The 56614-nt window shown below is 73.5% G+C and carries 51 protein-coding genes, 1 tRNA gene and 1 pseudogene (1 of these 53 cut by a window edge); 20 read left to right on the forward strand and 33 right to left on the reverse strand.

Going from position 1 to position 56614, the window contains the following annotated elements:
• Nucleotides 1-454: 454 nt before the first annotated feature.
• Nucleotides 455-2290 carry an ABC-F family ATP-binding cassette domain-containing protein gene (locus I3F58_RS11410; RefSeq protein ID WP_240108213.1) on the reverse strand — a complete coding sequence of 612 codons (1836 nt, stop codon included), beginning with the start codon at nt 2288-2290 and terminating at the stop codon, nt 455-457.
• A gap of 127 nt (nt 2291-2417) precedes the next feature.
• On the opposite strand from I3F58_RS11410, the gene I3F58_RS11415 reads away from it, so the two are divergent.
• Both I3F58_RS11415 and I3F58_RS11420 read left to right on the forward strand, forming a co-directional pair.
• Complete coding sequence (locus I3F58_RS11415) at nt 2418-3113, forward strand: lipoprotein (RefSeq protein WP_240108214.1); 696 nt, start codon at nt 2418-2420, stop codon at nt 3111-3113.
• A 153-nt stretch (nt 3114-3266) separates the two neighbouring features.
• The gene (locus I3F58_RS11420) at nt 3267-4394 is read left to right on the forward strand and encodes a hypothetical protein (protein ID WP_240108215.1); all 1128 of its coding nucleotides are present in this window, start codon (nt 3267-3269) and stop codon (nt 4392-4394) included.
• Nucleotides 4395-4470: 76 nt separating this feature from the next.
• Here I3F58_RS11420 and I3F58_RS11425 read toward each other — a convergent pair whose 3' ends face one another.
• From I3F58_RS11425 to rsmI, 6 genes are all read right to left on the reverse strand, one after another.
• Complete coding sequence (locus I3F58_RS11425; RefSeq protein ID WP_240108216.1) at nt 4471-5364, reverse strand: 4-(cytidine 5'-diphospho)-2-C-methyl-D-erythritol kinase; 894 nt, start codon at nt 5362-5364, stop codon at nt 4471-4473.
• The gene (gene rsmA / locus I3F58_RS11430; RefSeq protein WP_240108217.1) at nt 5361-6218 is read right to left on the reverse strand and encodes a 16S rRNA (adenine(1518)-N(6)/adenine(1519)-N(6))-dimethyltransferase RsmA; all 858 of its coding nucleotides are present in this window, start codon (nt 6216-6218) and stop codon (nt 5361-5363) included. Before rsmA ends, I3F58_RS11425 begins: the two co-directional genes overlap by 4 nt.
• Nucleotides 6215-7390, reverse strand: a complete 1176-nt coding sequence (locus tag I3F58_RS11435; RefSeq protein ID WP_240108218.1) for a resuscitation-promoting factor — start codon at nt 7388-7390, stop codon at nt 6215-6217. Before I3F58_RS11435 ends, rsmA begins: the two co-directional genes overlap by 4 nt.
• Nucleotides 7391-7486: 96 nt before the next feature.
• Nucleotides 7487-8359: a TatD family hydrolase gene (locus I3F58_RS11440; protein WP_240108219.1), complete on the reverse strand. Its 873-nt coding sequence runs from the start codon at nt 8357-8359 to the stop codon at nt 7487-7489.
• 46 nt (nt 8360-8405) lie between these two features.
• On the reverse strand, nt 8406-8843 hold the full coding sequence (locus tag I3F58_RS11445) for a hypothetical protein (protein ID WP_240108220.1): 438 nt from the start codon (nt 8841-8843) through the stop codon (nt 8406-8408).
• A 292-nt stretch (nt 8844-9135) separates the two neighbouring features.
• Nucleotides 9136-9996, reverse strand: a complete 861-nt coding sequence (gene rsmI, locus I3F58_RS11450) for a 16S rRNA (cytidine(1402)-2'-O)-methyltransferase (RefSeq protein WP_240108289.1) — start codon at nt 9994-9996, stop codon at nt 9136-9138.
• 110 nt (nt 9997-10106) lie between these two features.
• Here rsmI and I3F58_RS11455 point away from each other — a divergent pair, with 110 nt between their 5' ends.
• Together I3F58_RS11455 and I3F58_RS11460 are read left to right on the forward strand one after the other, a co-directional pair.
• A complete protein-coding gene (locus I3F58_RS11455) occupies nt 10107-11918 on the forward strand; it encodes a dolichyl-phosphate-mannose--protein mannosyltransferase (RefSeq protein WP_374207954.1) in 1812 nt (603 codons plus the stop codon).
• Nucleotides 11919-12109: 191 nt separating this feature from the next.
• A complete protein-coding gene (locus tag I3F58_RS11460) occupies nt 12110-13738 on the forward strand; it encodes a penicillin-binding transpeptidase domain-containing protein (RefSeq protein WP_240108221.1) in 1629 nt (542 codons plus the stop codon).
• 157 nt (nt 13739-13895) lie between these two features.
• On the opposite strand, the gene I3F58_RS11465 is transcribed toward I3F58_RS11460, so the two are convergent.
• A complete protein-coding gene (locus tag I3F58_RS11465; protein WP_240108222.1) occupies nt 13896-14117 on the reverse strand; it encodes a hypothetical protein in 222 nt (73 codons plus the stop codon).
• Nucleotides 14118-14227: 110 nt separating this feature from the next.
• A complete protein-coding gene (locus I3F58_RS11470; protein WP_240108223.1) occupies nt 14228-15070 on the reverse strand; it encodes a sulfurtransferase in 843 nt (280 codons plus the stop codon).
• A 164-nt stretch (nt 15071-15234) separates the two neighbouring features.
• On the opposite strand from I3F58_RS11470, the gene I3F58_RS11475 reads away from it, so the two are divergent.
• The 3 genes from I3F58_RS11475 (at nt 15235) to I3F58_RS11485 (ending at nt 18654) form a co-directional block, all read left to right on the forward strand.
• Nucleotides 15235-15837, forward strand: coding sequence for a hypothetical protein (locus I3F58_RS11475; RefSeq protein ID WP_240108224.1), 603 nt, complete (start codon nt 15235-15237; stop codon nt 15835-15837).
• A gap of 349 nt (nt 15838-16186) precedes the next feature.
• Nucleotides 16187-16831, forward strand: coding sequence for a DoxX family protein (locus tag I3F58_RS29345; RefSeq protein ID WP_275678414.1), 645 nt, complete (start codon nt 16187-16189; stop codon nt 16829-16831).
• 332 nt (nt 16832-17163) lie between these two features.
• Nucleotides 17164-18654 (forward strand): vanadium-dependent haloperoxidase, encoded by a 1491-nt coding sequence (locus I3F58_RS11485; protein WP_240108225.1) that lies wholly within the window; start codon nt 17164-17166, stop codon nt 18652-18654.
• A 459-nt stretch (nt 18655-19113) separates the two neighbouring features.
• Here I3F58_RS11485 and I3F58_RS11490 read toward each other — a convergent pair whose 3' ends face one another.
• The 5 genes from I3F58_RS11490 to I3F58_RS11510 all read right to left on the reverse strand — a co-directional run bounded on the left by I3F58_RS11490 (nt 19114) and on the right by I3F58_RS11510 (nt 23699).
• Complete coding sequence (locus tag I3F58_RS11490) at nt 19114-19578, reverse strand: prevent-host-death family protein (RefSeq protein WP_240108226.1); 465 nt, start codon at nt 19576-19578, stop codon at nt 19114-19116.
• 273 nt (nt 19579-19851) lie between these two features.
• Complete coding sequence (locus I3F58_RS11495; protein WP_240108227.1) at nt 19852-21033, reverse strand: serine hydrolase domain-containing protein; 1182 nt, start codon at nt 21031-21033, stop codon at nt 19852-19854.
• Between the two features lie 53 nt (nt 21034-21086).
• A complete protein-coding gene (locus I3F58_RS11500) occupies nt 21087-21881 on the reverse strand; it encodes an energy-coupling factor ABC transporter ATP-binding protein (protein WP_240108228.1) in 795 nt (264 codons plus the stop codon).
• Nucleotides 21878-22639 (reverse strand): cobalt ECF transporter T component CbiQ, encoded by a 762-nt coding sequence (gene cbiQ / locus I3F58_RS11505; protein WP_240108229.1) that lies wholly within the window; start codon nt 22637-22639, stop codon nt 21878-21880. Before cbiQ ends, I3F58_RS11500 begins: the two co-directional genes overlap by 4 nt.
• 1 nt (nt 22640) lies before the next feature.
• The gene (locus I3F58_RS11510; protein WP_240108230.1) at nt 22641-23699 is read right to left on the reverse strand and encodes an energy-coupling factor ABC transporter permease; all 1059 of its coding nucleotides are present in this window, start codon (nt 23697-23699) and stop codon (nt 22641-22643) included.
• A 215-nt stretch (nt 23700-23914) separates the two neighbouring features.
• On the opposite strand from I3F58_RS11510, the gene I3F58_RS11515 reads away from it, so the two are divergent.
• The gene (locus I3F58_RS11515; RefSeq protein ID WP_240108231.1) at nt 23915-24307 is read left to right on the forward strand and encodes an SsgA family sporulation/cell division regulator; all 393 of its coding nucleotides are present in this window, start codon (nt 23915-23917) and stop codon (nt 24305-24307) included.
• Between the two features lie 72 nt (nt 24308-24379).
• Here I3F58_RS11515 and I3F58_RS11520 read toward each other — a convergent pair whose 3' ends face one another.
• Nucleotides 24380-26617, reverse strand: a complete 2238-nt coding sequence (locus I3F58_RS11520) for an MMPL family transporter (RefSeq protein ID WP_240108232.1) — start codon at nt 26615-26617, stop codon at nt 24380-24382.
• Nucleotides 26618-26822: 205 nt separating this feature from the next.
• Nucleotides 26823-27395: a TetR/AcrR family transcriptional regulator gene (locus tag I3F58_RS11525; RefSeq protein WP_240108233.1), complete on the reverse strand. Its 573-nt coding sequence runs from the start codon at nt 27393-27395 to the stop codon at nt 26823-26825.
• A 212-nt stretch (nt 27396-27607) separates the two neighbouring features.
• Here I3F58_RS11525 and I3F58_RS11530 point away from each other — a divergent pair, with 212 nt between their 5' ends.
• A complete protein-coding gene (locus I3F58_RS11530) occupies nt 27608-30937 on the forward strand; it encodes a S41 family peptidase (protein ID WP_240108234.1) in 3330 nt (1109 codons plus the stop codon).
• 87 nt (nt 30938-31024) lie between these two features.
• Here the strand turns inward: I3F58_RS11530 and I3F58_RS11535 are convergent, their stop codons facing one another.
• Genes I3F58_RS11535 through I3F58_RS11555 form a run of 5 tightly spaced genes read right to left on the reverse strand, consistent with a single transcriptional unit; the run spans nt 31025 to nt 34682 of the window.
• Nucleotides 31025-31207 carry a hypothetical protein gene (locus I3F58_RS11535; protein ID WP_240108235.1) on the reverse strand — a complete coding sequence of 61 codons (183 nt, stop codon included), beginning with the start codon at nt 31205-31207 and terminating at the stop codon, nt 31025-31027.
• A 7-nt stretch (nt 31208-31214) separates the two neighbouring features.
• On the reverse strand, nt 31215-31388 hold the full coding sequence (locus I3F58_RS11540; protein WP_240108236.1) for a hypothetical protein: 174 nt from the start codon (nt 31386-31388) through the stop codon (nt 31215-31217).
• Nucleotides 31385-32275: an SDR family oxidoreductase gene (locus tag I3F58_RS11545; protein ID WP_240108237.1), complete on the reverse strand. Its 891-nt coding sequence runs from the start codon at nt 32273-32275 to the stop codon at nt 31385-31387. Before I3F58_RS11545 ends, I3F58_RS11540 begins: the two co-directional genes overlap by 4 nt.
• On the reverse strand, nt 32272-33159 hold the full coding sequence (locus I3F58_RS11550; protein ID WP_240108238.1) for an alpha/beta fold hydrolase: 888 nt from the start codon (nt 33157-33159) through the stop codon (nt 32272-32274). The genes I3F58_RS11545 and I3F58_RS11550 overlap by 4 nt, the downstream gene beginning before the upstream one ends.
• Nucleotides 33156-34682 carry an NAD(P)/FAD-dependent oxidoreductase gene (locus tag I3F58_RS11555; RefSeq protein ID WP_240108239.1) on the reverse strand — a complete coding sequence of 509 codons (1527 nt, stop codon included), beginning with the start codon at nt 34680-34682 and terminating at the stop codon, nt 33156-33158. Before I3F58_RS11555 ends, I3F58_RS11550 begins: the two co-directional genes overlap by 4 nt.
• 272 nt (nt 34683-34954) lie before the next feature.
• On the opposite strand from I3F58_RS11555, the gene I3F58_RS11560 reads away from it, so the two are divergent.
• Nucleotides 34955-35590: a MerR family transcriptional regulator gene (locus tag I3F58_RS11560; protein ID WP_240108291.1), complete on the forward strand. Its 636-nt coding sequence runs from the start codon at nt 34955-34957 to the stop codon at nt 35588-35590.
• A gap of 13 nt (nt 35591-35603) precedes the next feature.
• Here I3F58_RS11560 and I3F58_RS11565 read toward each other — a convergent pair whose 3' ends face one another.
• Nucleotides 35604-36743, reverse strand: a complete 1140-nt coding sequence (locus I3F58_RS11565; protein ID WP_240108240.1) for a hypothetical protein — start codon at nt 36741-36743, stop codon at nt 35604-35606.
• Between the two features lie 219 nt (nt 36744-36962).
• Between I3F58_RS11565 and I3F58_RS11570 the strand changes: the two genes are divergently transcribed.
• The 4 genes from I3F58_RS11570 (at nt 36963) to I3F58_RS11585 (ending at nt 40505) form a co-directional block, all read left to right on the forward strand.
• Complete coding sequence (locus tag I3F58_RS11570) at nt 36963-37949, forward strand: hypothetical protein (protein WP_240108241.1); 987 nt, start codon at nt 36963-36965, stop codon at nt 37947-37949.
• On the forward strand, nt 37946-39085 hold the full coding sequence (locus I3F58_RS11575; protein WP_240108242.1) for a hypothetical protein: 1140 nt from the start codon (nt 37946-37948) through the stop codon (nt 39083-39085). The genes I3F58_RS11570 and I3F58_RS11575 overlap by 4 nt, the downstream gene beginning before the upstream one ends.
• Nucleotides 39086-39090: 5 nt before the next feature.
• Nucleotides 39091-39657: a class I SAM-dependent methyltransferase gene (locus I3F58_RS11580; RefSeq protein WP_240108243.1), complete on the forward strand. Its 567-nt coding sequence runs from the start codon at nt 39091-39093 to the stop codon at nt 39655-39657.
• 149 nt (nt 39658-39806) lie between these two features.
• On the forward strand, nt 39807-40505 hold the full coding sequence (locus tag I3F58_RS11585; protein WP_240108244.1) for an HAD family hydrolase: 699 nt from the start codon (nt 39807-39809) through the stop codon (nt 40503-40505).
• Between the two features lie 45 nt (nt 40506-40550).
• Here the strand turns inward: I3F58_RS11585 and I3F58_RS11590 are convergent.
• Both I3F58_RS11590 and I3F58_RS11595 read right to left on the reverse strand, forming a co-directional pair.
• Nucleotides 40551-40904 (reverse strand): annotated as a pseudogene (locus tag I3F58_RS11590) (PH domain-containing protein); the annotation flags it as partial.
• A gap of 352 nt (nt 40905-41256) precedes the next feature.
• Complete coding sequence (locus I3F58_RS11595) at nt 41257-42060, reverse strand: exodeoxyribonuclease III (protein ID WP_240108245.1); 804 nt, start codon at nt 42058-42060, stop codon at nt 41257-41259.
• Between the two features lie 62 nt (nt 42061-42122).
• Between I3F58_RS11595 and I3F58_RS11600 the strand changes: the two genes are divergently transcribed.
• Both I3F58_RS11600 and I3F58_RS11605 read left to right on the forward strand, forming a co-directional pair.
• The gene (locus I3F58_RS11600; RefSeq protein WP_240108246.1) at nt 42123-42605 is read left to right on the forward strand and encodes a GNAT family N-acetyltransferase; all 483 of its coding nucleotides are present in this window, start codon (nt 42123-42125) and stop codon (nt 42603-42605) included.
• A gap of 183 nt (nt 42606-42788) precedes the next feature.
• Entirely contained in the window at nt 42789-43790 is a 1002-nt protein-coding gene (locus I3F58_RS11605; RefSeq protein ID WP_240108247.1) for a serine protease, read from the forward strand.
• A 21-nt stretch (nt 43791-43811) separates the two neighbouring features.
• Here I3F58_RS11605 and I3F58_RS11610 read toward each other — a convergent pair whose 3' ends face one another.
• From I3F58_RS11610 to I3F58_RS11620, 3 genes are all read right to left on the reverse strand, one after another.
• On the reverse strand, nt 43812-45440 hold the full coding sequence (locus I3F58_RS11610) for an RICIN domain-containing protein (RefSeq protein WP_240108248.1): 1629 nt from the start codon (nt 45438-45440) through the stop codon (nt 43812-43814).
• Nucleotides 45441-45577: 137 nt separating this feature from the next.
• A complete protein-coding gene (gene aspA, locus I3F58_RS11615) occupies nt 45578-46996 on the reverse strand; it encodes an aspartate ammonia-lyase (RefSeq protein WP_240108249.1) in 1419 nt (472 codons plus the stop codon).
• 163 nt (nt 46997-47159) lie between these two features.
• Complete coding sequence (locus I3F58_RS11620) at nt 47160-48176, reverse strand: asparaginase (protein ID WP_240108292.1); 1017 nt, start codon at nt 48174-48176, stop codon at nt 47160-47162.
• Nucleotides 48177-48313: 137 nt separating this feature from the next.
• Between I3F58_RS11620 and I3F58_RS11625 the strand changes: the two genes are divergently transcribed.
• A complete protein-coding gene (locus tag I3F58_RS11625) occupies nt 48314-48772 on the forward strand; it encodes an Lrp/AsnC family transcriptional regulator (protein ID WP_240108250.1) in 459 nt (152 codons plus the stop codon).
• A gap of 183 nt (nt 48773-48955) precedes the next feature.
• Here I3F58_RS11625 and I3F58_RS11630 read toward each other — a convergent pair whose 3' ends face one another.
• On the reverse strand, nt 48956-49744 hold the full coding sequence (locus tag I3F58_RS11630; RefSeq protein ID WP_240108251.1) for a helix-turn-helix transcriptional regulator: 789 nt from the start codon (nt 49742-49744) through the stop codon (nt 48956-48958).
• 267 nt (nt 49745-50011) lie between these two features.
• Between I3F58_RS11630 and I3F58_RS11635 the strand changes: the two genes are divergently transcribed.
• The gene (locus I3F58_RS11635) at nt 50012-50290 is read left to right on the forward strand and encodes a hypothetical protein (protein ID WP_240108252.1); all 279 of its coding nucleotides are present in this window, start codon (nt 50012-50014) and stop codon (nt 50288-50290) included.
• A 299-nt stretch (nt 50291-50589) separates the two neighbouring features.
• Here the strand turns inward: I3F58_RS11635 and I3F58_RS11640 are convergent, their stop codons facing one another.
• Nucleotides 50590-51387, reverse strand: a complete 798-nt coding sequence (locus I3F58_RS11640) for an NAD(P)H-dependent oxidoreductase (protein ID WP_240108253.1) — start codon at nt 51385-51387, stop codon at nt 50590-50592.
• 100 nt (nt 51388-51487) lie between these two features.
• On the opposite strand from I3F58_RS11640, the gene I3F58_RS11645 reads away from it, so the two are divergent.
• Nucleotides 51488-52525: a helix-turn-helix transcriptional regulator gene (locus tag I3F58_RS11645; RefSeq protein ID WP_240108254.1), complete on the forward strand. Its 1038-nt coding sequence runs from the start codon at nt 51488-51490 to the stop codon at nt 52523-52525.
• A gap of 592 nt (nt 52526-53117) precedes the next feature.
• Nucleotides 53118-54098 (forward strand): hypothetical protein, encoded by a 981-nt coding sequence (locus I3F58_RS11650; protein WP_240108293.1) that lies wholly within the window; start codon nt 53118-53120, stop codon nt 54096-54098.
• A gap of 311 nt (nt 54099-54409) precedes the next feature.
• Here the strand turns inward: I3F58_RS11650 and I3F58_RS11655 are convergent.
• From I3F58_RS11655 to I3F58_RS11670, 4 genes are all read right to left on the reverse strand, one after another.
• Nucleotides 54410-54483 (reverse strand) — tRNA-Ala (locus I3F58_RS11655).
• 99 nt (nt 54484-54582) lie between these two features.
• Entirely contained in the window at nt 54583-55692 is a 1110-nt protein-coding gene (gene glpR, locus I3F58_RS11660; protein ID WP_240108255.1) for a gephyrin-like molybdotransferase receptor GlpR, read from the reverse strand.
• A 141-nt stretch (nt 55693-55833) separates the two neighbouring features.
• Nucleotides 55834-56457: a GNAT family N-acetyltransferase gene (locus I3F58_RS11665; RefSeq protein ID WP_240108256.1), complete on the reverse strand. Its 624-nt coding sequence runs from the start codon at nt 56455-56457 to the stop codon at nt 55834-55836.
• A protein-coding gene (locus I3F58_RS11670; protein ID WP_240108257.1) for a molybdenum cofactor biosynthesis protein B crosses the window boundary here: on the reverse strand, nt 56454-56614 show its end. It continues 334 nt past the right edge of the window; the window shows 161 of its 495 coding nt (coding positions 335-495); the start codon falls outside the window, past its right edge — the gene reads right to left on this strand; the stop codon is at nt 56454-56456. Before I3F58_RS11670 ends, I3F58_RS11665 begins: the two co-directional genes overlap by 4 nt.

Below are 56614 nucleotides of genomic sequence, written 5' to 3' on the forward strand. Positions count from 1 at the left end.
GCCTGGGGCCGGGGGCTGCGCGGGCGGCTGGGCCGGGGCGGCCGGGGGCTGCGCGGGCGCGGCCGGGGGCTGGCCCGGGGCCTGCGGGTAGCCGTACCCGGGAGCGGGTGCCGAGGGGTCGGCGGCTGGCGTCTGTGGTGCGCCCTGCGGGTTCCGCGGGTCCTGCGGCGACCCGGAACCCCCCTGCGGCGGCTGCTGGCTGGGCGGCTGACTCATCAGCGCTTTCCCCCTTCGGTGCGGCCCCTGCACCGACCGGCCTCCCCCGCTGTTCCGGCGCGAGGCTCGTCGCCGGAATGGAGCGAATCGGACAGGGATATCGCACTGTTACGAATGTAGAGCGGGGTTTCTTTGTACCACCCGCCCTACACCGCCACGGCGGCCGGACCCGTCCCTGTTCCCAAGGGAGGACGGGCCCGTAACGCCCCTGTTATCGGCTCCGTATGACCGCCCGACGCTATGCGTCCTCCGCCAGTTCGAGCCAGCGCAGCTCCAACTCCTCGCGTTCGGCGCCCAGTTCCCGCAGTTCTCCGTCCAGTTTGGCGACCTTCTCGAAATCTGTCGGATTTTCCGCGATTTCGGAGTGAAGCTGCGACTCCCTTTCGGCAATCTTGTCCAGCTTCCGCTCGATCCGCTGGAGCTCCTTCTTCGCGGCGCGGGCCTCGGCCGCGGACACCACCCGCGCGGCCTTGGCGGCCTGGGCCTCCGCGGCGGCACCGGGCGCGGCGGCGGACGCCGGGGCGGCCGGAGCCGCCTGCAGCATCTTCTGGCGGCGCTCCAGGTATTCGTCGATCCCGCGCGGCAGCATCCGCAGCGTCCCGTCACCGAGCAGCGCGAACGTGCGGTCCGTGGTCCGCTCGACGAAGAACCGGTCGTGGGAGATGACGACCAGCGAGCCCGGCCAGCCGTCGAGGAGGTCCTCCAGCTGCGTCAGGGTCTCGATGTCCAGGTCGTTGGTGGGCTCGTCGAGGAAGAGCACGTTCGGCTCGCCCATCAGCAGCCGCAGCAGCTGGAGGCGGCGGCGCTCGCCGCCGGACAGGTCACCGACGGGCGTCCACTGCTTCTCCTTGGAGAAACCGAACTTCTCGCACAGCTGCCCCGCGGTCATCTCCCGGCCCTTGCCGAGGTCGACGCGGTCCCGGATCTGCTGCACCGCTTCCAGGACCCGCAGCGTGGGCGGCAGTTCCACGACGTCCTGGGAGAGATAGGCGAGCCGTACGGTCTTGCCGACCACGATCCGTCCGGCGGCGGGCTGCTGCTCGCCCTCGCTGGCGGCGGCGTCCGCGAGCGCCCGCAGCAGGGACGTCTTCCCGGCACCGTTCACGCCGACCAGGCCGACGCGGTCCCCGGGCCCGAGCTGCCAGGTGAGGTGCTGGAGCAGGGTCTTGGGCCCGGCGGTGACCGTCACGTCCTCCAGGTCCAGCACGGTCTTGCCGAGCCGCGCGGAGGCGAACCGCATCAGCTCGCTGGTGTCGCGCGGCGGGGGCACGTCCTCGATGAGGGCGTTGGCGGCCTCGATGCGGTAGCGGGGCTTGGACGTACGGGCGGGGGCGCCGCGGCGCAGCCAGGCCAGCTCCTTGCGGACCAGGTTCTGCCGCTTGGCCTCCTCGGTGGCGGCGATCCGCTGCCGCTCGGCCCGCGCGAAGACGTAGTCGCTGTAGCCGCCCTCGTACTCGTGGACCGCGCCGCGCTGGACGTCCCACATGCGGGTGCAGACCTGGTCGAGGAACCAGCGGTCGTGGGTGACGCAGACGAGGGCCGAGCGGCGGGCCCTCAGGTGCTGGGCGAGCCAGGCGATGCCCTCGACGTCGAGGTGGTTGGTGGGCTCGTCGAGGACGATGAGGTCCTGTTCCGCGATCAGCAGCTTGGCGAGCGCGATACGGCGGCGCTCGCCGCCGGACAGCGGCCCGATGACGGTGTCGAGGCCCTGCGGGAAGCCGGGCAGGCCGAGCCCGCCGAACAGCCCGGTGAGCACGTCGCGGATCTTGGCGTTGCCCGCCCACTCGTGGTCGGCCAGGTCTCCGATGACCTCGTGGCGGACGGTGGCGGCGGGGTCGAGCGAGTCGTGCTGGGTGAGCACGCCGAGGCGCAGGTCGCCACTGTGCGTGACGCGGCCGCTGTCGGCCTCCTCCAGCTTGGCGAGGACCCGGATCAGGGTGGTCTTGCCGTCGCCGTTGCGGCCCACGACGCCGATGCGGTCGCCTTCGGAGACGCCGAGGGACACCCCGTCGAGCAGGGCACGGGTGCCGTACACCTTGCTGACGGCCTCGACATTGACCAGGTTGGCGGCCATTTCTCTCCTGTTTCTCCTGTGGTGCGGCGACGCGGTGGATCGGTCTTCCAGGGTAGTGGGCGCCGGAGGGAGCGTTCCGGCGGTGCGATAGCGTGCGGCGATCACCGACCCGGAGGGGCAGTACGGCATGAGGCAGGGCACGGTCAGGGGGTACGGGGCGGGAACGTCGGCGGTGGCGGCGTCGCTGCTGCTGGCTGGCTGCGGCGCGGGCGCCCCGGAGGCCGCCGGCGGTCCGGAGGCCTCCGGCGGCCCGCGTACGACCGCGGGCGCGAGCCCCGGCGGGAAGGCGGCGAAGGCGGCGGAACCCGAGGGCACCAGGATCGGCGCGGCGGGCTCGGCCTGCGAGCTGCCGGTGACGTTCGAGGTGGCGGAGGACTGGAAGCCGAAGAAGGTCGAGGAGCCCGGGGAGACGGACTCGGAGGAGATCAAGGAACTCTTCGAGGCACTGGCCGTACGGGGCGGCCTGAGGACCTCCTGCGAGATCGACGCGAAGCCCGCCGGTTTCATCGGCCTCATCCGCGTCTACACGGACGACCGCGCCGACGGCACTCCCCGCGAGGTGCTGGAGTCGTACATGAAGGACTCGGGGACGACCGAGAGCGTCGAGTACCGCGACGTGAAGGCGGGCGGCCTGGCGGCGGCCGAGGTCTCGTACGGGACGGCGGGCGAGCTCCTGGACGAGCCGAAACCCTCGCGGGCGCTGGCGGTGGTGACGCCGGGCGGCTCGGTGGTGCTGCACGTCGGCGGCCTGGACCGGGAGGAGCACGAGGGGATGCTCCCCGCGTTCGAGCTGGCGAAGAGGACGCTCGAGAAGGCACCCTGACGCCTCACCGGGAAGCCGGACCGGCTCCGGCCGACGAGGCGTACCGCACACGGCAGAACCGGAACTCCCCGTACCGCGTGTGCGTGTCCGGTACGGGCGGCCGCAACGACGCGGCCTCGGCACGACCCTTGACCGAGAGGTGAGGTACCCGACATGAGCAGCAGCAAGGACAGCACGCCGGACCCGGCGCCGCGGACGCCGCTCCGGCGCCGCCGCGGAACGAGGGTGGCGGCGCTGGGCACTGCGGCGGTCGCCGTCCTGGCGGGCGGGACCTTCTGGTTGTCCGGCGGGTACGACGCGTGGCAGAACGACCGGGCGCTGGACAGGGCCTGTGACGGCGACCTGGCGGCGGACGCGGCGCGCCGGCTGCTGGGCGGGGTCGAACTGACCGCGTCGGGCGGCCTGGACCAGGACGGCTGGAACTGCGCGGTCACGGCGGCGGACGAGACCCGGGACGGCGACGCCGAGGTGACCGTGCGGATACGGAGCGCGGACGAGCCGTTCGACGCGGCGGGTCCGGTGGACCAGGGCGAGGCGGCGGTGCCGCTGGGCGGGCGCTGGACGGGCTCGTTCACGTACGGCGGCGGGGTCACCGGCGCGGTGGACGCGACGCGGACGGACCGGGCGCGGGTGGTGCTGCTGCTGGACTGCGGCGAGGAGTCCGGGGACGGGCTGCTCGCGTGGGCCGACGGGCGGCTGGAGAAGGGCGACTTCCGTGACGCGGACGCCCGGGTGCGGCTGGCCGGGACGCTCACGGAGACAACGCTGTCGTACGCGCGCCGCACGGGCTGTGAGCCGAGGGGCGGCGACCCGCTGACCAAGGTGGCCGCGCCGGTCGCGGACCCGGAGCCCAAGCCGCTGGGCGAGGCGTCCGGGACCTGCGGCGGCGTGCTGGACGCGGCCACGGCGCGGAAGTGGGGCGCGGGAACGGCCCTGGAGACGCCCGCGTCGGGCCCCATGGCCGTGGAGCGCTGCACGCTGGGCAGCAGGCTGGGCGCGCCGCTGTACGCGTTCACGGCCTCGTACGGCCCGTACGGCGCGAGCGGGCTGGCGGCCCCGCCGCAGGACGTGCGCCCGGCGGCGGGCGGTGGCAAGTCCCCCTCCCCGTCGGGCCGCTACCGGATGACGGCGGAGTGCCCGGGCAGCGGCGGCACGGCGGTGTACGACGTGGTCCCGGGCGAGGACCTGGGCCAGACGGTGGACCACGGGTCGCTGAAGGCGGCGCTGAAGCGTTTCGCGGATGCCTCGGCGGGCCGCCACGGCTGCAGGCTGCCGGAGTAGGGGCCGCCCGGCCGGTTCCGCCGTGGGCGCGGGGGAACCGGCCGCCCGCACCGTGCCCCGGCCCCGACCCGCCGCCTCAGACGAGTGTCGCCCCCGCCGCCGGTGACGTCGCCGTCCGCGCGGCCCTGCAGGTACCGGAAGCCGTCAGGGCGGCGGCCACCGCGGCAGCGGATTCCGCGTCCTTGACCAGGAACGCCGTCGTCGGGCCCGACCCGGAGACGATGCCTGCCAGGGCGCCCGCCCCGGCACCCGCCGCCAGCGTCTCCGCCAGCGACGGCCGCAGCGACAGGGCCGCGGGCTGAAGGTCGTTGGCAAGGGCACCCGCCAGCGCCGCGGCGTCTCCGGCGCGCAGGGCGTCCAGCAGGGCCGCGGACGCGACGGGCTCGGGCGCGTCCGCCGTGAGCCGGTCGAACTCGCCGTACACCGCGGGCGTCGACAGCCCTCCGTCCGCCACCGCGAACACCCAGTGGAAGGCACCGCCCACGGGCAGCTCGGTCAGCCGCTCGCCCCGGCCGGTGCCGAGCGCGGCGCCACCCACCAGAGAGAAGGGCACGTCGCTGCCCAACTCCGCGCAGATGTCGAGCAGTTCCTCCCGGCTCGCACCCGTCCCCCACAGCGCGTCGCAGGCCAGCAGCGCGCCCGCGCCGTCCGCGCTGCCGCCCGCCATGCCTCCGGCGACCGGGATGTCCTTGGCGATGTGGAGGTGGACGTCCGGAGCGATGCCCCGCCGCGCGGCGAGCAGTTCGGCGGCGCGGGCGGCGAGGTTCGTACGGTCCAGGGGGACCTGGCCCGCGTCGGGCCCCTCGCAGGTGATGCGCAGCGACTCGGCGGGCGTGGCCGTGACCTCGTCGTACAGGCTCACGGCCAGGAAGACGTTCGCCAGGTCGTGGAAGCCGTCGGGCCGGGCCGGGCCGACGGCCAGCTGGACGTTGACCTTGGCCGGAACACGAACGGTGACGGGGGTGCTCACGCTTTGGCCTCCGCGATGCGGGCGAACTCCTCGACGGTCAGGGACTCGCCCCGCGCCTGGGGCGACACTCCGGCGGCGACCAGCGCGGCCTCGGCGGAGGCCGGGGACCCGGCCCAGCCGGCCAGCGCGGCCCGCAGGGTCTTGCGGCGCTGGGCGAAGGCCGCGTCGACGACGGCGAAGACCTCCGCCTTGGTGGCGGTGGTCTCCGGCGGCTTCCGGCGGACGAGGGACACCAGGCCCGAGTCCACGTTCGGCGCCGGCCAGAAGACGTTGCGGCCGATCGCGCCCGCCCGCTTGACCTCCGCGTACCAGTTGGCCTTCACCGAGGGCACGCCGTAGACCTTGTTCCCGGGACGGGCGGCCAGCCGGTCCGCGACCTCCGACTGGACCATGACCAGGGTGCGCTCGATCGTCGGGAAGCGGTCCAGCATGTGCAGCAGGACGGGCACGGCGACGTTGTAGGGGAGGTTCGCGACGAGCGCGGTGGGCGGCGGGCCGGGCAGCTCGCGGACGTGCATCGCGTCGGAGTGGACCAGCGAGAAGCGGTCCTTCCGGTCCGGCATGCGGCTCGCGATGGTCGACGGGAGGGCCGCGGCCAGGGTGTCGTCGATCTCCACCGCGACCACGCGGTCCGCCGCCTCCAGCAGCGCGAGCGTGAGGGAGCCGAGCCCGGGTCCCACCTCGACCACCACGTCGTCGGGGCGCACCTCGGCGGTGCGCACGATGCGGCGGACGGTGTTGGCGTCGATGACGAAGTTCTGGCCGCGCTGTTTGGTGGGGCGTACGCCCAGCGCCGCGGCCAGTTCGCGGATGTCGGCAGGGCCGAGGAGGGCGTCGGGATCGGTGGTGCTCACCGATACAGCCTACGGCCGCAGTGCGGCCACGGGCTCGCCCCCCGCTGCACGTACAGCTTCTTCGCCCGGTATGTCTGCTCGGCGGCGGGTGCGTCCTGGGCACGGCCGGTGCCGCCGAGGGCCTGCCAGGTACCCGGGTCGAACTGGTACAGGCCGCCGTAGGTGCCGGACGGGTCGACGGCGTCGGCGCGCCCGCCGGACTCGCACCGGGCGAGGGCGCCCCAGTTGAGGTGGTCGGCGCCGGAGACGGAGGTGGGCGCGGCCTTGGTGCCGACGCGCACGATCTGGGTGACGGGGGCGCGGACGGTCTCCTCCTTCACCTTGCGGGGCTTCTGCCGGACGCCGTTGACGGTTCGGAGCCGGTAGGTGACCCGGCGCAGGCCGTGGCGGCCCTGCCGGGAGACGACCTCGGTGCCCTTGAAGAGGGTGGCGTCGTGGATCCGGAGGGTACGGAAGGGCACGGTCTCGTCGCGGGTCTCGCGGCCGTCCCGGATGCGCAGGACGGTGACGGTCTGGCCGTCGCGGGGGAAGGCGTCGAGGGGTACGGAGGTGGTGTCGTCGCCGCGCAGGGTGATCCCCGCCCGGTCGAGGGCACCGGCCACGGTGGCGGCGTTGGTGCGGATGGTGCGCTCGCGGCCGTCCGCGAGGAAGGTGACGGTTCGCTCGGTCCGCACGTCCAGGGTGAGGCCGTCGCGGCCGATGGCGGAGGCGCGGGACACCGACAGGTGGGCGCCTTCGACGCGGACGCCCAGCTCCCGCAGGGCCTCGTCGACGCTGCGCGCGGTGGTCCACAGGCGGCGGCTGCGGCCGTCGAGGGTGAGGTCGACCGGGCGGCCCCAGCGAATCACGACCTCGTCGCCGCTGACGAGGGCGGCGCGGGGGCCGGGGGCGACCAGGTCGCGGGCCCCGACCGCGAGGCCCTCCTCCGCGAGGAGTTCGGCCACGTCGTCCGCGAAGGTGTGCAGGGTGCGAGGGGCGCCGTCGACCCGGAGCGTGACGGCCTTGTCGTCCGCGACGAAGGCCGTGGTGCCGCCGGCGAGAACGGCGACGACCAGTGCCTGCGGCACGAGGAGCCGGAGCCCGGCGTTGCCGGGGGCGGCGCGGCGGCGGCAGGCGCGGCGGCTTCCCGGGGCTGGCGTGGCGGTGGCGCGACCGCCCTGCGAGGTGCTCACGAGGCCGGGACCCTAGCGAAGGAGCCGTGACTCTCCAAAGCGACTCCGCTACGGAGCGTCGCAACGCTACCCTACGGCCCCCGCCCCGTGCCCCCCTCAGTAATCGAAGGCACGCGCCGTGTTGACGGCGAGGGCCGTCGCCAGGGTCTCTTCGCCGACCCCCCGAACCGCCGCCATGGCGCGGACCGTGACCGGGACGAGATACGGCGCGTTGGGCCGTCCGCGGTACGGCGCCGGGGTGAGGAACGGGGCGTCCGTCTCGACCAGGACCAGCTCCAGGGGCGCGACGGCGAGCGCGTCGCGCAGCGGCTGGGCGTTCTTGAAGGTGACGTTTCCGGCGAACGACATGAAGTAGCCGCGCTCGGCGCAGATCCGGGCCATGCCGGCGTCGCCGCTGTAGCAGTGGAAGACGGTCCGCTCGGGCGCGCCCTCCTCCTCCAGGACCCGCAGGACGTCCTCGTGGGCGTCCCGGTCGTGGATGACCAGGGCCTTGCCGTGCCGCTTGGCGATCTCGATGTGCGCGCGGAACGACCGCTCCTGCGCGTCCTTGCCCCCGGGGCCGGTGCGGAAGTAGTCGAGGCCCGTCTCCCCGACGGCCCTCACGTGCGGCAGGGCGGCGAGCCGGTCGATCTCCGCGAGCGCGTCGTCCAGCGCGACGTCGCCTCCGGCGTCCCTGGCCCCCTGCCTGGACCACCCGTCCGGATCCCCGTGCACGATCCGCGGGGCCTCGTTGGGATGGAGCGCGACCGCCGCGTGCACGTTCGGGTGCCGGGCAGCCGTCTCGGCGGCCCAGCGGGAGCCCTTGATGTCGCAGCCGACCTGCACGACCGTCTCGACCCCGACGAGCGCGGCCTTCGCGAGGGCCTCCTCGACGGTGCCGGACTGCATGTCCAGATGTGTGTGCGAGTCTGCGACGGCCACGGTCAGCGGCTCGGGCAGCGGCGGCGGGGCGTCCTTGGCGGCACTCATGCCCCTGATCGTACGAAAGCGGTGCCGCTGCGGGTCGGGGCGCGGGTCACTTGCGGTGGAACGGGTTCGGGAAGCCCGAGCGCCGCCGGGGCTCCCCGGCCTCCGGGGTCTCCTTGGCGGACGCCTCGGGCTCGGTGGCGGGCAGCCGCGCCTCCAGCTCCTGGCCGACCGGCCCGGTGGTGGCGACCGGGACGGCGGCGCGCCGGGCCATGCCGGTGCCGGGGGCCTCGTCCTCCCCGTAGTCCAGGACCGTCGAGATCCGGCCGGACCGCATGATGCGGACGACGTTCCGCCCGCAGTTGGGGCAGGCAGGCCGGGAGAGCGGGGAAGGGACGCGGCGGCCCTCGCTGCGGTACACGACGAAGTCGTGGCCGGTGACGTCGGTGTGGTGCTCGATGTCGTACGACTGCTCCCAGCCGTAACCGCAGCGCATACAGGCGAAGGCGTAGGACTCGTGGCCGACCGGGAGGGAGATCTCGCTCATACCGGTTCCTTTCCGCTGCACCCGGCCTGGCCTGGTGCCGAAAGGCGCGCCCCGGCACGCCGGGGCCTGTGCCTTCACGATAGCGCCTTGCCCCGTTTCAGGCGCCTTTCGTCCGGCATCCGCCGCTGTGGGCAGTCGTCCCACAGGGCGATGAGGTCCCCCTGCCCGGGCGACGCCGAGAGCCCGGGAGAGGGTGGGCACGGCGGAACCGGCCCTGCAGCCCGGGCGCTCTGCGCCCCGACCCGCGCCCCGAGGGCCTCGCACGGAACCGGCCCCCGGGCCCGGCGCGGCCCTACCGCGCCTCCGGGCGCTTCGCCGCCACGACCGCGTCGAACACCTGGCGCTTGGGAAGCCCGGCTTCAGCCGCCACCGCGGCGATCGCCTCCTTCCGCCGCTCCCCCGCCTCCTCCCGCACCCGCACCCGGCGCGCCAGCTCCGCCGGGTCCTCGACCGGCTCGGGCTCCGGGGCGCCCTCGACCACCACGGTGATCTCGCCCCGCACCCCCTCCGCGGCCCACGCGGCCAGCGCCCCCAGGCCGCCGCGCTTGACCTCCTCGTACGTCTTGGTCAGCTCCCGGCAGACCGCCGCCCGACGCTCCCGCCCGAACACCTCGGCCATCGCCGCGAGCGACGCGTCCAGCCGGTGCGGGGCCTCGAAGTACACGAGCGTGCGCCGCTCCCCCGCGGCCTCCCGCAGCCGGGCCAGCCGCTCCCCCTGCTTGCGCGGCAGGAAGCCCTCGAAGCAGAACCGGTCCACCGGCAGCCCGGACAGCGCCAGCGCCGTCAGCACCGCCGACGGGCCGGGCACGGCGGTGACCCGGATGTCCCGCTCGACCGCGGCGGCCACCAGCCGGTAGCCCGGGTCCGAGACGGACGGCATGCCCGCGTCGGTGACCAGCAGCACCCGTGCGCCGCCCTCCAGCGCCTCGACCAGGTCGGGCGTCCTGGCCGTCTCGTTGCCCTCGAAGTAGGAGACGACCCGGCCGCGCGGCTGCACGTCCAGCGACTGGGTGAGGTGGCGCAGCCTGCGGGTGTCCTCGGCCGCGATGATGTCGGCCTCCGCCAGTTCCGCGGCGAGCCGGGGCGGGGCGTCGGAGATGTCGCCGATGGGGGTGCCCGCCAGGACGAGCGTCCCGGTCGCCGTGTCCGTCATCGTGCGCCTCTCCGTGTCTTTCGCTGTCACGGTGCCCATCCTCGCAGTACGGCACCGCGGCGGCGCCCGGCCCGGTGAGTCGCCGCTGGCGCGTTCCCTACGATGGCGCGGTGACCAGTACTGCACCAGAGGCCCTGCACGGACAGGACGGACCGGACGGACCCGAGGGGGCGCCCGGCGCGGGCGAGCCCGCCGCCGCGCCCCCGCCGCCCTCCGCCTGGGAGCGGCGGCTGCGCCGGTTCGGCCACGCCCCCAGGCCGGTCATCGGGTTGCGGGAGCGCCTCGTCCCGCCGTACGGAAGGGTCTCGCCGCAGCTGCGGCGCGGGCTCGGCCTGCCGCCCCGGCTGGTGGACCTGCTGGTGCGGTGGGCGCCCTGGGGCGGACCGCTGCTGGTGACGCTGGTCGCGGGAGTGCTGCGGTTCTGGAACCTGGGCTCGCCGCACGCGGTGATATTCGACGAGACGTACTACGCCAAGGACGCCTGGGCCCTGGTCAACCAGGGCTATGAGGGTTCGTGGCCGAAGGACATCGACAAAACGATCCTGGAGAACCCGGACGCGGTCACCGTCCCGGTCGATCCCGGGTATGTCGTGCACCCGCCGGTCGGCAAGTGGGTCATCGGGGCGGGCGAGTGGCTGTTCGGGTTCGAGCCCTTCGGCTGGCGCTTCATGGTCGCGGTGTGCGGCACGCTGTCCGTTCTGATGCTGTGCCGGATCGGGCGGCGGCTGTTCCGCTCGACGTTCCTGGGCTGTCTGGCGGGGCTGCTGCTGGCCGTGGACGGGCTGCACTTCGTGATGAGCCGTTCGGCGCTGCTGGACCAGGTGCTGATGTTCTTCGTGCTGGCGGCGTTCGGCTGCCTGCTGATCGACCGGGACTGGGCGCGGCGGCGGCTCGCGGCGGCACTGCCGGTGGACGAGGACGGGGTGCTGCGCCCGGACGCGCGGATCGCCCGGACACTACGGCTGGGCTGGCGGCCCTGGCGGCTGACGGCCGGGGTGATGCTGGGCCTGGCGGCTGCGACCAAGTGGAACGGGCTGTACATCACGGCCGCGTTCGGGCTGCTGACGGTGGCGTGGGACGTGGGCGCCCGCCGGGTGGCGGGGGCGTACCGCCCGTACACCGCCGTCCTGAAGCGGGACGTGCTCCCGGCCTTCGTGGCGACGGTGCCGGTGGCGCTGGTGACGTATGTGGCGTCCTGGACGGGCTGGATCCTGTCGGACAAGGGCTACTTCCGGCAGTGGGCGACGACCGGGGAGGGTGCGGGCGGCTCCTGGACATGGCTGCCGGACTGGCTGCGGAGCCTGTGGCACTACGAGACCGAGGTGTACACGTTCCACGTCAACCTGACCTCGGGGCACACGTACCAGTCGAACCCGTGGTCCTGGATCGTGCTGGGCCGCCCCGTGTCGTACTTCTACGAGTCCCCGGCGCAGGGCGTGGACGGCTGCCCCGCGGACGCGGCGGAGAAGTGCGCGCGCGAGGTGCTGGCGATCGGCACGCCGCTGCTGTGGTGGACGGCCTGCGTGGCACTGCTGTACGTGCTGTGGCGCTGGTTCTTCCGCCGCGACTGGCGGGCGGGGGCGATCGTGTGCGCGGTGGCGGCGGGGTGGGCGCCGTGGTTCCTGTACCAGGAGCGCACGATCTTCCTGTTCTACGCGGTGGTGTTCGTGCCGTTCCTGTGCCTTGCGGTGGCGATGCTGATCGGCGCACTGCTGGGCCCGGCGGCCGGGCCGCCGGACGTGGACGGGGTGGTGGACGCGGACGGCTCGACGGAGCTGAGGCGGACGGTCGGGGCGATCGCGGCGGGCGTGCTGGTGCTGCTGATCATCTGGAACTTCATCTACTTCTGGCCGCTGTACACGGGCGAGACGATCCCGATGGAGGACTGGCGGGGGCGGATGTGGCTGGATACGTGGGTGTGATGGCCGGTCCGGGGCGGTTGTCCGGGGCGATCGAGACCGTTTGATTCCGTTCGAGTAACAAGCGGGGCGGTGGGATGCCCCTGTCCCTTAGGGTGACCACGGTGCCTACTTGAACACGTTCAAGCCATGAGCCGTGGCGGGCGGGCGCCACAGGGGAGAACGGGGACCTGGGGACCAGGGGGAAACCTGCCATGCGCAGTGGAGCGAAGGTAGCCGTCGTCGGCGGCGTGTTCGTCGTCGTCGCAGGCGGCGTGGGCTATGGCGCCGTCAACTTGTGGAACGGAATCACCGGAGGCCAGACCACCTCCACGTCCGAGACCACGGGCACGACCCGCAGGACGGGTCCGGTGACGCCCGAGGAGGTCGACGAGACGGCGAAGGGCTTCCTCGCCGCGTGGGCCGAGGGCGACGCGGCGAAGGCCGCGCAGTTCACCGACAACCCGACGACCGCGCAGTCGGCACTGGCCGGGCACCGTACCGGCATCCACGTCAGCGAGATGAAGGCCACGGCCGGGACGCCCAGCGGGACGACGGTGCCGTACACGGTGGACGCGGTCGTCTCGTACGAGGACCTGAAGGTCCCGTGGACGTACAAGTCGGAGCTGAAGGTGGTGCGCGGCCTGACGACCGGCCAGCCGCGCGTCGAATGGAAGCCGGACGTGCTGCACCCGGACCTCGGCAGCGGCGAGTCCCTGAAGCTCACGTCCTCCGGGGCGCCGCAGATCAAGGCCCTCGACCGGTCCGGCAAGGAGCTGACCGCCGAGGAGTACCCGTCGCTCCGGCCCGTCATCGACGAGCTGCGCAAGCGGTACGGCGCGGACGCGGGCGGCACGCCGGGCGTCGAACTGGTGGTGGACGGCGGAGGCGCCGACGACTCGCGGACCCTCCTGACCCTCCGCAAGGGCAAGGCGGGCGAGGTTCCCACGACCCTGGACGCGGGGATGCAGGCGGCGGCCGAGAAGGCGGTGAAGCGCTTCTCCGAGTCGTCGGTGGTCGCGGTCCAGCCGAGCACGGGCGCGATACGCGCGGTCGCGAACAACCGGACGGACGGGTGGAACGCGGCGTTTCTGGGAAAGCAGGCCCCCGGATCGACGATGAAGATCGTGACGGCGGCGCTGCTGCTGGAGAAGGGGCTGGTCGCCGCGGACCGGGTGGCCGAGTGCCCGAAGAACGCCATGTACCACGGCCGTTCCTTCCACAACCTGGACCACTTCGAGATCAACGGACAGACCTTCACCCAGAGCTTCGCCCGCTCCTGCAACACCGCCTTCATCAAGCTCATCGACGACACGAAGGACGACACCGCGCTGGGCGCGGAGGCCCGGGACGTCTTCGGCATCGGCCTCGACTGGCAGACGGGCGTGGCGACCTGGGACGGCTCCGTCCCCACGGAGACCGGCGGTGAGGCAGCCGCCCAGTACATCGGTCAGGGCACCGTCCAGATGAACGCCCTGAACGTGGCGTCCATCGCGGCGACCGCGAAGGCGGGGGTCTTCAAGCAGCCGGTCATCGTGCCGAAGTCCCTGGACGACCGGGAGACCGCCACAGCGGCCCGCGGCCTCAGCCCCTCGGCGGGCAAGCAGCTCCGCGACATGATGCGCGTCACGGCCACGAGCGGTACGGGCGTGAAGGCCATGGCGTCCGTACAGGGCGACAAGGGCGCCAAGACCGGGTCCGCCGAGGTCGACAACCAGGGACAGTCGAACAGCTGGTTCGCCGCGTTCGCGGACGACATGGCCGCGGCGGCGGTGGTCCAGGCCGCCGGCCACGGCAGCGACGCGGCGGGCCCGCTGGTGGCGTCGGTACTGAACGCTCGCTGACCGGCCGCGCCCGAAAAGCCGGTCGCACCTCCGGGCGACCGGCCGTCGGCGTGCGGGCGCATGGAGAGGACCACCGGACGCTCCCCGCCGGCCGACGCCCGACCCCCGCTCCGCGGAGGCCCCGCGGGCAGGGAGGGCCGGAGGTCGGGTCCGGCGCTCACCCGGACGCCCTACGGACGGCCGTGCAGGCCGCCCAGGCCGTCGGCTTCGCCTCCGGCGAGATCGTCAGCCGCTGGTCCTCACGGCGGACGGCGAGCCGGTACCCGGTCACGCTCCGCGAATCGTCGGTCGTCGTGGGCGCAAAAATCGGAGGGCTCTTCTTCAAGGCACGGTTCGGCGCGCCCCGCGTCGCCGCGGCGACGCCGAAGTCGGCGGGCACGGCGCCGATGCTGCTGCCGGGTGCGGCGCAGGCCGGACCTCGGCCCGTCCGGCGGGTGAGGACGAGCGGCGTGCAGGAGGAAGGAACCGCCGGAGGCCCCTACGCACCCGTCACCCTGTCACCACCGGCAGCCCCGAAGCCGGCCGCCCCCAATCGCTCCACGAGCCGTCGTACACGGCCGCCGCCTTCCCGCGCCCCGCCAGCTCCGCGCCCAGTGCCAGCACGCAGGCCGTCACCCCGGATCCGCAGCTGAACACCAGCCGTTCCGCCCCCGCGGTCCGCTCGTCGAACCGCGCCCGCAGCGCGTCGGCCGACCGCATCCGGCCGTCCCCGTCCAGGAGTTCACCGAACGGCAGGTTCACTGCGCCCGGCATGTGACCGCCGCGCAGACCGGGGCGCGGCTCGGGCGCCGTCCCCGCGTACCGCCCGGCCGACCGCGCGTCCAGCACGACCGCCGCGCCGTCGCGCAGCGCGGCCCGCACCTCGGCCCTCCCGACGACCGTCCCGCCCCGGGGCCGCGCGGTGAAACCGCCCCGCACCGGCGCCGCGGCCTCGGGCGCCCGTTCCTCCACCGGCAGTCCCGCCCCGCACCACGCGGGCAGCCCGCCGTCCAGGACGGCCGCCCGGTCGAAGCCCATGGCCCGCAGCATCCACCAGGCCCGGGGGCTGGAGTAGATTCCGGCGGCGTCGTACAAGACGACCGTGCTCCCGTCGTCGACGCCGAGCGCGCGTACCGCCTCGGTGAAGGCGGCGGGCGCCGGCATGGTGTGCGGCAGCGCGGACGCGGGGTCGGACAGGGCGCCGTCGAGGTCGAAGCGCCGCGCGCCGGGTATCCGCCGCCCGGCGTCCCGGTGTGCACCGACCGACGCATCGAGGACGACGAGCCCGGGGAGGTGGAGTCGGGCCGCGAGCCAGTCGGGCCCGACGAGTGGGGTGTTCGGTTCATCCAGCACGCCCACAAGATCACCGTGGCGCGAGAGCGCTGTCAACGGCCTGCCAGAGGGTACGGTTTTCGGCCAGGTTGTGTTCGCGGCGTGTCGTCCTCGTACACCTTCACGCCTCTCGCTCGTTGTCTCTGATGACCCTTGAGAGGTGAAGACCCGTGGAGGAGAGGGCGTTGACGCGCTGGCACCCGCATCCGGAACTGCTCGTGTCCAAGGCGGCGGCCGGGTACCTGACCCGGCAGCCCGACACGGTCCTCACGAAGAAGCAGGTCAGCCGGGCGTTGCAGATCCCGCACGACGTCCACGGGAGGGTCCCGGACGGGCTGACGGTCGCCCAGCTCCGGGTGCTGTTCGCGACGCCGCCGCAATGGCTGCTGGAGCAGCACCGCACGCTGGAGGCGAAGGGCGTGGCGACGGCTCGCTACGAGGTGCGCCTCCCGGCCGAGTCCCCGGCGGCGGAACCGGCGGAGCACCCGCGCCGTGAGGCCCGCGCGGCCCGGTCCCGGACGGCCCCGCCGCCCCGGAGCCGGCAGTCCCAGCCGAGGCCCAAGGCTCAGCCGAAGCCGCTGCCGCACGCCGAGCCCCCAGCCCCGGCCCGGCCTCGGTCCCAGGCACCCTCATCCCAGCCGCAACCGCAGCCCCTGCCGGAGGTCCAGCCGGAACCCCGGCCGGAACCCCGGTCTCAGGCTCCCCGCCCGCCCCACCAGATCCCCCGCGAGGCCCCCCGCCCCACCCGCCCCACCCTCATCCCGACGTTCAGGGAACCCACCCTGTAGGCCCCGTCCCCATCCCCTCACGTCCCTGTACATTGCCTCACAGGCAACCAATGGCTGATCTGGGTCGATCAGTTTGGCTGATACCAGACATGTGTGACCCGCACTCCACGCGGCCTCCGTCCCGCTAGCGTCGGCTGAACAGGGAGAGGACGCGGTCGGCGAACCCGTCCTCCCTCCGCCTCGCGGCGCCCCCGGCACCCCATGAGCCGGTCGGGCCCCGCCCCCTCCCGGCCGGCCGCCGCGCCCGCCTGTTCCCGGACACAGCCAGGTCGGTCCGTGCACGGCACACGACTCCTCCCCACCGGCGGTGGTCTCCGGCGTCGGCCCCTAGCTAAGAAGGACGGATTGCATGGACTCTGCTCTCGGTCGAGTCAGACGTGTACGTGAGGCCGCGGAGGACCGCGCCGGGGAACTGGCCTCGCGCTACCGCCGGTTCAGCGAACCGGCGCTGCGGATCAGCGTGGGTGTCGTCTTCGTATGGTTCGGCGCCCTGAAGTTCCTGCCGGGGATGAGCCCGGCGCAGGATCTCGCCGTGCGGTGTATGCAGGTGCTCTCCCTCGGGCTGGTCCCCGCCGACCTGACCAGGCCGATGCTGGCGGTGATGGAGGTCGGCATCGGTCTGCTCCTGATCGGCGGGTGGTGGCTGCGCACCGTCGTGGCGGTGTTCCTCGTCCACATGGCGGGGGTCTTCGCCACGCTGGCGATAGCACCGGACGCGGTGTGGGTGGACGGCTCGCCGCTCCAGCTCACCCTGGAGGGCCAGTACATCGTCAAGAACATCGTGCTGGTGACGGCCGTGCTCGCGGTCGCCGCGGCCCGACTGGGCGCCAGGCAGCACGCCCGTCCCCCGGCGCCGGTGCCCGCGCACATATCCGTACCGGCGTCCGTGACGCCGTCCGTACCGACCCCCGTACCCGCATCCGTCCCTGCCCCCGCGCCCGTACCCGCCCCGGCCCCGCTGCCGGCCGCGGAGCACGAACCGGCTGCCGGCTGACCGCCCCGGGCCCCGGCCCGAGTCACCACCCCCCACACCGGCAGTCCATCTGACGGAATAACAGAACCCGCCCATCGCGTTACAGGCCCTCAGCAGCCCCCGCCTGCTGAGGGCCTGCCCGCGTTCACGGCTGCCCCGGAGACATCGGACGGACCGTTACCCCCCATCGGGTTCACGGCCGTTCAGGCGCCTCTTCCCGTCAGTAACTTCGTTCTCGCAGGAAGCCACCGCTCCCGCGGCACCGCGCCGGACCGCTCAGCGCCGGGCCACGCCCCCTACGCACCTGGCGGCTTCCCTCCAGTGACGACTCCTGCCAGCCGAAGAGGACGCCCATGACTCCGCGCACCCGCCGCGGCACTCGCCGCATAGCCACCGCCGCCGCCCTGCTGACGGTCGGTTCCTTCCTGGCCACCGCCCCGGCCGCCCAGGCCGAGGTCACGCCCGAGCCCGACGCCTCCGAGTCGCTGCGGCGCGCCAACCCCGTCCTGGTGTGGAACCAGGCCGCCTACGACGCCACGGTCGCCGTCTCCAACGGCCTCTCCGCCCCGCCGGTCGGCGCCCGCTACTTCGCGGTGCTGCACACCTGCGTGTACGACGCCTGGGCCGCGTACGACGGGACGGCGGTCGGCACCCGCCTCGGCGACCAGCTGCGGCAGCCCTGGTGGAAGCGCAGCTACTCCAACAAGGCCGCGGCCGTGAACTACGCCGCGCACCGCGCGCTGGTCGACCTGTTCCCCTCCCAGAAGGCGGCCCTGGACGCCAGGCTCCAGCAGCAGGGCTACGACCCGGACAACAACGAGGTCAACACCACGACTCCGGCCGGCATCGCGCACAAGGCGTGTGACGCGGTCCTGGAGTTCCGCCACAACGACGGCGCCAACCAGCTGGGCACCCCCGCCTACTCGGACCCCAACCCGGACTCGTACGACTACAGCAACGGCTGGACCGACTGGACGGGCTTCGACAGGTCCACGATCCAGGACCCGGGCAAGTGGGCGCCGATCAAGAAGGACGGCGTCACCCAGAAGTTCGTGGGCTCGCAGTTCCCGAACGTCACACCGTTCGCGATGAGCGACGTCGACGACTTCCTGCCCCCGACCCCGCCCGCGTACGGCTCGGCCGAGCAGAAGGCCGCCGAGGCGGAGCTGCTGGACTACAGCGCCAACCTCACGGACAAGCAGAAGGTCATCGCGGAGTTCTGGATCGAGGGCCCGGAGTCCCCGACCGGTCACCAGAACCAGTGGGCGCAGTACGTCTCCAAGCGGGACAAGCACTCCATGGACGAGGACGTGAAGATGTTCTTCGGCCTCAACCTCGGCATGGGTGACGCGGGCATCGCGATCCGCAACTCCAAGAAGCACTTCGACTACGCCCGTCCGATCTCCGGGATCCGCTACGAGAACCAGGGCGAGCAGATCCAGGCGTGGGCCGGCCCGGGCCTCGGCACGCAGACCATCGACGGCAAGGACTGGAAGCCGTACATCTCCACCCCGGCCTTCCCCGCGTACGTCTCCGGGCACAGCACCTGGGGCTCGACGGCCGCGGAGTTCCTGAAGCAGTGGACCGGCAGCGACTACTACGGTGACAAGGTCGTCGTGAAGGCCGGCAGCTCCAAGATCGAGCCCGGGATCACCCCGGCGACCGACGTCCAGCTGAAGTGGAACACCTTCAGCGAGGCCGCCGACCAGGACGGCATGTCCCGCCTGTACGGCGGTGTCCACTGGAGGTTCGACGCGGAGGCCGCGCGTCAGCTCGGCATCGACATCGCGCAGAACGCGTACGCGGTGGCCCAGACCTACTTCAACGGCACCGCCACCTCCTGAACCACTCCCGCCCCTCCCTGCGCGTGCCCTGCCGACTCCCTTCCCCGGCAGGGCACGCGCCCTTCCACGCCCCGGCCGGTCCACGCCCCGGCCGGGGTTCCGGACCGTCTGCCGGAGCGCCTTCAGGGCGGTGACGTTCGAGCCCGGCTCCGGGCCGCGAGGCCGCCCGCGGCCGGGAAATGAGGTGTGGAGGCCGCGGGTGCTCGGCACACCGCGCGGATGAGTGATTGGCCGTGCCCGGCGTCGAGGATCAGGCCGTGATCCTCACGGCCGCTGATGCACTGCAGTGACCTCGTCGCACGTCGCGCATGACGGAGATCAGCGGCGGTTGACCTTTCCCGGCGTGGTGTCGGGCGGATGCCCGGCACCTGCGGCCCTTCGCGGCCTCCGCGGTACCGAAGCGAATGTCCCACTCGTCCCCGATGGGCGGCGGCGCCACCCGGTCCCCCCTCTTCGGTGTCATGGAGCGGCCACCACCCCGTAGTCCGTGGCGTCGAGCGGGGACGTGAGGTCCCGGTGGAGCTCCGGGTCCGCCTTGATCCGAGCCGTGGCCTTCCAGGCGGCGACGATGCCGGACAGCGGACCGTACACATCGATGTCCGCCGCGTCCCGGACGGCCTGGACGATCTCGACCAGGAACTCCTGCACCTCCTCGGGGTCGAGGTGGCGAACCCACGGGAAGGTCTCGGGGAGTGCGAGCAGCAGCGCCCGGGCGCCCTCATCACTCTTGATCAGGGCGGCGAAGGTACGCGCGATGGTGGCCACGGCCTCCTCGCGGCGTTCCTCGCGCTCGGCCGTCGTCAGTATGAGATCCCCACCGTCGCGCCGGGTGATGCGCAAGCGCTCAGCGCCCTTCAGCTTCGCAGCCACATCTCGTGCGTGTCGGGACAGGTCGGAGAAGGTCACTTCTTCGATGGTGGTCATACCGGCAGGCTACTTCTGAAGTAATTCAGAACTTATTCACGGTCACCCGAGTCCACCGTTCGGGTGACCGTCCGCTGCTTACGCCCAGACCTCCCTTCCGCCACGACCACGCCGCTCCGCCTCACGCCCCGGTTCGCGGCCGGTGCATCCGCCAGCGTCAGGGCAGGTGTCGGCCGCGGCCCTCTCCGGGTCCACTGCCTCGCCCTCGTGCTGGAGCAGCGCGAAGACCGCCGGGGGGCTCCCGCCGGGTCGCCGTCCGGAGGAGCACGTCACTCAGCCGGTCACCTGGCGCACCGCCCGCACCAGGGCCTGAGCCCTCGGGTCCGCCGTCACACCCTTGCGCATGCCGTTGGTGACATAGCCGAACGCGACACCCGACTCCGGGTCCGCGAAGGCCAGGGAGCCGCCGCGTCCCGGGTGGCCGAAGGAGCCGGGGGCCAGCAGCGGGGCGGCCGGGCCGTGCAGCATGTAGCCGAGGCCGAAACGGGTGTTCACCACCAGGACGCGGTCCGGGCCCGCCGACGCCTGCCCGCGTGCCAGCTCCAGGGTCGCCGGGTCGAACAGCCGGTGGCCGTCCACCCGGCCCTGCAGGGACGCGTAGAAGCGGGCCAGCGCCCGGGCGGTGGCGATACCGCCCGAGCCGGGGAGGCCCGCCGCCCGGTAGGCGGGGGTGTTCTCGTCGGGGGCGGGCGCGATGACGCCGAACGCCCGGCGGGTCAGGGACTGCGGGTCCGCGTACGCCTCCGCCACCTCCCGCTTCGGGCGCAGCACCAGGCCGCCCGCCGCCGCCCCGGGCTCCGGCAGCTCCCCGATGCGGCCCACCCGGGGCGCCTCTCCTTCCGGCAGGCCCAGCCACAGGTCCAGGCCCAGCGGGCCCGCGATCTCCTCGGCCACCCACCGGCCGAGGGGCCGGCCCGTCACCCGCTGCACCAGACCGGCCAGCAGCCAGCTGTACGTGTGCGCGTGGTAGCCGTGCTCCGTGCCCGGCTCCCAGACCGGCGTCTGGGCCGCCAGGGCCTCCGCCCCCGCCTCCAGGTCCAGGGCCCGGGCCGGGGTCAGCGGCTCGGACAGGACCGGGACGCCCGCCCGGTGGGCGAGGAGGTCGCGGACCGTCGTCCGCTCCTTGCCCGCGGCCTTGAACTCCGGCCAGTACGCTCCCACCGGTCCGTCCAGGTCGAGCTCGCCCCGCTGGTGGAGCAGCAGCGGCACCGCCGCCGCCACGCCCTTGGTGGCCGAGCGGACCACCTGGGCGGTGCCGGACTGCCACGGTGCGTCGCCGTCCACGTCCCGTGCGCCCGCCCACAGGTCCACGACCTTGCGGCCGTCCCGGTACACGGCCACCGCCGCTCCGCGTTCCCCGAGCCGGGTGAGGTTACGGGCGAAGGCCATGCGCACCGGCTCCCAGCCGGGGGCCGCCGTGCCGTGTATTCCGGGGGTGTCCTGGGCCTCCGCCATGGGGTTCTGCGCCTTCTCTCGGATCTGTGCCGGTCATCCCATGGTGCAACGGCCTACTGCGCGTCCGGATTCCGGGTCGGCCGACCCGGCCGGGCCGTCGGGTCGAAGCCGAACGGCAGCTCCAGCCGGTGCCTGCGCATCAGCTCCTCGTCCGCCAGCAGCTCCGGCGTCGGCGCGTCCGCCGCGATCACGCCCTGGCTGAGGATCACCGACCGGGGGCACAGCTCCATCGCGTACGGCAGGTCGTGCGTGACCATCAGGACCGTGACGTCCAGCGCCGTCAGGATCTCGGCCAGTTCCCGCCGCGACGCCGGGTCCAGGTTGGACGAGGGCTCGTCCAGGACGAGGATCTCCGGCTCCATCGCGAGCACCGTCGCGACGGCCACACGCCGCCGCTGGCCGAACGACAGGTGGTGCGGGGGCCGGTCCGCGAAGTCCGCCATGCCGACCCGCTCCAGCGCCTTGCGGACCACCGCCTCCAGTTCCGCGCCCCGCAGCCCCGCCGAGGCGGGGCCGAAGGCCACGTCCTCCCGTACCGTCGGCATGAACAGCTGGTCGTCCGGGTCCTGGAAGACGATGCCGACGCGGCGGCGGATCTCCTTCAGGTTCTGCGGGGCGACCGGGAGACCGGCCACCGACACCGTGCCGACCCCGCCGGCCAGGATTCCGTTCAGGTGCAGGACCAGGGTCGTCTTGCCCGCCCCGTTGGGGCCGAGCAGCGCCACCCGTTCCCCGCGCTCCACGGTCAGGTCGACCCCGAAGAGCGCCTGGTGCCCGTCCGGGTACGCGTAGGCCAGCCCCTTGACCTCCAGTGACGGGACGAAGGAGAGGGACGATGGTGTGCTCATAGCGTCCATCCCACCAGACACACGGCCAGCGCCGACAAGGGGAGTGCCGCCGCCCGCCCCCACTGGGCCCGGGTCGCCGTGGACTCGTCGAGCGGCGGCATCGTTCCCGCGTAGCCCCGGCTCACCATCGCCAGATGGACCCGCTCTCCGCGCTCGTACGAGCGGATGAACAGCGCCCCGGCGGACTTCGCGAGGACGCCCCAGTGCCGTACGCCCTTCGCCTCGAAGCCCCGGGAGCGGCGGGCCACGGACATCCGGCGCATCTCGTCCGTGATGACATCGCCGTAACGGATCATGAACGACGCGATCTGGACCAGGAGCGGGGGCAGCTTCAGCCGCTGGAGGCCCAGCAGCAGGGCCCGCAGCTCGGTCGTGGCGGCGAGCAGGACCGAGGCGGCCACGCCCAGGGTGCCCTTCGCCAGCACGTTCCAGGCGTCCCAGAGGCCGGGGACCGACAGGGACACGCCGAGGACCGTCGTCTGTTCGCCGGGGACGACGAACGGCATCAGGAACGCGAACGCCACGAAGGGGATCTCGATGGCCATCCGCTTGAGAAGGAACCCGGGCGGGACGCGGGACGCCGCCGCCACCAGCGCCAGCAGCACCCCGTACACCGCGAACGCCCACATCGCCTCGCGCGGCGTCGAGACGACGACCACGACGAAGCCGAGGACGGCGACCAGCTTGGTGTGCGGCGGCAGGGCGTGAACCGGCGAGTGGCCGTGCCGGTAGAGCTTGTGGGTGTGGCCCGCGCCCATGTCAGGCCGCTTCCTTCACGGTGCTCTCCTGGGCGGCCGCGGCCCTGCGGCGGGACGCGGCCGCCCAGAACACGCCGGTACCGAGCGCGAGCGTCGCGCCCACGCCGAGGGTGCCCGCCAGCCCCCCGGACAGGCGGGCGTCCGTGATGCCGCTGACGCCGTAGTCGGCCAGCGGCGATTCGGCGGTGGCGTGTTCCGCGGCCTGCTCGTCGATGCCGTAGTCGGCCGCGACGCTCTCCAGGCCGTCCGGGCTGGCGGAGGCGTAGTACGACACGAACCCGGCCAGCAGCACGGACGCGGCCAGACCCGCGGCCCAGGCCTTCCGGGCCGGGCGGCCACCGGACACGGCCACGGGCGCGTCGGCGGCGGGCGCGTCCACCAGCTCTCCGCCCACCCGCAGCTTCAGCGGCGCCGACAGCCCCCGGGCCCCGTACACCAGGTCCGGCCGGACGGCGACGACCGCGCCCACCGTCGCCATGGTGATCGCGGCCTCGCCGAGCCCGATCAGGGTGTGGACGCTCAGCATGGCGACCAGTACGTCCCCGACCGGGACGCTGGTCGTGCCGCCGATCGCGTAGACGAGCGTGAACGCCGCCGCCGACGCCGGCACGGACACCAGTGCGGCCACGAACGACGCCGCGGCCATCGTGCGGCGCCCCCGCGGCAGGACCTTCACCAGGCCCCGGAACACCGCGTACGCGATGAGGACGGTGACCGCGCCCATGACGGTGATGTTGACGCCCAGCGCGGTGAGCCCGCCGTCCGCGAACAGCACGCCCTGCATCAGCAGCACCACGGCGATGCACAACAGGCCCGTCCACGGTCCGACGAGTATCGCGGCCAGTGCACCGCCCAGCAGGTGGCCGCTGGTCCCGGCGCCGACCGGGAAGTTCAGCATCTGCACGGCGAAGATGAAGGCCGCGACCAGGCCGGCGAGCGGGGCGGTCCTGTCGTCCAGCTCGCGCCGGGCCCCGCGCAGGCCTGCCGCGACGGCCCCCGCGGCGACGAGACCGGCCGCGGCGGACACGGGTGCGTTGATGAATCCGTCGGGCACATGCATGGTTCAGGACCGCTTTCAAGCTCATGGAGGGGGCGTGTCGGCCACTCGATGATGGCCGCTTCTGCAAAGAGCTTGCAAGAGCGCACCGGCCACAGGAGATGGGTTGGGCGGGTCTGGGGTTTGGTGGGACATTGGTGAGAAACACGTGGACTGTGCTGATTGCGGCCCGCGCGGCATGCGGGTCGTGCCGAACGCGCTGAGCGAGGAGCCCGACGATGTGCCCTTCCGGCGGACACCCCGACGACGACCGTCCGCTCCCGGCCGACGGCCCCCGGGTGCGGGTGCGCGCCAAGGGCCTGGCCATGACGGACGGCCCGCTGGCCTCGCCCGTGCCCGTGGAGCTGCGCTACGACGGGGACGCCGCCCCCGCGACCGTGCGGTTCGACCTGCCCGGCGGCGACACGTGGACGTTCCCGCGCACCCTGCTGGAGGCCGGGCTGACCTCCCCGGCCCGGCGCGGCGCCGTGGAGGTGTGGCCGTGCGGGCGGGTGCAGACCGTGGTCGAGTTCCACTCGGCGGAGGGCACGGAGGTGTTCCAGTTCGACTCGGCCACGCTGCTGCGGTTCCTGCGGCGCACGTACGCCGCCAGCACGCCGGTCGTGAGGTGACGACCCCGGGGTGACCCGGTGCGGCGTACTGGCGGCGTTCGGGCGCGGCCCGGTCCGGACGCGCGGCTGCGGTCAGGCGCGCACCAGCTCACGCTCCGCGTCCGGGTCCTCCCGGTCGGCGTGCCGGTCGTCGCCGCCCAGCTCCTTGCGCAGGCCCTCGCCCTCGACGTCCACGTTCGGCAGCGCCCGGTCCAGCCAGCGGGGCAGCCACCAGGCCTTGTGGCCGAGCAGGGCCAGGACGGCCGGGACGATCGCCATCCGGACGACGAAGGCGTCGAACAGGACGGCGGAGGCGAGACCGAAGCCGATCATCTTCACCATCTGCTCGCTGGAGCCGATGAAGCCCGCGAACACGGAGATCATGATGATCGCGGCGGCGGTGACCACCCGGGCGCCGTGCCGGAACCCGGTGACGATCGCCTCGCCGGGGCGCTCCCCGTGGACGTACGCCTCGCGCATCCGGGTGACGAGGAAGACCTCGTAGTCCATGGCGAGGCCGAACACCACACCCACCATGAAGATCGGCATCATGCTCATGATCGGCCCGGTCTGCTCGACGCCGAACAGCGAGCCCAGCCAGCCCCACTGGAAGACGGCGACGACCGCGCCGAGGGCGGCGACCACCGACAGCAGGAAGCCGAGCGCGGCCTTGAGCGGGACGAGGACGGACCGGAAGACCACCATCAGGAGCAGGAAGGCGAGGCCGACGACCAGCCCGAGGTACGGGAGGAGGGCGTCGTTCATCTTCTGCGAGAAGTCGATGTTCATCGCGGTCTGGCCGGTGACGAGGACGTCGTCGCCGGTGGTGTCGCGGATGTCGCGGACCAGGTCCTCGGTCTCCGCCGAGGAGGGGCGCTCCTTCGGGATGACGGTGACCATGGCGGTGTCGCCCGCCTTGTTGGGCGTGGGCGGGGTGACCATGGCGACCCCGTCGAGCCCCTTGATCTGCTCCACCGCACGGTCGGCGGCGGCCTTGTCGCCGTCGACGACGACCATCAGCGGGCCGTTGAAGCCGGGGCCGAAGCCGTCGGACAGCAGGTCGTAGGCACGGCGCTGGGTGGTGGAGGTCGGCTGGGCACCGTCGTCGGGCAGGCCCAGCTCCAGGGAGGCGGCCGGGACGGCGAGCGCGCCGAGGCCGAGGACGCCGACGAGCAGGACGACGACCGGGCGGCGCAGCACGAAGCGCGCCCAGCGGGTCCCGAGGTTGGGCTTCGCCTCGGCGGTCTTCGCGGCCTCGTCCGGGCCGGTCTTCCCGGCGGCCCGGGCGGCCTCCTGCTCGGCCAGCGCCGTGCGTCCCTTGCGGCCGAAGACGAACCGGCCGGCGTAGCCGAGGAGCGCGGGGATCAGGGTCAGCGCGATGAGGACGGCGATCGCGACGGTGGCCGCGGCGGCGACGCCCATCTTGGTGAGGATCGGGATGTTGACGACGGCCAGGCCGACGAGGGCGATCACGACGGTGAGGCCCGCGAAGACGACGGCGGACCCCGCGGTGCCGACGGCCCGTCCGGCCGCCTCCTCCCGGTCCCGGCCTTCGAGCAGCTCGGAGCGGTAGCGGGAGACGATGAAGAGCGCGTAGTCGATACCGACGGCCAGGCCGATCATCGAGGCGAGCGTGCCGGTGGTGGTGCCGAGGTCCAGGGTGCTGGCGAGCGCCGTGATGCCGGAGACGCCGATACCGACGCCGATGATCGCGGTGAGCAGCGGCAGACCGGCGGCGACGAGCGCGCCGAAGGTGATGACGAGGACGATCCCGGCGACGATGACGCCGATGATCTCACCGGTGCCGGTCTCGGGGGCGGCCATCAGGGCGTCGCCGCCGATCTCGACGGTGAGGCCGTCCTTCTGGGCCCCGGTCCCGGCCTTCTCCAGCGCCTCACGGGTCTCGTCGGTCAGCTCCATGCCGTTGACCTTGTACGAGACGTGGATGTAGGCGGTGGAGCCGTCCTGCGAGACGGCCTGGGCGGTGTACGGGTCGGTGACGGCCGCGACCTGCTCGGAGCCGGAGCGCAGGTCGCCCACGGCCTTGTCGACGGCGGCCTTGTTGTCCGGGTCGGTCATCTTCTCGCCGTCGGGCGCCTTGAAGACCACCCGGGCGGTGGCGCCGTCGGCGCTGCCGCCGGGGAAGCGCTGCTCCAGCAGGTCGAAGGCCTTCTGGGCCTCCGTGCCGGGCATCGAGAAGGATCCGGAGGTGGCGGCGGGCGCGGTGGCGGCGCCCACGCCGGCGAGCGCGAACAGCGCTATCCACAGCAGGGTCACGGCATGGCGGCGCCGGAAGGCGAACCGCCCGAGTTTGTAGAGAAACGTAGCCACTGGGGCGTACTCCCGATGGTGAGTGGGTTCAGTTCCAGGTCGGTTGTCTGGGGAGTCGTCCCGACGGCGTCGAGCGGTAACACGCGTCAGGTGTTGTGCGGTGCTTCGGCCGGAGACCCCGGCCGTGGAGCGTCACCCCCGGGGCCTCGGCCCGGGGGCGTGCCACCGCTTCCCGGGCGCGGGGACGCCCGGTCGGGTGGCGGATTCAGACGCCCAGTGCGGGGAGCACCACGGCGTCGACGTACGCGTTGAGAAAGGCCTGGTCGCACGGTCGGTCCTCGATGATCGGCCGGGTGACGAAGGCCCCCACCATCATGTGCGGGACCAGGTCGAGCGCCGGGTTGTCGGCGCGGACCTCGCCCCGCTCCACCGCGCGCCGCAGCATCTGCCCCAGCCCGGTCATCTCGGGCTCGATGAGCAGTTCCCGCAGCGCCTGGAGGAGTTCGGGGTTGGAGTCGATGGCATGGGCGAGGCCCCGCATCATCGCGGAGTCCCGTGCCATCTCGCAGTCGTCCGTGCGCGAGATCATCTCGCGGAAGTCGCCCCGGAGGGTTCCGGTGTCGATCTCCTCGATCCGTACGGGCTTGTGGTTGCGCAGGGACTGGGCGACCAGCTGCGGCTTGCTCCCCCACTGGCGGTAGAGGGTGGCCTTGCTGGAGTGGGTACGGGCGGCGACGGCGTCCATGGTGAGCCCGTCGTAGCCGACCTCCGCGAGGAGGTCGATGACGGCCTCGTACAGCTCCGACTCGCGTTCCGGGGTGAGCCTGCTGCGTGCCATGGCGTGCCTTGCCTTCGTGATGGGTCTGTACGAAACCGTTTCGTACGCCTCCGACTTTAGGCCATCCGCCAGCGAAACGAAACTGTTTCGTACGTTGTCCGGGTCACCCGGCGGTCACCCGGCCGTCCCCCTGGCGTCCCGGCGGTCACCCGACCGTGGTCCGGGCCGCCCCACAGGTTGCCGGGCCCCCTCCGCGCGGAAAGCATGACTGTGTGAGCAGCGACGGCGCGTACCTCCGGTTCCCCCACCTCCATCAGAACCTGCTGTGCTTCGCGACCGAGGACGACCTCTGGGTCGCCCCGCTGGCCCCCGACGGGGAGACGCCGGGCCGGGCCTGGCGGTTGACGGTGGACCGTACGCGTGTCGGCCACCCGCGCTTCTCCCCCGACGGGCGCCACATCGCCTACACGAGCTGGCGCAGCCTGGACCCCGAGATCCATCTGGCCCCGGTGGACGGCGGCCCGGCCCGGCGGCTGAGCCACTGGGGGTCGCTCGACACCCGGGTGTGCGGCTGGGACCCGGACGGCAACATCCTGGCCGTCACCTCGCACGGCCAGCCGTTCTCGCACTTCTCCTGGGCGTACAAGGTCGCCCCCGACGGCAGCCCCGGCCGCCGTCTGCCGTGGGGGCCGTGCGCGGACATCCAGGTCGCGGACGTGGGCGGCGAGCACCGGACGCTGCTGCTGACCGGTAAGCCGCCGCACGAACCGGCTTCCTGGAAGCGCTACCGGGGCGGGGCGACCGGGCGTCTGTGGCTGCACGGCGAGCGGCTGCTGCCGGACCTGGGCGGCCATCTGGACTGCGCGATGTTCGTGGACGGGAGGGTGGCCTTCCTGTCCGACCACGAAGGCGTCGGGAACCTGTACTCGTGCCTGCCGGACGGTACGGACCTGCGGCGGCACACCGACCACGACGCCTTCTACGCCCGGCACGCCTCGTCCGACGGGCACCGGGTGGTGTACCAGTGCGCGGGCGACCTGTGGCTGGTGGACGCGCTGACGCCGGACGCGCGGCCCCGGCGGCTGGAGGTCCGGCCGGGCGGGCAGCGCGCGGGACGGCGGCGGTACCACGTGCCCGCCTCCCAGCACCTCCAGGCGGTGTCCGTGGACCAGACGGGGCGGGCCAGCGCGGTGTGCGTGCGGGGCAGCCTGTACTGGCTGACGCACCGGGACGGCCCGGCGCGGGCGATCGCGGACACCCCGGGCGTACGGGTGCGGCTGCCGGAGATGCTGGGCGGCGGGGGGCGGATCGCCTACGTCACGGACGCTGAGGGCGAGGAGGCGATCGAGGTCGCGTACCTGCCCCGGGCCAGCGGTGTCCGGCCGCCGCGCCGGGTGGCGGCGGGGCGGCTGGGCCGCGTGCACGAGATGGTGGCCGACCCTGCGGGCGAGCGGCTGGCGGTGGCGACGCACGACGGGCGGCTGCTGCTGGTCGGCGTACCGGAGGAGGAGACGGCCGGGGCCGGCGAGGTGCCGGAGCCGTACGGCGCCGCGGACCCCGCCGCCTCCGAAGGCCCCGCCGCACGGGCCGCCGCCGAGGTCACCGAGCTGGTCCGGTCCGTCAACGGGCCCGTCCGGGACCTGGCGTTCTCGCCGGACGGGGCCTGGCTGACCTGGTCCCACCCGTTCATCGGCCGGTCGCTGCGGCAGATCAGGATGGCCCGGATCAAGGACGGGCTGATCGTGGACGTGACGAACGGCCGGTTCGAGGACGAGAGCCCCGTCTTCACCCGGGACGGCCGGTATCTGGCGTTCCTCTCCTGGCGGGGCTTCGACCCGGTGTACGACGTGCACACCGGTGACCTGTCGTTCCCGCTGGGCTGCCGCCCCTACCTCGTGCCCCTGGCGTCCACGACCCCGTCGCCGTTCGCGCTGTCGCCCGAGGGACGGCCGGCGGCGGGCGGGCTGGATCCGGGCGGGGAGGAGACGGCGGGCGACGGGACGGTCCTGGTCGAGGTGGAGGGACTGGAGAGCCGGGTGACGCCGTTCCCGGTGGCCGCGTCCAAGTACTCGTCCCTGCACCCGGTGAGCGGCGGCGGGCTGGTGTGGCTGCGCTGGCCGATCTCGGGCGCGCTCGGGGAGACCTTCGTGAACCCGTCCGACCCGTCGGAGCGGCCGACCCTGGAGCACTTCAGCATCGCGAAGGCCCGCAAGTCCGAACTGGTCCCGCATCTGGACTGGTTCGGGGTGAGCGGGGACGGAACCCGCCTGGTCGTGGTCGACGAGGGCGACCTGCGGGCGCTGCCCGCGACCGAGTCCGGGGACCCGGACACGACGGTGTACGTGGACGCCCGGCGCATCCAGCACGAGGTCGACCCGGGGGCGGAGTGGCGGCAGGCGTACGCGGAGGCGGGCCGGATCGTCCGGGCGTACTTCTGGGACCCGGGGATGAGCGGCATCGACTGGGACGGGGTCCTGGAGCAGTACCGGCCGCTGGTCGAACGGGTCGCCTCGCCCGACGAGTTCGCGGACCTGCTGCGCGAAGTACTCGGCGAGCTGGGTACGTCGCACGCCTATGTGACGCCCTCCCGGCGCAACGAGGGCCCGCCGCACTACCAGCGGGCGATGGGGCTGCTGGGCGCGAACCTGGTCTGCCGGGAGGGGAGCTGGGTGGTCAGGCGGATCCTGCCGGGCGAGTCCTCGGACTCGAAGGCACGCTCGCCGCTGGCGGGGACCGGGATCCGGGAGGGGGCGGTACTGACGCATGTGGACGGGCGGCCCGTCGATCCGGTGACGGGCCCGTATCCGCTGCTGGCGGCGGCGGGCGGGACGACCGTGGACCTGACGTTCGCGCCCGGTGAGGGCGAGCAGGGGCGGCCACGGCGGGTGGCGGTGCTGCCGCTGGTGGACGAGCGGCCGCTGCGGTACCAGGACTGGGTGGCCAAACGGCGCGACGTCGTCCACGAGTTGAGCGAGGGCCGCTGCGGCTATCTGCACATCCCGGACATGGGCGGCTCGGGCTGGGCGCAGTTCAACCGGGACCTGCGGATGGAGATGGCCCGGCCCGCGCTGATCGTCGACGTGCGGGGCAACGCCGGGGGCCACATCTCCGAACTGGTCGTGGAGAAGCTGACCCGAAGGATCCTGGGCTGGGACCTCACCCGGCACGCACAGCCCGTCTCGTACGCCTCCAACTCGCCCCGCGGGCCGGTGGTCGCGCTCGCGGACGAGGCCACCTCGTCGGACGGGGACATGATCACGGCGGTGTTCAAGCTCCAGGGGCTCGGCCCGGTGGTGGGCCTGCGGACCTGGGGCGGGGTCGTCGGCATGACGGGCCGTCACCGGCTGGGCGACGGCACGGTGATCACGGTGCCGATGAACGCGGCGTGGTTCGAGGAGTACGGCTGGGGCGTGGAGAACCACGGCGTGGAGCCGGACATGGAGATCGAGCGCACCCCGCTGGACTGGGCGGAGGGCCGCCACCGGCAGCTCGCGGACGCGGTGGAGGTGGCGCTGGGCCTGCTGGCGAAGCGGGGGGCGTCGGAGCCGCCGGACTATTCGGGGACCCCGGACCGCAGCCGCCCGCCGCTGCCGCCGCGCTGACCCGGCGCCGGACGGCGCTGTGCCCCGGGCGAGGCACTCAGCCCGGGGCACAGGCGTCCTTCCGCCACCGCTTCGCGGCTGAGGCGGTCAGGAGGCGTCGTAGTCGCGGTCCAGGCGGTCCTGCGCCTCGCGCACGGCCGGGTCGGACGTGTCGCGGTCCTGCGAGCGCTGCGGCTTGCCGCCCTTGCGCTGCTGCGCCTTGCGCGCCTCCTGCTGAGCCCGCTCCTTGAGCTCCTGCGCCTTGTCCTGGAACTGGTCCTTGATGCCCATCCGGAATTCACTCCTGTACGGGGTGGGGGGAGTGCCGGAGCCTTGCCGCCCCGGCCTCGACCAGCGTGGCACGGGGCGCGACGGGGCGCATTTCGATCAGCACGGAGGGTGAGGGCAGTGCGTAGTACCGCCGGACCCGGCCGTCCGGCGGCACTACGGGGCGCGGCCCCGCCGACGTCACGCCCCGGCCGGCTCCTCCCCCCGCGCCCGCTCGTCGGCCGCACCCCCCGCGCCCACCAGACCCTTCGGCACCCCGCCCAGCCTCGGCTCGAAGCGGCGGACGTCCCGCTGCCCCACCGTCGCGATGAGCCCCGGCAGGTAGCCCCGCACGGACTGCATACCCCGCAGCCACCACTGCGCGTACACGTGCGCCGAGCGCCGTTCGATCCCCGCGACGATCCGGTCGACCGCCGGGCCCAGCGGGTACGTCCGGTTCGCCGGCCACGGCAGCCGCTGCCGCAACTCCCGCATGACGTCGTCCCGGTCGGCGCCCCGCACCATGTCGGTGTCCGTCCAGGACAGGTAGCCGACGCCGACCCGCACGCCCCGGTGGGCGACCTCGGCGCGCAGACTGTGCGCGAAGGCCTCGACCCCGGACTTGGACGCGCAGTACGCGCTCATCATGGGCGCCGGGGTGATGGCGGCCAGGGACGCGATCTGCAGGAAGTACCCCCGGCTTTCGAGGAGTACGGGCAGGAAGGCCCGCCCGGTCACGGCGCCGCCGACGAGGTTGACCTCGATGACCCGCCGCCAGGCCACCGGGTCCGAGTCGACGAACGGCCCCCCGGCCGCGACCCCGGCGTTGGCGACCACGATGTCGACCTTGCCGAACCGCTCCTTCACCTCGCCCGCGACCCGCGCCATGGCCTCGTGGTCGGTGACATCGGCGTGCCACCAGTCGCCTTCTGTGTGCAGCCGGCCGCAGACGCGCTTCAGCTCGTCCGGCTCCAGCCCGACGAGCGCCACCTTGGCACCGCGCGCGGAGAGTTTGCGGGCCAGGAGCTCACCGACGCCCCGGGCGCCGCCGGTGACGACGGCGACCTGTCCTTCCAGGCTGCCCCTGCTCATACGACCCGCTCCTTCTCACTGCGCACGTACGTGGTGACCAGCTCCCGGATCCGCCCGGTGACCGCCTCGGGCGCCTCGATCGGTGACATGTGACCGATCCCGGGCAGCACGTCCAGCCCGAGGCACCGGGGCAGCGCGGCGGCGATGGTGCGGGCGTGCACCGGCGGGGTCAGCCGGTCGGCCGCCCCGGCGATGACGGCGGTCGGAACCCGTAGCTCCCGCACGCCCGCGTCCAGGTCCAGCCCGGCCAGCACCCGGGACCAGGCGACCCGCACACGGCGCGGGCAGGCGTGCACGATGCGGGCGCATTCGGCGACCCGCGCCGGGGCTGAACCGGGGCCCATGGTTCCGTACTTGAGGAGGGCCCTGGACACGGGCGTGACAGGCCCGAGGGGGGCGCGGGAACCGAGGACGGCGTGGGTCAGCCGGGTGCGTACCGGCCCGGCGCGCATCGGCAGCACGGTCGACTCCGCGACCAGCCGGGACGCCCCGGTGTTGCACAGCAGCACGGCGGCGGCGTGGGCCCGCAGGGCGGGGCGGGAGGCGGCGGCCATGAGGGTCATGCCGCCCATGGAGTGACCGGCCAGGACGGCCTTCTCGCCGGGGGCCAGGGTGGTGGCCAGCACCGCTTCCAGGTCGTCCGCGAGGGCGCGGGTGGAGTGGCCGGGGGCACCGACGGCGGGGCTGCGGCCGTGCCCGCGCTGGTCGTAGACGACGACCCGGTGGTCGGCGGCCAGGTCCTGGACCTGGGCGTTCCAGAAGGCGGTGTTGCAGGTCCAGCCGTGCGCGAGGACGACGGCGGGTGCGCCCTCGGAGCCGTACACCTCGACGTGCAGGGAGGACCCGTCGGCGGAGACGGCGGTGAGGTTCGTGGGCCGGTTCACGCGGCGGCCCCCTCTCGCGCGGAGCGGGCTGCCCGTACGACCTCGTACTCGCCCAGGTCCACGGCGCGGGTGGCGCGGCGGAACTCGGAGGTGGTGCCGGGCCAGAGCGTGGTGTTGCGGCCGCTGGCGTCGAGGTACCAGCTGTCGCAGCCTCCGGACTTCCAGACGGTGCGCTCCATCCTGGACTGCACGCGCCGGTTCCAGGCGGCGACTGCCGAGGGCCGGGGGGCGAGGGCGGCGCCCGGGCCGAGGAGGCTCAACTGCCGTACGAAGTCGGCCATGTAGTTGAGCTGTGACTCGATCATCAGGATCATCGAGGAGTTCCCCAGGCCGGTGTTGGGGCCGATGACGGTCATCCAGTTGGGGAATCCGGCGGCGGTGGCGCCGCGCAGCGACTCCATGCCGTCCTTCCACGCCTCGGCCAGGCTGACTCCCTCGGCGCCGACGACCCGCTCCGCGATCGGCAGGTCGGTGACGTGGAAGCCGGTGCCGAAGACGATCACGTCGGCCTCGGCCTCGCTGCCGTCGGCGGCGACGAGCGTGCGCCCCCGGATCTCCTTCAGCCCGGAGGCGACGACGTCGACGTTGGGCTTGGCGAGCGCCGGATAGTAGTCGTTGGACAGCAGGATGCGCTTGCAGCCGATGCGGTACGAGGGCGTCAGCTTGGCCCGCAGTGCGGGGTCCTTGATCGCCCGGTTCATGTTGGCCTTGGCGAGCTGTTCGACGAGGCCGAGTTCGCCGGGGCGCTTGGTGAAGGCGCTGACCTGGAGTTCGCGGATCCCCCACAGGATGCCGCGCCGGGCCTTGCCGGTGAACGGCAGCTGCCGGTGCAGCCAGCGCTCGGGGCCCGTGATGGCACGGTCGACGCGCGGCATGACCCAGGGGGGCGTGCGCTGGAAGAGGGTGAGCCGCCCGACGCGGGGCTGGATGGCGGGCACGATCTGGATGGCGGAGGCGCCGGTGCCGACCATGGCGACGCGTTTGCCGGTGAGGTCGTGGCCGTGGTCCCAGCGGGCGGAGTGGAAGACCTTCCCGCCCTCCTCCTCGAACCGCTCGATCCCGGGGATCCCGGGGATCTTCGGGTCGGAGAGGGGGCCGGTGGCGGAGACGACGAACCCGGCCGTGAAGCGGCCCCGGGAGGTCTCGATCTCCCACAGGAGCCGGTCGGCGTCCCACCGCATCCTGAGCACCTCGTGGCCCAGGCGCAGGTGGGAGCGGAGCCGGAAGGTGTCGGCGACGTGCTCCAGGTACGCGCGGATGTGGGGCTGACCGGAGAAGGTGCGGGGCCAGTCCGGGTTGGGGGCGAAGGAGAACGAGTAGAGGTGCGACGGTACGTCGCAGGCACAGCCGGGGTAGCTGTTGTCACGCCAGGTGCCGCCGACGGAGTCGGCCCGTTCCAGGACGACGAAGTCGGTGACCCCCTCGCGGCGCAGCCGGACGGCGGCGCCGAGCCCGCCGAAACCGGACCCGATGACGGCGACGCGGACGTGCTCCGGCGCACGCTCGCGCTGGTTCTCGCTCATGCGGCCCTCCCAAGACTCTGCCAGCAATCACTGGCACTGTTCGGGAGGGTAGAGCCTGCGCCTACCGGGCGGTAGGGGTTCGGCCGAGGAAAGTTACCGGCAGTACGACATAGGGTTGCCGTGTGGCGGATGTACATGGCGCGCGGGGCGCGGACGGGCCCGGCGCGGGCGAGGACGCTCCCTGCGCGGACGAGGGCCTCTCCGGCGCGGGCCGGGACGTTCCCCCCGCGGACCCCGGCGCTCCCGGCCCGGGGCAGGGCCGCGAGTACCGGATGGAGGAGCTGGCCGGGGCAGCCGGCATCACCCCCCGCACCCTGCGGTTCTACCGCGAGCGCGGCCTGATCCCGCCGCCCCGGCGCGAGGGCCGCATCGCCTGGTACGGCCCCCACCACCTGGCCCGGCTGCGCACGATCGCCGCCCTGCTGGAGCGCGGCCACACCCTGAACGGCATAGCCGACCTGGCGGCGGCGTTCGAGAGCGGCCGGGACGTGGGCGAGGTGCTGGGCCTCGGGGAGCCCTCGGAGGAGGAGCCGGTGCGGCTCCACCCGGAACAGCTGGCCGACTTCTTCGGGGACCAGGCCACGGCCGAGAACTTCGCGGCGGCGATGGACCTCGGCTATCTGGCGACGGACGGCGAGGACCTGGTCCACGTCAGCCGCCGGCTGCTGGAGGTCTCGGCCTCGCTGGTCGAGGAGGGCGTCCCGCTCTCGGCGGTGCTGGCGGCGGCCCGGGAGGTACGGAGCCACGCGGACGCGCTGGCCACGCTGTTCGCGACGGTACTGCGGACGCACACCTCGGGCACGGACCCGGCGCGGCTCCGCCCCCTGGCCAAGAGCGTGGTGGAGGCGGAGCTGTCGATGGCGCTGGACAGGCGGCTGCGCGCCGCGCCGGGACCGGTGGACTCCTAGCCGGAGCCGCGGGTCACGGCCTGTACGCCTGCTTGCCCGCGCAGTGCCAGATCACCGGCTGGAACCCCCAGGACTCCGGCGAGGCGACCCCGCCCACCCGGTCGTCGTCGGACACGGCCCACGCCTCGGAGTCCCGCCCCGGCGCGAGGCCCGGCAGCGCCAGGAGCGGCCCGCGTCCCGGCCAGTACTGCGCCCGGGAAGGCGTCCACGGCACCTCCTCGCCGTAGGACCGCGCGGTGCCGACGGACACGTTCGTCGTGGGGCTGATCGCCGAGAACCCGCCCTGTCCGAATCCCCTGAGGAGACCGGGCGAGGAGCCGGTGTCCTCGTAGGGCACCGCCCAGTGCCAGGGTTTCTCCACCGGGTTGAACCGGTCGGTGGCGGAGAACGTGCCGACCACCCGGCCCTCGCTGTCGATGCCCGTGGGAGTGTTGTGGGCCAGCCACTCGGAGACGGCGACCGGCAGTGACTTCGCCGGGCCGCCGTCACCGGGCCAGACGACCGGGTTCTCGCCGTACACGAACCCCTCGTCCGCGTCCTCCGTCCGCACCGCGTGACCGAGGACGTCGCCCCGGGCGTTGATGCCCGCGATGCCCCTGACCGACGTCCCCGACCCGGCGTCCGCGGGCAGCGGCAGTTCACGGACGACCGCTCCCTTCCGCCAGACCCGCGGCGTCCCGTCGGCACCCACGGCGGCGATGTACCCGGCGTCGTTCACGGCGGCGCCGCCACCCCTGCCGATCGCACCGCCCTCGCTGAGCAGCTGCACCGAGGGCGCGCCGAGCCGGTAGCCGAAGAGGGCGCGACCCGACGGCCCGCTCAGCCGCCCGACCGCCGTCCCCCGTTTGTTGACGTCCTTCAGGAACCCGCGGTCGTACCCCTCGGGCATCGGCACCTCATGGACGCGCGTCCCGGTCCAGTACACGGGCAGACCCGCGCTGACCCCCACGGCGACACCGGGCCGCCCGAGCGCGTGCACGCCGTCGTCGCCGTACCGGCCGGTCCCGGCAGGCGGCAGCGTCTCCAGCACGGTCGGCCCCGTCGCGCAGGCAGCGGTCTCCTCGGAACCCGCCTCGGCCAGTGCGGGCCCTCCCGCGGTGACGAGCCCCGCCAGTGCGGCGACGACCGCGCCCATCGCGACACGTCTCTTCATGAACGCCCCCTCGCCCACGGCCCGCGGACCGCTCACGGACCTTCACGACTCCGCCCCATCCTGCCGGGCCGCATCCGTGACGGCCAGGCATACGGCCGCGAACAAGCCGTCAGGAGTGCCGTACCATCAGCGCCGTTTGCTGCAAGGTACGGATTCGCAGGGGGAAACGGCGTGGGACACGGGGGACCGGGCGGAAGGCGACGCCGGAAAGCGCCTGTCATGCTCGCGGCAGTAGCGCTGTTCGCGTCCGGCATCGGCCTGTGGGCCACGGACAGCGGTCCCTTCCGCGACAGTTACTGCTGGGGGGCCTGGCAGGAGAGGAGCGGGCCAGGCCTGCTGAGCGGCGAGCACATGGGCGAGGGCGAGAAGGTCACGGCCACCGAGTCGGCACCGCCCTCGGCTTCGGGCGAGCCCGCCGAGTGCGAGGTGACGGTGACATGGAAGAGGCCTGGGAAGGCTGACGTGTCCAGCCAGGTCGTCTCCGTCTCGTACGGCCGGCTCCCCGAGGAGGAGCAGGAGCACCGCGCGTGGCTGGCCCGCTTTCTGCCCGCCACCATGACCCCGCTGCCCGAGGGGCTCGACGGGACGGTGGCGAAGAACCGCGCGATGTACGTCATGCCCGCCGGGTGCGATGTGAAGGGCCGGCCGACGGTCGTCACGGTCCACGGGAACGACCGGGACATCGGGCGGGAGTCCGAGGTCGCCCGGTTGCTCGTCGACGTGGCTGAAACGGCGATGCGGAGCGCCGGTTGCGCACCTCGGGAGCCCCTGGACCGCACGCTGCCGATGGCGACGCTCGCGAGCGGCGACGAGGAACGCTCCGGCGGGAAGGACATGTGCCGGATCCCAGGAGTGCGCTTCGACCTGGGAGGGGTCAAGTACACCGAGTTCGCGGCGGTGTTCGGTGACCGCCTGCAGGTCTGCACGTCACGGATCGCCCGTCGCCACGCCGACGGCCGAGACCCCGGGCTCCACCTCGTCATGACGGGAAGCCCGCGCCTTTCCGCACTCTTCGCGGGGCTGCCGGAGGGTGCGGACAAGGGGCTGGTGCAGCGCACCTGCGACGGACGGAAGACCACGTTCTACATGAGGCCGGAGCTGCTGAAGGGGCGGGGCGTACCCGACGACCGGACGGTGTTCGGGAACTTCGTCCGGTCGGTGAGCGAGCGCATGGGGTGCGGGAAGGACGAGGGGAACGCGCGATGACGGATACGGGGAAGCCCGAGGGCTCGGCGCAGCCGGACGACTCGGCGCCGCGGTCGGCGCCGGCCCGCCTGCTCCGGCGGCCCGCCGTGCGCGTCGCGATCGTGGCGGGCCTGGTCGGCGCGCTGCTGGGGGCCGGTCTCGTCGCCTGGCGTACGGACACGCTGCCGTGGGGCGGTTCGAAACCGTGCTGGGACTCGCTGGACGACACGACGCTCACCGCGCTGGTGGGCGAGGGCAGGACGGTGGCCGAAGAGCAGACGCTGTTCCAGCGGGGTTCGTCGGGACGGTGCCGCGTCACCGCGTACGGAGTGAAGCACCCGGACCGGATCTCCGAGCGCCTGCACGTCAACGTGCACTGGCTCGACACCCAGAGCGGCCCCGCCGCGGACGGATGGCACGAGGAGTTCCTCCGGAGCGGCATGACCCCGCTGGGCGACGGGCTCCCCGGCATGGTGTCCACCAGCCATGCCTGGCTGAGACTGCCGCAGGGCTGCATCGGAACGGGGAACCTGGCCGTGGTCGACATCGACGCCGCCCGCATGGACTCGGATGCGCGGCAGGCGGCCGAGCAGGACGCCCTGGCCCGCGCGGTCGTGCACACGACGAACGGGGTGATGCGCGCGTACGGCTGCACGGAGCGCTACGCGCTCCCCGAGAAGCTTCCCGGACAGGCCGAGTGGCAGCGGGTGGATCCGGACGCCCTGTGCGGGATCAAGGATCTGGCCCTGCCCGCCGACCGGCGCGACGAGGAGGTACTCGACCGGACCCGGTCCCGAGTGGGCGGCGCAGAAGGCCCTGCGCGCGTATGCGGCGTCGGCTGGCTCCGCAGAGACGACCTGCGGTTCACGACGGTGGCCGATCCCGAGCTGGCGAAGATCTTCCACAGCGAAGCCCCGAACGGCCTGCCCGGCATCGTGGGCACACGGGGGCGCGGCTCCCTCACGCACGCGCGGGCCGAGTACGAGGTGAGCTGCCAGACCGGGACTGTCGTCTTCATGGCCGAGAACAGAGACCTGTTCGGGCAGAAGAACCTCCTCCGCGACCTGTTCCCCGCGTACGTCGCCGCGGAGGCGGACCGCATCGGATGCGGCCCGCTGGAGATCACCGAGATGCCCGGCTTCGGCGAGAAGGGCTGAGGACCGTGGCAGAACGTACGGTTCCGCCCCGCGTGGCGGCGGCGGAGCGGCGCGCCGCCGAGGCAGGCTTCACGAAGAGCTGCACCCGCGAGGTGGGCAGGCTGCTGAGCCTCGCCGCCGCCGCGAAGCCGCACGGGGTCATCGCGGAGAGCGGTACCGGCGCGGGTGTGGGAACGGCCTGGCTGCACAACGGCCTCGGCGCGGACGCCCGCCTGGCGACGGTGGAACGGAACAAGGACCTGGCCTGCCGGGCGGCGGCCCTCTTCGCGGACGACGCCCGCGTGAGCGTCCTCACCGGCGACTGGCGCCTGCTGGAACAGCACGCCCCCTTCGACGTCTTCTTCTGCGACGGTGGCGGCAAACGCGACGCCCCCGAGCGGGTCGTCGACCTGCTCGCCCCCGGCGGACTCCTGGTTCTCGACGACTTCACCCCGTCGGCGGACTGGCCACCCCGCTTCGAAGGCGAGGTGGACGGCCTCCGCCTCCTCTACCTCACCCACCCCGCCCTGGACGCGACGGAGATCCTCACGACTCCCACCAGCTCGGCGATCGTCGCGGTCCGCCGCGGCTGACCGAAGGCACCCGTGCGCTCGGCGCAGGTCACGACAACGGCTGTGCCGCCGTGTCCCCGTGCGGGAAGACCGTCCCGGGCGCCCGGCAGCTTCTCCGAGAATCCGACGGGAACCTCGCCGCCCGCCGGGGGACGTGCTACCACCGGGAGATGACGTTCTCCGGGACATCCCGCAAGCCCTTCGACGCGGTGCTGTGCGACCTCGACAACGTGATCCGCTTCTACGACACCGCGCCGCTGAGCGCGCTGGAGCGGGCTGCGGGGCTCGCCGAGGGGACCACCGCGCGGGTGGCCTACTCCCCCGAGATCGACCTGCCGCTTCTCCTCGGCCGGATCACCGAGGAGGAATGGGTGGCCCGCATCGCGTCGGCGCTCTCGGACCGGGTGCCGTACCGGCAGGCCCGCGAGCTGGGGCGGGCCCTTGCCGACGCCCCGTTCCGGGCCGACGAAGAGGTCGTCTCCCTGCTGCGCCGGGCGCGGGCACACGTGCCGCTGGTACTGGTGACCAACGCGACCCTGGGACTGGAGCGTGACCTGGAGTCCATGGGACTGACGGATCTCGCGGACCACGTGGTCAGCAGCGCCCGGCTCGGCGTCGCCAAGCCCGACGCGGCGATCTACGAGACGGCCGCCGAACGGGCGGGCGCCGCCGCTCACCGGTGTCTGTTCGTGGACGACCGGGAGGAGAACGCCGCCGCCGCGGTCGCGCTCGGCATGACCGGCGTGCACTACCGCGAGCCTGCCGACCTCCGGTGCGCGCTGAGCGTCCTGCCCGGCTCCGGGCTGCGCGGTCCGGCGCACGGCGCGGTTGCTGCGACTGCGCCGGAGTCCGGGGGCGTTGAGCGGTGACACCCGACGGTGCCGGCCGCCGCCGTCGTCAGCCGCCGGAGACGGTCACGGCTCGGAGCCCACGGTGTCCGCGGTGGTACGCGCGGCGCCCAGCTCGCGGATGATGCGGGTCAGGTCGGCCGGGGCGGCCGCGAGGCGGACCGGCCTGCCCGCGTCGTCGAGTTCGGCGATGTGCCAGCTGCTGGAGACGCTGTCGCCGTCGCCGCCCCGGACACGCCGCACGTCCTTGACGGTGAGGCGCTCCGCCGGGATCCGCTTCGCCGCGAACCTGCCCGGGCCGGGGTGGGGGGTCACCGCGGGCGGGCCGTCTCCGAGGACGATGTGGGTGCCGAAGCTGTTCGGGTTGTAGTCGGTGTGCTCCAGGAAGCGGGCGGCCAGAAACGCCTCCTCGCCGGGCTCCGCAGTAAGGGGCCGTGCTCGCGTCGTGGGCGACTGGGCGACCGTGAGTGACTGCAACATCTTCATGCGGCGCCACCCGAGGGGCACTGATGGTCACCTCGGCGGACATCGGGCAGCGCGTGGAAGACCGAACGGGACGGGTCGGCATCCTGCGGGACGTGATCCTGGACTACGAGGACCCCGCCCAGTTCCCGAGCGAGCGACAGAAGCGCCCTACGGCGTTCTTACGCCCCGAGGGCGGGGGCCGTGAGTGGCTGGCCCCGCCAGAAAGCGTGAACCGCGCTTAGGTGCCCCCATGCGGCCCCGTCCGGCGGCGGCGAGCAAGCCAGCCGGGGCTTTCCGCTGCCGGTCCCTACACGTCGAACACGGCGGTCACGGGTGCGTGATCACTCCACCGCTCCGCGTGGCTCGCCGCCCGCTCCACGTACGCCTTCACGCATCGCTCGGCCAGGCGAGGCGAACCGACAATCAGGTCAATACGCCAACCCGCGTCGTTGTCGAAGGCGCGGCCCCGGTAGGACCACCAGGTGTACGGGCCCTCACGGTCCGGGTGCATGGCGCGGACCACGTCCACGTAGCCGCCGTCGGCGGGGTCCAGGACGCGGCCGAGCCAGGCGCGCTCCTCCGGCAGGAAGCCCGCGTTCCTGCGATTGGCCTTCCAGTTCTTCAGGTCGGCCTCCTGGTGCGCGATGTTCCAGTCGCCGCACACCAGGATCTCGCGCCCGTCGGCCGCCGCGCGCTCCCGCAGCTCCTTCAGGTAGGGCAGGAACGCGTCCATGAAGCGGATCTTCTCGTCCTGGCGCTCGGTCCCGACCTCGCCGGACGGCAGGTACAGGCTCGCGACCGTCACACCCGGCAGGTCCGCCTCCACGTAGCGGCCCGACGCCTCGAACTCCGTCACCCCGAACCCGACCCGTACCGCGTCCGGCTCCCGCCGGGTGAGAAGCGACACACCCGCCCTGCCCTTGGCGGCGGCCGGGGCGTGGAACGCGTACCAGCCCTCCGGGGCCCGGACGGCATCCGGGAGCTGGGACTCCTCGGCCCGGACCTCCTGGAGGCAGACCACATCGGCGGCCGTACCGGCCAGCCACTCCACGAAGCCCTTCCTGGCGGCGGCACGCAGGCCGTTGACATTGACGCTGGTGACGGTGAGCATCCCGGCACAATACGACAGAAACACCTCCCCCTCCGTCATCGAATAGAAGTACGATTTTCGGCATGATCATTCGCACCTCGGCGTTCGACCACCCCGACGCCGTCAAGCTCAACGACCAGGTCCAGCTCGAATACGCCGAGCGGTACGGCGGCGAGGGCGACGAGACCCGGCTCGACCCAGCCATGTTCCTGCCGCCCCGCGGGCTCTACCTGATCACGTACGACGACCGGGAGCGCCCCGTCGCCACCGGCGGCTGGCGCTCGATGGACGCGAACGGCGAGGGGTACGCGGACGGCGACGCCGAGCTGAAGCGGATGTACGTCATACCCGAGGCTCGCGGCCGGGGCATAGCCCGGCACGTTCTCGCCCTGCTGGAGGAGGACGCGCGCGCCGCGGGCCGCACACGCATGGTCCTCGAGACCGGCGACAGGCAGCCCGAGGCCATCGCCCTCTACGCCTCCAGCGGCTACGAGCCGTGCACCAAGTTCGGCTTCTACCGCGAGTACGAGAGCAGCTGCTGCTTCGCCAAGCAGCTCAGGCCGTGAGGCCGGAACGCTTCGCCCGCCGGTGAGGCCTTCGTGTCGCGGCCCTGACAAATCCAGGGCCGCGTGGCACCCTGCTCACGCACCACGTCGTGTCGTACCCGCGATCCGCACATCTTCGATCCCCCCACCCCCTGCCCCGGCCGGCCCCGTCGGGCGGTCCGGGCACGGCAGAAGGAGACATGCGTGAGACGCCACCGCACCACGTCCGCAGGCACCCTGCTGACCGCCGGAGCCCTGCTCACCGGCGCGCTGACCGCCGCCACCCCGGCGACCGCCGCCACCGCCGACAGTGACACCACCGCCACCCACTCCGTGTCCCCCGCCGAGCAGCGTGACGCCGCCGCCTACTGGACGCCCGAGCGCATGCGCGGCGCCACCCCGCTCGACCTGCTCCTCGGCCCCGCCCAGCTCGGCAAGCTGAAGGCCCCGCAGGCCGGGGGCGAGACCACGACCGTCGCCCCGACCGCGCCCAGGTCCGCCGCCTCCGCCGCCGGGCCGCTGTCCTTCCCGCAGGCAGGCGGCGGCTGGACCTCCGGCGGCGCTGTCGTGAAGACCTCCGGCCGGGTGTTCTTCACCTTCGACGGCCGTACCGCCTCCTGCTCCGCCAACGCTGTCACCAGCCAGAACCAGTCCACCGTCATCACCGCCGGGCACTGCGTGAAGTACCAGGGCAGCTGGCACACCGACTGGATCTTCGTCCCCGCGTACGCCGACGGCGACGCGCCCCACGGCCAGTGGGCCGCCACGAAGACCCTCACCACCCCGCGGTGGGAGGCGAGCGAGGACATCAACCACGACATCGGTGCCGCCGTCGTCGCCCCGCTCGGCGGCCGGAAGCTCACGGAGGTCACCGGCGGCCAGGGCCTCCAGTTCAACGGCGGCTACAACAAGGCCATGTACGCCTTCGGTTTCCCGGCGGCCGACCCGTACGACGGCTCGAAGCTCGTCTACTGCAGTGGCAACTCGTCCAAGGACTTCCTGCTCAGCCAGGACCACGGCCTCGGCTGCGACATGACCGGGGGGTCCAGCGGCGGCCCCTGGTTCACCGGCTTCAGCGAGGCGGCCGGCACCGGCCTCCAGGTCTCGGTGAACAGCTTCGGCTACGTCTTCCTGCCGAACCGCATGTTCGGGCCCTACTTCGGCAACGAGGCCCAGGCCCTCTACGACAGGGCCCAGACCTCCTGACGCGCCGTCACACCGGGGAGTTCACGCCCGTGTTCCGCCGGCCTGCCCGTCGGTCAGCCAGCGCTGCTCGGGCGTGTCCTCCCGCAGGCGTACGACGAGGGCGGCGCCCTCCTCGGCCGTGACGGGCGCGAGGGCCAGCGTGGCGCTCCCGCGCGGGACCACCGCGCCCTGAAGCGTCACGTCGTACCGCACGCCGGGGCCCGTCCGGCACGGTGCCAGCACGACCGTGCCGTCCGGGCGCCCGGAGTCCAGGCACAGGTGCGGTGCCGCCGCGTTCCGCAGCAGGCCGTCCGGCTCGTACAGCCAGGTCTGCGCGACCGAACCCGTGCAGGCGGCGAGCACCGGCCCGGCCCCGTCGCGCGCGCCGCCCGGCACGTCCAGGCACAGGTGACGGGTGGTCCGGAGACGGGTGCGCAGGGTGACCCCGCCGGTGGGGTGACCCGCCTGGGCCGGAGGTGGGGCAGGGGTGGCGGTGGCGGACGCGCCCGGGGCACCGGGGCCTCCTGAAGCACCCGGGTCACCCGGGGCACCCGCACCGCCGTCACCCCCCGTACCGCCCGAGCCTTCAGGGGCACCCGAAGCCCCGGCGGACCCGGGCTCCCCCGGCTCCGCGGGCCGCGCCGCCTCCGCTCCCCCGCCGCCGCCCTGCTCGTCCGGCCACAGTCCCGACACCGCCGCAGCGAGCAGCAGGACGCTGAGCGCGACCCCCAGCCCCGTCAGCAGCGCCCCGCCGCCGGGTCTCCGCCACCCCCGGGAACGCGGCGCGCGGCGCCGCGCCGCCACCGCTCGCGCATGGCGCCCGGCCCGCCGTAGAACCCGAGCCCCGGCGCCTCCGCCCGCCCCCGGACCGGGCCCCGTGCTCTCGTCCCGCACCCTCCGGCGTCCGGGCCGGCCCTCCAGGTAGCGCTCCGCCCCGCCGCCCAGCACCGCCTCCGCGAGCAGCAGCGGCAGCCGGCCGTCCGACTGCCGCAACTGGTCGGCGGCGTAACGGCAGTGGGAGCAGGCGGCCAGGTGCCGCTGGATGTCCGGGATGAGCGGCCCTGTGCGGCGCAGGGAGATGTCCAGGAGCTTGCCGAAATGGCGGCACTCGCGGTCCGGGGCGAGGTCGTGCTGGGCGATCACGCAGCCCTCGCGCAGCAGGGCCCGCGCCTCGTCGAGCCGGGGGCTCGCGTCGCGCGGGTCGATGCCCAGCAGGGCCGCCGGGATGGACAGGCCCTCGGCCTCCACCTCCCGGTGCCAGAGGAGCACTTGGGCGGCGGCGGGCAGGCCTCGGTACGCGTGGGCGATCAGCTGCCGGTTCTCCGCGGGCGCGCCGGGCGCGCGGAGGCCCGGCAGGACGGCGGCGACACGCTGGTCGCCCGCCCACCGGGCCAGGACCTGCCGCGCCTCGCCCAGCAGGTGTGGCCGGAGGGCGACGGAGACAGGCGGCTCCTCGCTCCGGCGCAGGGTTTCGAGCACCTGCCCGAAGACCGCCGAGGTGACGGCCCCCGAGCCCTTTCCCGAGGGCGCGAAGAGCGCCACGTAGTCATGAACGGACTGCCAGTGCCGGGCCGACAGCGCGGCCGTCGGAAAGGGATCTCCGGCATCGCGAAGGCGGCCGAGAAGCCGCTCGTCGGAACCCCCGGAAAGAGGAGAGTGGTCGTGCTGCATGTGGTCGTTCCATCCGGGCGAAAGCACCTGCCGAAACAGCCGGTCGGGCTGAGGCGGGAACAGCCGGTCGGGCTGTGAGGCACCTCACCCTTCCACAACTCTCCTTTCCGGAACAAGAGTTCCGGAACAGCTGAAGATCAGGACCGGACGGAGTGCGGCCGGGCGAGGTTGTCCGGATGCAGCACCCGGCCCAGCTCCTCCTCCGTCAGCAGTCCCTTCTCCAGGACCAGTTCACGGACACCGCGCCCGCTGCGCAGCGCCTCCTGCGCGACGGCGGTGGCCTGCTCGTACCCGATGTGCGGGTTGAGCGCGGTCACGAGCCCGATCGAGTGGTCGACGAGCCGGGCGAGGTGGTCGCGGTTGGCGGTGATGTCCCGCACGCAGCGGTCCGCGAGGGTCAGGCATCCGGCCCGGAGGTGGGTGAGGCTCTTGAGCAGGCTGTGGGCGATGACCGGTTCGAAGGCGTTGAGCTGGAGCTGTCCGGCCTCGGCGGCCATGGTGACGGCCATGTCGTTGCCGATGACCTCGAACGCGATCTGGTTCACGACCTCGGGCACGACCGGGTTGACCTTGCCCGGCATGATGCTCGAACCGGCCTGCACGGGCGGCAGGTTGATCTCCCCGAACCCGGCGCGCGGCCCGCAGGACAGCAGCCGCAGGTCGTTGCAGGTCTTGGACAGCTTGACCGCGATCCGCTTCAGCACACCCGACAGCTGGACGAACGCCCCGGCGTCCTGGGTGGCCTCGACCAGGTCGTCCGCGACGGTCAGCGGCAGCCCCGTGATGTCCCGCAGATGGCGGGAGGCGAGCGCGGCGTACTCGGGGTGGGCGTTGAGCCCGGTGCCGATCGCCGTGCCGCCGAGGTTGATCTCACGGATCAGCGCACAGGCCTCGCCGAGCCGCCGCCGGTCCTCCTCCAGCATGATCGCGTACGAGGCGAACTCCTGGCCGAGGGTCATGGGGACGGCGTCCTGGAGCTGCGTACGGCCCATCTTCAGCACGTCCGCGAACTCCTCGGCCTTCGCGGCGAAGGCGTCCCGCAGCACCTCCATGGCCTCCAGCAGCCGCTGGGCCGTGAGGTCGAGGGCGATCTTGACCGCGGTCGGGTAGACGTCGTTGGTGCTCTGCCCGAGGTTGACGTCCTCCAGGGGGTGCAGGTGCCGGTATTCGCCCTTGCCGTGGCCGAGCAGTTCGAGCGCCCGGTTGGCGACGACCTCGTTGGCGTTCATGTTGGTCGAGGTGCCCGCGCCGCCCTGGATGACGTCCACGACGAAAGCGTCGTGCAGCTTGCCGCCCCGGATCTCCTCGCACGCGGCCACGACCGCGTCGGCCTTGCGGGCCTCCAGCAGCCCGAGGTCCCGGTTGGCGAGCGCGGCGGCCTGCTTGACGCTCGCGAGCGCGGTGATCAGCTCGGGGTAGGCGGCGATGGGCGTGCCGGTGATGGGGAAGTTCTCGACGGCGCGGAGGGTGTGGACGCCGTAGTAGGCGTCGGCGGGGATGTCGCGGTCACCGAGCAGGTCGTGCTCGCTGCGGAAGGGGGAGGCGGGGCGGTCCATGGTGGCACGTACTCCTGAGTGGTGTCGGCCCGTCCGGCGTTCGGGGACGAGCACCGGAGGCACGGGAGAGAGGTCGGGAGGGCGGAGTCCCGGATTCGGGATGGGGCGGCCCGCCGCGGGGCGGGCCGATCGGACACAGCGGCGGCGGGGCGCCGGGCAGCGGCTACACCCGTGCGAGCTCCCCGGCCGCGTCGGCGGGGGCGGGCGCGCCGAGCACACCCCGCAGCGCCCGCTCCTTCTCGTACGGCTCAGCGCCCGCGAGCAGCGCGGCCAGCACGGCGATCCGCGCCTGCCCCGCCCGCAGTGTCCCCGTCGGCACGGCCCCGGCCGCGACGAGGTCGACGGCCCCGCCGTGCGTGTAGATCTCGGTGACCGGCCCGGAGTGCACCCGCGTGGTCAACGCGACCAGCACACCACGGGCACGCGCGGCGGCGACCGCGTCGACGATCTCGGGCGTGGCGTTGCCCGCCCCCGTCGCGACCAGGACGACGCCCTGCGCTCCGGCGTCGACGGCGGCGTTCAGCAACAGGGCGTCGCCGTCGGCGTGGTGCATGACCATGTCGACACGCGGCAGCACGGCGGGGGCGTCCGGCAGCGGAAGGGCCGCGGTCCGCCGGGGGTGCCGCAGGACGGAGACCTTGCCGAAGCCGATGTTGCCGAGCCGTGGTCCGGACGGGTCCGCGAAGGCGTCGGCGGCGACGGTCTCGGTCTTGACGGTGCCCCGGGCGGCGTGGACCTTGCCGTCGAAGGCCACGAGCACGCCCAGGCCGCGGGTGCGGGCCGCGGTGAGGAGGGCGTCGTGGAGGTTGCGGGGTCCGTCGCCGTCCTCGGTGTCGAGCGGCAGCTGCGCGCCGGTGAACACGACGGAGCGCGGGTCGTGGTGGTGGAGGTCCACGAGAAAGGCGGACTCCTCCAGGGTGTCGGTGCCGTGGGTGACGACGATCCCGTCGACGGCGGGGTCCTCCAGCACCTCGTGCACGGCCCGGAGCAGGGTCAGCTGGTGGGCGGTGGTGAGCCGGGGGCTGTTGACGCTGAACAGGTCACGGACCTCGACGGTGACCCCCTCGGGAACGGCGGCGGTCGCCATGACCTCGCGTCCGTCGGCGTCGGCCGCGAAGCCGGTGCCCTGCCAGCGGCTGGCTATGGTGCCGCCGGTGCTGATGACGACGATCCGTCCCAAGATCTCCACCCTTCCTGCTGCCGATGCGCCCGGACGCACCACCGCGAACCGCGCCACGCAAGGATAGAGAAATCCGTCAGCAATATGATCGCCACTTTGCCTGCCCATCGACGGTTTCCATAGCCGATAATTGCTCCGTGGACGCAATCGACAGGGCAATCTTGCGTGAGCTTCAGAAGGACGGCCGCCTGAGCAACCAGGAACTGGCCCAACGGGTCGGCCTGACCCCCTCCCCCTGCATGCGCCGGGTCCGCCAACTGGAGCAGGACGGGGTCATCCGGGGCTACCGCGCGGTGATCGACCCGGAGGCCGTGAACCGGGCCTTCGAGGTGCTCGTGTCGATCGAGGTGAAGCGCGACCGCGAGGTGGTGGAGGCGTTCGAGGCCGCGCTCCAGGACATCCCGGACGTCGTCGAGGCGTACCGCCTGTTCGGCAGCCCCGGCTGCCTGCTGCGGATCGCGGTGGAGGACCTCCGCGCGTACGAGCGCCTCTGGATCGAGAAGCTGACCGCGCTGACGGGCGTGACGGAGGTCAACTCCCAGATCGTCATGAAACGGATCAAGCAGCCGAGCGGCCTGCCGGTGGACGACTCGTGAGCCGGTCGTGAGCCGGTCGGGCACCACATGACGTGCGGTGCCTTCCGTGTCCCTCCGGTGCGCCGGGACCGTCGGCCTGCGCCTCGGCCCTGCGGCCACCGCACCACCACGACGCGGAGAGGCGTGGCCGCCGGCGGCGGGGAAGCCGGTGAGCGGTCCGGTCCTCGCCGAGCCGTCCGGTGCCTACGGGGCACATGCGGGCAGGACGGCGGTGAGCTCGCTCAGGTGGTCGGGCCGGACGCGGATCCCGGGGAGCCAGAGATGCTTCCCGTCGCGTGTCACCTGGATCCAGATACTGGTGTGCTTGTGGTTCTCGTCCGTGACGGTGACTCCGTCGGCGACGGTGCAGCGGGCCCGCAGCAGGTCCTGGTGCCAGACGCGGTCCGCGGAGTTGGAGGTCACGTAGGGCCGGTAGGGGCTGTAGGCCAGGGACAGCGCACACTCGTTCGTGCGGGGCTTCTGGCACACCTGCTCGACGTTGTGGACGAGAACACCGGCGTCACCGCTTCCGCCCGCGCCGCCCTGCGGGGGCTCGGTACCGGGTGCGCCCGGCGGAGGAAGCAGGAGCAGCAGTCCGGTGACGAGTCCGGCCGCCACCACAGCGGCAGCGGCGACGGCCCGGCGGCGGGACAGTCCGCGCAGCCGGCGCCACCAGGCGAGTCGCGGGAGGGGTGACGGTCCGGCGGCTTCGGGGGCGCCGGTGTCGGCCGGTTCGTCGGGGCGGGCCGGACCGGCCGCCTCCCACAGGGCGCGGTACTCGGCGGGATCCGCCTGCATCGCCCGGCACAGGTCCCTGACCACGGGCCAGGTCGGCACGGTCTCACCGCGGAAGTAACGGGAGAGCGACGAGTCGCTGATGCGGACCTGCGCCTCCAGGCTGCGCAGTGTGCGCCCCGATCGCTGCTGCAGGCTCCGCAGCGCTTCTCCCAGCCTCCGCGCCGCCGCACGCTGGTCTGGTCGTCGGCCGGTCATCGATCGGGGCCCTTCCGCTGGGCGGGCAACGGCGTCCCGCCGGCTGTCCCATGTCCCGGGACGTATACGTCCCAGCAGGTCAGGACTTTATTTATCCCGATATCCGTGAAGCAAGCGGGATCTGGTTGTGAAGGTGCAGCTTCCTGCGCAAACTCGGCATACCGGCCGAGCAGATCACCCCCGAGGGTGAGCGCTCCGGCGGTCATGGCCGTGCCCGGCCGACGCCGCACGAGCCGGATTCGAACCCCTACCGGAAGGACCTTCACCATGCGTGTACGCACCGCACTGTCCGCCTTCGCCGCGGTCACCGTGGTCGGGCTCGGCCTGGCCCCGGCGGCTCCCGCCGTCGCCGCACCCGGCGCGGTGTCCCACCAGGTCTCCGTGCAGGCGGCCGACGGCCTCGACATCCACCGCGGCAAGTTCATGACCCTGGGCGGCTGCCAGACGGCCGGCCAGCAGGGCATCGACCGTGGCCACTGGGACCGCTACCAGTGCGCCGAGGGCTCCATGTGGCCCTGGACGTGGAACCTGTGGACCAACCGCTGAGAACCTGACGCCGCCGGTGGTCTCCTCTCACACCGGGGGGCCGTCGCCGGGCGGCGGGCGGAACGGGCCGCCCGCCGCCCGGCACGACAGGGCGGTCCCCCGCTCCGCCGACCGACGCGATCCCGCTGTCCGGGCCCACGGGGCCGCGGACGGTGGGCGACCTCCACGAGAAGGTCCCGGGCCGGGTGGACGCCACGACCGGTCATACGCGGGGCACCTGACGGGGCGTGGCGGCGCCGGCTGGAGGGACCCGTGGCGGGCCGCCCGCAGGCCGGACGCCGGGCCGTCCCGCCCGGCCCTCAGCCCCGCGCCCCCCGCAGGTGCAGGTCCAGCCCGCTCACTCCCGGTTCCCCGACGCCCTCGCGCAGCCGCATGTCATGGTCGTACCCGCCCCCGGCCAACGTCCGGAACGGTACCGGCTCATCGCTGAACAGCCCGTCGAGCCGCCGCTCGTACGCCGCCCGCGCGGCGCCGAACTCCTCCTGCGACAAGGCGTTCGTGTCGTACACCGCGAACGGCTCCAGCGGCGCCATCCCGCTGAACCAGAACAGGCCGTGCTGGAGCGGGAAGAGCACATCGGCCAGCCGCCCGTGCACGCCCCGGTCGGAGAACGAGGTCCCGGTCGCGCCGAGGGTCACCGAAAGCAGCGCCCGCCGCCCGCCCAGGGCGCCCTCGCTGTACGGCGGCGGGAGGCCGGGTCCGTGCGAGAACCCGTAGGTGAACACCCGGTCGATCCAGCCCTTCAGTATCGCGGGCACCGAGAACCACCACAGCGGGAACTGCAGGATCACGGCGTCCGCCCAGCGCACCTTCTCCTGCTCGGCCGCCACGTCCGGCCCGAGCCGCCCTTCACGCGTGGCCTTCTCCGCCGCGGCCAGGACGTTCAGCCGGTGGTCGGCTGGCTGGTCCGGGAAGTCGTCGGCGTCCAGCGCGGCCTTCCACTTCATCGCGTACAGGTCGGAGACGCGCACCGCGTGCCCCGCGGCGCGGAGCCGCTCGGCCGCGACGTCCGCGAGGGCGCCGGTGAGGGACCGCGGCTCGGGGTGGGCGGTGACGATCAGGATCTTCTTGCCCCGCTGGGGCGTCGCATCGCTCATACGGCCACGTTCTCCCAGGCCGCAGGGGGTAGCCAGCGCCCTGTCCGACCGTAGGAACGCCGATCCTGGTACTGCGGGGGCCACCCCCATACTGGGGTCCATGGACACCACGAGCCAGGGAGTCGACGGGCCCGGGACGAGGACCGGTTACGGCGCCGGGACCGTGTACGGGGCGGGGTCCGCGCCCGCGTACGAGAACGGGCACGGCGATGCGACCGGCCCCGCGCGCGGCACGGGAACCGGCACCGGCAGTGCTCCCGCCGCGCCCGCCGACCCCCGCCGCGCCCTCGGCGCGTTCCTGCGCGCCCGGCGCGGGCGGGTCGCGCCGGAACAGGTCGGGCTCCGCGGCGGCGGCCGCCGCCGGGTGCGCGGACTGCGCCGGGAGGAGCTTGCGGGGCTCGCCGGGATCAGCGTGGACTACTACGTACGCCTCGAACAGGGCCGGGCCACCCAGCCGTCCCCCGAGGTACTCGGCGCACTCGCCCGGGCTTTGGGGCTCGACCCGGCGGAACGCCGCCACCTCGCCACCCTGGCCGGCTTCGGCGCCGACGTGGCCGCCGGGCACGGCACCACGCCCAGGACCCCGGCCGGCCCCGCGCTGCGGCGAGTGCTGGACGGCATGCCCGGGATCCCCGCGTACGTGACGGACCACCTGCTGGACGTGGTGGCCTGGAACGCGCTGGGCGCCGAACTGACGGGCGGACTGGGCGACCCGGGCCGCCGGGACCGGAACCAGGCGCGGTACCTGTTCCTGGACCCGGCCTCGCGCGACGTCCACCCCGACTGGGCGGACCGGGCCCGCGAGGCCGTCGGTCTGCTGCGGGTCTCGGCGGGCCGGTTCCCGGACGACCCCGATCTGGCCGCGCTCATCACGGAGCTGTCCGCCCTCAGCCCGGAGTTCACCGAACTCTGGGCCTCCGGCGAGGTCATGATGTGCGCGGGCGGCCGCAAACGGTTCCGGCACCCGCTGGCGGGGCTGCTGACCCTGGACTACGAGACCCTGCACGTGTCGGCGGCTCCCGGCGCGACCGGCCTGGTCGTCCATGTGTTCACCCCCGAGGACGACACCCCCGAGTCCGCGGCCCTCACCCGCCTGGCGCGGACCACCACGCCCCTCCACCCCTCACACGGGAGCTGACAGACCACCGGCCCGGCGCACTCCCGCGCACCGGTCCACGGGCGGTTGGGCGGTCTCTCCGCCGGGATGAGACTCTTCGGCGGCGGACCGCTCAGGACGGCGCATCCCGCGCGCCCGGGTGCGGACGGGCTCGGCAGGCGACAGCCCCCGCGGCACGGCACCGTCCGCGCCGGTACCGGTCGGCGCGGTCCTCGTCGCGCCGCAGCCCGCCCGGCCGCCCTCCCACCCGCGTCTCCGTCGTACCGCCCGGGAGGCCGCCCACGAAGGCCACCCGGCTCGCCTCCCGGGTGCGCCCTCGCCGGTACGGGCAGCCGCGGAACGCACGGCGGCACCGTGCCGCGCGGGGGCCGGGAGCCGTCCTCAGCCGCCGCCGAGCAGCAGGTCGCGGTGGGTGACGAACCCCGTGCTTCGCTCGGTCCTCGTCCCCCGGGCGTCCGATGCCCGACCAGTCGCCGTCGAACCCGCACGCGGCCGGGGGCGTGCCCCGCTTCGGCAGGTCCAGGACCGGCCTTGTACGCCGAGTGGTGGGGCCAGGCGGGGGTGCCTAGAGTGAGCGGGATCGTTCCGTCAAGTTCCGTGTGATGAGGTCGTGTTGTTCCCCTACATCGGCTCCGGCCCGTACTGCTTCTCCAACTCGCTCGCCATGGCTCTGGGGCCGGACTCGCCCGGCACTCCGGTGCTGGAGGTGCTGACGGGATCACCGTTCGGCTTCCAGCTGATCGGCGGGGTACTGCCGTTCTTCGACCCCTTCGGCTGGGACCCGGAGAACGGGCTGGAGTCGGCCCTCGGGCTGCTCGGGTGGGAGTGCCTGCGCACGGACGGCGAGAGCCCGGAGGAGGCCGAGGAGCGGCTGCGCCGGGCGGTCGAGCGCGGCCCGGTGCTGGCGGGCCCGCTGGAGATGGGCCTGCTGCTCCAGCAGCCCGGCTCCGGCACGGCCGTCGGTGCCGACCACTACGTCCTGGTGGTGGCCGTCGAGAAGGACACCGTGGTCTTCCACGACCCGCACGGCCACCCGTGGGCGACGCTGCCGGTACCGGCCTTCCTGGCCGCCTGGCAGGCCGAGCAGATCGGCTATGTGAACCGGCCCTTCGTGATGCGGACCGGCTTCGCCCGCGCCCGGGAGACCGGCCCGGCCGAGGCCCTGCGGGCCTCGCTGCCGCGCGCCGCGGAGCTGCTGCGGGCCCACGAGACGGGCGCCGGGTCCGACCTGCCGCCCGGATCGCTCGGCGGCGCCGTGGGCCTGGAGCGGCTGGCCGAGCAGGTGGCGGAAGGGCTGGACCCGGACATCCGGCAGGTGATGGAGAAGTTCTCGCTCCGGGCCGGTGCCCGTCGCACCTCGGACGCGGCCGTCTGCCTCGCGGGGATCGGCTTCGCCGGCTCGGCCGGGGTGCTGACCCGCCAGGCGCGGATCCTGGGCAGCCTCCAGTACCCGCTGGTCACCTTGGACGACGCGGCCGTGGTGGCCGGGCTGCGCGAGCTCGCGCCGACCTACGAGGAGCTCCGGGCGGCCCTGCTCACCGAACTCGCCGGGCAGGGCGGGGCCCCGGCCCCCGGATCCGTGACGGCGGGCTGACCCACGCGCCTCGCACCCGCACGTCGTCGCGGCGCCGGAACCGGTCCGCCGTATCGAGTCGCCCTTCCAGGCGGCGCAGTTCGCCCTCCGGCGGCGCGCGGCGCGCCCATCGGCCCGTCCCCGGCCGCTTCGCCGTGCGCGCAGAGCCATCACCGGCGTCGCTCGGCGTGGCCGCAGCCACCCGGCAGGCTTGCCCCCGCACGGCCACCGCGCCGCTCCAAGGCCCAGAAACCAGAAATCCCGCCCAACTCGAAAGAGTTGAACGGGATCTCGTGAACCGTCTACGAGCGTACTCGTGAACGTTCCGTCTGTGGACCTGAGGGGATTCGAACCCCTGACCCCCTCGATGCGAACGAGGTGCGCTACCGGACTGCGCCACAGGCCCTTGCGACGTGTGAAACATTAGCACCCCGCTCCGGCTGCCAGGAAATCCGTTGGCCGGGTGGGCGCGAGACGTGGATCACGAGGGCGGCCGGGGACGGCGTCACTCGTTGGCGGCGCGGGGGCGGTCGTCGTCGGCGTACTGGTCGAAGAGGGGGGTGCGGGTGCGGTCGCGGGGGCGGCGGGGAGCTGTGGCGGAGGGGTTGGGGTTCTGGCGGGTGGGCGGGGGCGGGGTGGGCTCGGCCGGGGAGGAGCGGGCGGCGCTCCAGGTCTCCGGGTCGGTGACGTCCACGCCGCCCGTGGCGCGGGGGGCGACCGGGGCGGTGACGTAGGTGGGGAGGGGGACCGGGACGGGGTCCCAGCTGTCTCCGCGGACCGAGCCTCGGTCGCGCTGCTGGTCGACCCACTCCGCGTGGTCGGTCTGCTCGACCAGGGCCCGCCGGTCGGCCTCCGCCGGGGAGACCGGCGGCACCGCGGGCTCGTGGGGCGGGGCCTCGCCGTGGGGCGTGGGCGGCTCGGCGGCGTGGCGCGGCGCGCGGTTGTCGCGGAGGCGCTGGGCGGCGGCCTCGGCGCGGCGCCGGTCCATCACGTACACGAAGCGGCGGCGCTCCTGGCGGCGCAGGTACACGATGTACGCGCTGAGCAGGACGGCCGGGACGGCGGGTGCCCACAGGAAGGCCAGTCCGCCCACCGCCGCGGCGATCGCGCCGAGCGTGAAGGCCAGGAACAGGACGACCGTCGTACGGCGGCGGCGCGCCAGCACGCGGGAGCGGCGGGCCCGCTCGGCGGCCACGCGGGACGCGCGGTTCGCCCGGACGGAGGCGGCCGACCGAAGTGCCGGGGCAGCCTCGGGGCGGGGGGACGGCTGGGGCTGCCGGGGCTTCCTGGGCGGGGCCTCAGCCGGCTCCAGGCGCGCCTCCGTGTGGTCCGGAGGTGCGGCGAAGGCCCGGACGTCGACCGAGTCCAGCTGCTCGGTCCGAGCGTCCGGGTCCACGTCGGGCACCCGCCAGTCCTCGCCGTCGCCGCGGGCGCGCAGCTCCTTGGCGTACCGGCGCTCCATCCCCGCCCGTCCGGACAGGAGCCGGATGGCGGTGCTGAAGCGTTCCGTCGGTCGAGCCTCGTTCAGCTCGTCCTGCCTGCGGAGCCACATCGGCACCAGGTAGGCGGCCCAGGCTCCGACGATGACTGCGTAGATGAGGCCGCTGCTGCTCACGCCTCACACGGTAGAGGTGTTCGCGGGAGCCCATCGGCCAATTGGGCCGGTGTGTCGCACGATCTGGCTGATATGCCTGACATTTTTTGTGATTGTTCAGATCGAATGTGGTCGCGAGCGCCATTAATTCGAACACTTGAATTATTTCGCGGGATGCTGGCGCCTCGCTGCGTGCCAGCGCCGCAGCAGACCCTCCGGAACCTCCTCGGACGTCAGTGCGAAGACCAGATGGTCCCGCCAGGCGCCGTCGATATGGAGGTAGCGGGGGCGCAGGCCCTCCTCGCGGAATCCCAGTTTCTCCACGACCCGGCGGCTGGGCGCGTTCTCCGGGCGAATGCACACCTCTATGCGGTGCAGGCCCACCGCGCGGAAGCAGTGGTCGGTCACCAGTGCCACCGCCGTCGGCATCACGCCCCGCCCGGCCACCTCCCGGTCCACCCAGTAGCCGACGTGGCCGGAGCACATCGAGCCCCAGGTGATCCCGGCGACGGTCAGCTGGCCCACCAGCCGCCCCCGGTACTCGATGACGAAGGGCAGCATCCGGCCGGCGTTGGCCTCGGCCCGCAGATGCCGGACCATCTGCCGGAACGTGGGGCGCTGGACCGGCGGTGCCCCCGGCGGAGGCGGCGGGATGGTGGCCTCCCAGGGGCGCAGCCAGTCCCGGTTGCGCTGGTTGACCTCGCGCCACGCCTTCTGGTCGCGCGCCCTTATGGGGCGGAGGACCACGTCGCCGTCCACCAGGGTCGCCGGCCAGGCCGGGTTCATGACGCCGCCGGCCTCGGGTGGTCGCCGCCGCGCAGCTGGTCGACCGCGTGGACGAGGAGCCGCTCCAGGACGGCGAGACCGTCCCGCACGCCTCCGGTGGAACCGGGCAGGTTGACGATCAGGGTGCGGCCCGCGACCCCGGCCAGGCCCCGGGACA

Origin of the sequence: Streptomyces sp. MUM 203J, assembly GCF_022414595.1 — a bacterium.
Taxonomy (GTDB): domain Bacteria; phylum Actinomycetota; class Actinomycetes; order Streptomycetales; family Streptomycetaceae; genus Streptomyces.

Coding starts and splice junctions, on each gene's coding strand:
- I3F58_RS11410 (WP_240108213.1), bottom strand. CDS start 2,290: ATGGCCGCCAACCTGGTCAATGTCGAGGCCGTCAGCAAGGTGTACGGC.
- I3F58_RS11415 (WP_240108214.1), top strand. CDS start 2,418: ATGAGGCAGGGCACGGTCAGGGGGTACGGGGCGGGAACGTCGGCGGTG.
- I3F58_RS11420 (WP_240108215.1), top strand. CDS start 3,267: ATGAGCAGCAGCAAGGACAGCACGCCGGACCCGGCGCCGCGGACGCCG.
- I3F58_RS11440 (WP_240108219.1), bottom strand. CDS start 8,359: ATGAGTGCCGCCAAGGACGCCCCGCCGCCGCTGCCCGAGCCGCTGACC.
- I3F58_RS11445 (WP_240108220.1), bottom strand. CDS start 8,843: ATGAGCGAGATCTCCCTCCCGGTCGGCCACGAGTCCTACGCCTTCGCC.
- rsmI (WP_240108289.1), bottom strand. CDS start 9,996: ATGACGGACACGGCGACCGGGACGCTCGTCCTGGCGGGCACCCCCATC.
- I3F58_RS11460 (WP_240108221.1), top strand. CDS start 12,110: ATGCGCAGTGGAGCGAAGGTAGCCGTCGTCGGCGGCGTGTTCGTCGTC.
- I3F58_RS29345 (WP_275678414.1), top strand. CDS start 16,187: ATGGACTCTGCTCTCGGTCGAGTCAGACGTGTACGTGAGGCCGCGGAG.
- I3F58_RS11485 (WP_240108225.1), top strand. CDS start 17,164: ATGACTCCGCGCACCCGCCGCGGCACTCGCCGCATAGCCACCGCCGCC.
- I3F58_RS11490 (WP_240108226.1), bottom strand. CDS start 19,578: ATGACCACCATCGAAGAAGTGACCTTCTCCGACCTGTCCCGACACGCA.
- I3F58_RS11495 (WP_240108227.1), bottom strand. CDS start 21,033: ATGGCGGAGGCCCAGGACACCCCCGGAATACACGGCACGGCGGCCCCC.
- I3F58_RS11500 (WP_240108228.1), bottom strand. CDS start 21,881: ATGAGCACACCATCGTCCCTCTCCTTCGTCCCGTCACTGGAGGTCAAG.
- cbiQ (WP_240108229.1), bottom strand. CDS start 22,639: ATGGGCGCGGGCCACACCCACAAGCTCTACCGGCACGGCCACTCGCCG.
- I3F58_RS11510 (WP_240108230.1), bottom strand. CDS start 23,699: ATGCATGTGCCCGACGGATTCATCAACGCACCCGTGTCCGCCGCGGCC.
- I3F58_RS11515 (WP_240108231.1), top strand. CDS start 23,915: ATGTGCCCTTCCGGCGGACACCCCGACGACGACCGTCCGCTCCCGGCC.
- I3F58_RS11525 (WP_240108233.1), bottom strand. CDS start 27,395: ATGGCACGCAGCAGGCTCACCCCGGAACGCGAGTCGGAGCTGTACGAG.
- I3F58_RS11535 (WP_240108235.1), bottom strand. CDS start 31,207: ATGGGCATCAAGGACCAGTTCCAGGACAAGGCGCAGGAGCTCAAGGAG.
- I3F58_RS11545 (WP_240108237.1), bottom strand. CDS start 32,275: ATGAGCAGGGGCAGCCTGGAAGGACAGGTCGCCGTCGTCACCGGCGGC.
- I3F58_RS11555 (WP_240108239.1), bottom strand. CDS start 34,682: ATGAGCGAGAACCAGCGCGAGCGTGCGCCGGAGCACGTCCGCGTCGCC.
- I3F58_RS11560 (WP_240108291.1), top strand. CDS start 34,955: ATGGAGGAGCTGGCCGGGGCAGCCGGCATCACCCCCCGCACCCTGCGG.
- I3F58_RS11565 (WP_240108240.1), bottom strand. CDS start 36,743: ATGAAGAGACGTGTCGCGATGGGCGCGGTCGTCGCCGCACTGGCGGGG.
- I3F58_RS11570 (WP_240108241.1), top strand. CDS start 36,963: ATGCTCGCGGCAGTAGCGCTGTTCGCGTCCGGCATCGGCCTGTGGGCC.
- I3F58_RS11575 (WP_240108242.1), top strand. CDS start 37,946: ATGACGGATACGGGGAAGCCCGAGGGCTCGGCGCAGCCGGACGACTCG.
- I3F58_RS11585 (WP_240108244.1), top strand. CDS start 39,807: ATGACGTTCTCCGGGACATCCCGCAAGCCCTTCGACGCGGTGCTGTGC.
- I3F58_RS11595 (WP_240108245.1), bottom strand. CDS start 42,060: ATGCTCACCGTCACCAGCGTCAATGTCAACGGCCTGCGTGCCGCCGCC.
- I3F58_RS11600 (WP_240108246.1), top strand. CDS start 42,123: ATGATCATTCGCACCTCGGCGTTCGACCACCCCGACGCCGTCAAGCTC.
- I3F58_RS11610 (WP_240108248.1), bottom strand. CDS start 45,440: ATGCAGCACGACCACTCTCCTCTTTCCGGGGGTTCCGACGAGCGGCTT.
- aspA (WP_240108249.1), bottom strand. CDS start 46,996: ATGGACCGCCCCGCCTCCCCCTTCCGCAGCGAGCACGACCTGCTCGGT.
- I3F58_RS11630 (WP_240108251.1), bottom strand. CDS start 49,744: ATGACCGGCCGACGACCAGACCAGCGTGCGGCGGCGCGGAGGCTGGGA.
- I3F58_RS11635 (WP_240108252.1), top strand. CDS start 50,012: ATGCGTGTACGCACCGCACTGTCCGCCTTCGCCGCGGTCACCGTGGTC.
- I3F58_RS11640 (WP_240108253.1), bottom strand. CDS start 51,387: ATGAGCGATGCGACGCCCCAGCGGGGCAAGAAGATCCTGATCGTCACC.
- I3F58_RS11645 (WP_240108254.1), top strand. CDS start 51,488: ATGGACACCACGAGCCAGGGAGTCGACGGGCCCGGGACGAGGACCGGT.
- I3F58_RS11665 (WP_240108256.1), bottom strand. CDS start 56,457: ATGAACCCGGCCTGGCCGGCGACCCTGGTGGACGGCGACGTGGTCCTC.